General features: G+C 67.1%; 48 protein-coding genes (1 of these 48 running past the window's edge). 33 read left to right on the top strand and 15 right to left on the bottom strand.

What is annotated here, in order from left to right:
- From HMPREF2886_RS31345 to gpmI, 6 genes are all read right to left on the bottom strand, one after another.
- Positions 1 to 311 carry the 5' portion of a hypothetical protein gene (locus HMPREF2886_RS31345; RefSeq protein WP_070749091.1) on the bottom strand. 1,171 nt of this gene lie to the left of the window's left edge, so only the first 311 of its 1,482 coding nucleotides appear in the window; its start codon is at positions 309 to 311; its stop codon lies beyond the left edge, outside the window.
- A gap of 68 nt (positions 312 to 379) precedes the next feature.
- A complete protein-coding gene (locus tag HMPREF2886_RS31340; protein ID WP_033967686.1) occupies positions 380 to 1,153 on the bottom strand; it encodes a divergent polysaccharide deacetylase family protein in 774 nt (257 codons plus the stop codon).
- Positions 1,153 to 2,463, bottom strand: coding sequence for a proteolytic complex protein CptA (gene cptA, locus HMPREF2886_RS31335; protein ID WP_003096067.1), 1,311 nt, complete (start codon positions 2,461 to 2,463; stop codon positions 1,153 to 1,155). Before cptA ends, HMPREF2886_RS31340 begins: the two co-directional genes overlap by 1 nt.
- A 28-nt stretch (positions 2,464 to 2,491) precedes the next feature.
- Positions 2,492 to 3,778, bottom strand: a complete 1,287-nt coding sequence (locus HMPREF2886_RS31330; RefSeq protein ID WP_023876105.1) for a murein hydrolase activator EnvC family protein — start codon at positions 3,776 to 3,778, stop codon at positions 2,492 to 2,494.
- 149 nt (positions 3,779 to 3,927) lie between these two features.
- Positions 3,928 to 4,746 carry a CPBP family intramembrane glutamic endopeptidase gene (locus HMPREF2886_RS31325; protein ID WP_033977075.1) on the bottom strand — a complete coding sequence of 273 codons (819 nt, stop codon included), beginning with the start codon at positions 4,744 to 4,746 and terminating at the stop codon, positions 3,928 to 3,930.
- Positions 4,747 to 5,058: 312 nt separating this feature from the next.
- The gene (gene gpmI / locus HMPREF2886_RS31320; RefSeq protein WP_033977073.1) at positions 5,059 to 6,606 is read right to left on the bottom strand and encodes a 2,3-bisphosphoglycerate-independent phosphoglycerate mutase; all 1,548 of its coding nucleotides are present in this window, start codon (positions 6,604 to 6,606) and stop codon (positions 5,059 to 5,061) included.
- 324 nt (positions 6,607 to 6,930) lie between these two features.
- Between gpmI and HMPREF2886_RS31315 the strand changes: the two genes are divergently transcribed.
- The 3 genes from HMPREF2886_RS31315 to secB are packed head-to-tail and all read left to right on the top strand — an operon-like array spanning position 6,931 to position 8,134.
- Complete coding sequence (locus HMPREF2886_RS31315; RefSeq protein ID WP_033967689.1) at positions 6,931 to 7,350, top strand: rhodanese-like domain-containing protein; 420 nt, start codon at positions 6,931 to 6,933, stop codon at positions 7,348 to 7,350.
- A gap of 1 nt (position 7,351) precedes the next feature.
- Positions 7,352 to 7,606: a glutaredoxin 3 gene (gene grxC, locus HMPREF2886_RS31310; RefSeq protein ID WP_003096057.1), complete on the top strand. Its 255-nt coding sequence runs from the start codon at positions 7,352 to 7,354 to the stop codon at positions 7,604 to 7,606.
- Between the two features lie 36 nt (positions 7,607 to 7,642).
- Positions 7,643 to 8,134 carry a protein-export chaperone SecB gene (gene secB / locus HMPREF2886_RS31305; protein ID WP_003096050.1) on the top strand — a complete coding sequence of 164 codons (492 nt, stop codon included), beginning with the start codon at positions 7,643 to 7,645 and terminating at the stop codon, positions 8,132 to 8,134.
- Between the two features lie 58 nt (positions 8,135 to 8,192).
- On the opposite strand, the gene trmL is transcribed toward secB, so the two are convergent.
- Positions 8,193 to 8,654, bottom strand: a complete 462-nt coding sequence (gene trmL, locus HMPREF2886_RS31300) for a tRNA (uridine(34)/cytosine(34)/5-carboxymethylaminomethyluridine(34)-2'-O)-methyltransferase TrmL (protein ID WP_033967691.1) — start codon at positions 8,652 to 8,654, stop codon at positions 8,193 to 8,195.
- On the opposite strand from trmL, the gene HMPREF2886_RS31295 reads away from it, so the two are divergent.
- Positions 8,653 to 9,120, top strand: coding sequence for a hypothetical protein (locus HMPREF2886_RS31295; protein ID WP_033967692.1), 468 nt, complete (start codon positions 8,653 to 8,655; stop codon positions 9,118 to 9,120). The two genes, trmL and HMPREF2886_RS31295, sit on opposite strands and share 2 nt — an antisense overlap.
- 866 nt (positions 9,121 to 9,986) lie before the next feature.
- Here HMPREF2886_RS31295 and ntrC read toward each other — a convergent pair.
- The 4 genes from ntrC to HMPREF2886_RS31275 form a co-directional block, all read right to left on the bottom strand.
- Positions 9,987 to 11,417, bottom strand: a complete 1,431-nt coding sequence (gene ntrC / locus HMPREF2886_RS31290) for a two-component system response regulator NtrC (protein WP_003104661.1) — start codon at positions 11,415 to 11,417, stop codon at positions 9,987 to 9,989.
- 2 nt (positions 11,418 to 11,419) lie between these two features.
- Positions 11,420 to 12,496 carry a two-component system sensor histidine kinase NtrB gene (gene ntrB, locus HMPREF2886_RS31285; RefSeq protein WP_003096033.1) on the bottom strand — a complete coding sequence of 359 codons (1,077 nt, stop codon included), beginning with the start codon at positions 12,494 to 12,496 and terminating at the stop codon, positions 11,420 to 11,422.
- Between the two features lie 270 nt (positions 12,497 to 12,766).
- The gene (locus tag HMPREF2886_RS31280) at positions 12,767 to 13,339 is read right to left on the bottom strand and encodes a DUF4124 domain-containing protein (RefSeq protein WP_033967693.1); all 573 of its coding nucleotides are present in this window, start codon (positions 13,337 to 13,339) and stop codon (positions 12,767 to 12,769) included.
- Complete coding sequence (locus HMPREF2886_RS31275; RefSeq protein WP_070749089.1) at positions 13,336 to 13,842, bottom strand: DUF4124 domain-containing protein; 507 nt, start codon at positions 13,840 to 13,842, stop codon at positions 13,336 to 13,338. The genes HMPREF2886_RS31280 and HMPREF2886_RS31275 overlap by 4 nt, the downstream gene beginning before the upstream one ends.
- A gap of 286 nt (positions 13,843 to 14,128) precedes the next feature.
- Between HMPREF2886_RS31275 and HMPREF2886_RS31270 the strand changes: the two genes are divergently transcribed.
- Positions 14,129 to 16,336 carry a mechanosensitive ion channel family protein gene (locus tag HMPREF2886_RS31270; protein WP_033967694.1) on the top strand — a complete coding sequence of 736 codons (2,208 nt, stop codon included), beginning with the start codon at positions 14,129 to 14,131 and terminating at the stop codon, positions 16,334 to 16,336.
- Here the strand turns inward: HMPREF2886_RS31270 and HMPREF2886_RS31265 are convergent.
- Positions 16,333 to 16,737: a hypothetical protein gene (locus tag HMPREF2886_RS31265; RefSeq protein ID WP_033967695.1), complete on the bottom strand. Its 405-nt coding sequence runs from the start codon at positions 16,735 to 16,737 to the stop codon at positions 16,333 to 16,335. The two genes, HMPREF2886_RS31270 and HMPREF2886_RS31265, sit on opposite strands and share 4 nt — an antisense overlap.
- A 145-nt stretch (positions 16,738 to 16,882) precedes the next feature.
- Positions 16,883 to 18,292: a glutamate--ammonia ligase gene (glnA, locus tag HMPREF2886_RS31260; RefSeq protein ID WP_003096016.1), complete on the bottom strand. Its 1,410-nt coding sequence runs from the start codon at positions 18,290 to 18,292 to the stop codon at positions 16,883 to 16,885.
- 335 nt (positions 18,293 to 18,627) lie between these two features.
- Between glnA and thiI the strand changes: the two genes are divergently transcribed.
- Both thiI and typA read left to right on the top strand, forming a co-directional pair.
- Entirely contained in the window at positions 18,628 to 20,082 is a 1,455-nt protein-coding gene (thiI, locus tag HMPREF2886_RS31255; RefSeq protein ID WP_058017722.1) for a tRNA uracil 4-sulfurtransferase ThiI, read from the top strand.
- Between the two features lie 216 nt (positions 20,083 to 20,298).
- Positions 20,299 to 22,116: a translational GTPase TypA gene (typA, locus tag HMPREF2886_RS31250; RefSeq protein ID WP_003096009.1), complete on the top strand. Its 1,818-nt coding sequence runs from the start codon at positions 20,299 to 20,301 to the stop codon at positions 22,114 to 22,116.
- Positions 22,117 to 22,199: 83 nt separating this feature from the next.
- Here typA and HMPREF2886_RS31245 read toward each other — a convergent pair whose 3' ends face one another.
- The gene (locus tag HMPREF2886_RS31245) at positions 22,200 to 22,625 is read right to left on the bottom strand and encodes a helix-turn-helix domain-containing protein (RefSeq protein ID WP_003114472.1); all 426 of its coding nucleotides are present in this window, start codon (positions 22,623 to 22,625) and stop codon (positions 22,200 to 22,202) included.
- A gap of 83 nt (positions 22,626 to 22,708) precedes the next feature.
- Here HMPREF2886_RS31245 and HMPREF2886_RS31240 point away from each other — a divergent pair, with 83 nt between their 5' ends.
- From HMPREF2886_RS31240 to HMPREF2886_RS31200, 9 genes are all read left to right on the top strand, one after another.
- Positions 22,709 to 23,293 carry an SAM-dependent methyltransferase gene (locus tag HMPREF2886_RS31240; protein WP_033977070.1) on the top strand — a complete coding sequence of 195 codons (585 nt, stop codon included), beginning with the start codon at positions 22,709 to 22,711 and terminating at the stop codon, positions 23,291 to 23,293.
- A 138-nt stretch (positions 23,294 to 23,431) separates the two neighbouring features.
- A complete protein-coding gene (locus HMPREF2886_RS31235; RefSeq protein WP_070749087.1) occupies positions 23,432 to 27,037 on the top strand; it encodes a DUF2339 domain-containing protein in 3,606 nt (1,201 codons plus the stop codon).
- The gene (locus HMPREF2886_RS31230; RefSeq protein WP_070749085.1) at positions 27,034 to 28,428 is read left to right on the top strand and encodes a DUF3999 domain-containing protein; all 1,395 of its coding nucleotides are present in this window, start codon (positions 27,034 to 27,036) and stop codon (positions 28,426 to 28,428) included. Before HMPREF2886_RS31235 ends, HMPREF2886_RS31230 begins: the two co-directional genes overlap by 4 nt.
- 108 nt (positions 28,429 to 28,536) lie before the next feature.
- Complete coding sequence (gene estA, locus HMPREF2886_RS31225; protein ID WP_003115524.1) at positions 28,537 to 30,477, top strand: esterase EstA; 1,941 nt, start codon at positions 28,537 to 28,539, stop codon at positions 30,475 to 30,477.
- A gap of 156 nt (positions 30,478 to 30,633) precedes the next feature.
- Positions 30,634 to 31,164 carry a lactoylglutathione lyase gene (gene gloA / locus HMPREF2886_RS31220; RefSeq protein ID WP_033967704.1) on the top strand — a complete coding sequence of 177 codons (531 nt, stop codon included), beginning with the start codon at positions 30,634 to 30,636 and terminating at the stop codon, positions 31,162 to 31,164.
- Between the two features lie 139 nt (positions 31,165 to 31,303).
- A complete protein-coding gene (locus tag HMPREF2886_RS31215; protein WP_003110175.1) occupies positions 31,304 to 32,314 on the top strand; it encodes a class 1 fructose-bisphosphatase in 1,011 nt (336 codons plus the stop codon).
- A 4-nt stretch (positions 32,315 to 32,318) separates the two neighbouring features.
- Positions 32,319 to 32,921, top strand: coding sequence for a DUF924 family protein (locus tag HMPREF2886_RS31210; protein ID WP_070749083.1), 603 nt, complete (start codon positions 32,319 to 32,321; stop codon positions 32,919 to 32,921).
- Between the two features lie 72 nt (positions 32,922 to 32,993).
- Complete coding sequence (bamE, locus tag HMPREF2886_RS31205; RefSeq protein ID WP_003095983.1) at positions 32,994 to 33,251, top strand: outer membrane protein assembly factor BamE domain-containing protein; 258 nt, start codon at positions 32,994 to 32,996, stop codon at positions 33,249 to 33,251.
- Positions 33,248 to 33,817 (top strand): lipocalin family protein, encoded by a 570-nt coding sequence (locus tag HMPREF2886_RS31200; protein ID WP_070749081.1) that lies wholly within the window; start codon positions 33,248 to 33,250, stop codon positions 33,815 to 33,817. Before bamE ends, HMPREF2886_RS31200 begins: the two co-directional genes overlap by 4 nt.
- Positions 33,818 to 33,959: 142 nt before the next feature.
- On the opposite strand, the gene HMPREF2886_RS31195 is transcribed toward HMPREF2886_RS31200, so the two are convergent.
- Complete coding sequence (locus tag HMPREF2886_RS31195) at positions 33,960 to 35,321, bottom strand: formimidoylglutamate deiminase (RefSeq protein WP_033967710.1); 1,362 nt, start codon at positions 35,319 to 35,321, stop codon at positions 33,960 to 33,962.
- A 100-nt stretch (positions 35,322 to 35,421) separates the two neighbouring features.
- Between HMPREF2886_RS31195 and hutC the strand changes: the two genes are divergently transcribed.
- From hutC to HMPREF2886_RS31110, 17 genes are all read left to right on the top strand, one after another.
- On the top strand, positions 35,422 to 36,174 hold the full coding sequence (gene hutC / locus HMPREF2886_RS31190; protein ID WP_003095970.1) for a histidine utilization repressor: 753 nt from the start codon (positions 35,422 to 35,424) through the stop codon (positions 36,172 to 36,174).
- Entirely contained in the window at positions 36,171 to 36,761 is a 591-nt protein-coding gene (locus HMPREF2886_RS31185; RefSeq protein WP_033977067.1) for a HutD/Ves family protein, read from the top strand. Before hutC ends, HMPREF2886_RS31185 begins: the two co-directional genes overlap by 4 nt.
- A gap of 141 nt (positions 36,762 to 36,902) precedes the next feature.
- Positions 36,903 to 37,925 (top strand): ABC transporter substrate-binding protein, encoded by a 1,023-nt coding sequence (locus HMPREF2886_RS31180; protein ID WP_003101766.1) that lies wholly within the window; start codon positions 36,903 to 36,905, stop codon positions 37,923 to 37,925.
- A 15-nt stretch (positions 37,926 to 37,940) separates the two neighbouring features.
- Positions 37,941 to 38,879, top strand: a complete 939-nt coding sequence (locus tag HMPREF2886_RS31175) for a fatty acid desaturase (protein ID WP_033977066.1) — start codon at positions 37,941 to 37,943, stop codon at positions 38,877 to 38,879.
- Between the two features lie 18 nt (positions 38,880 to 38,897).
- A complete protein-coding gene (locus HMPREF2886_RS31170; protein ID WP_033967713.1) occupies positions 38,898 to 39,695 on the top strand; it encodes a phosphate/phosphite/phosphonate ABC transporter substrate-binding protein in 798 nt (265 codons plus the stop codon).
- A gap of 324 nt (positions 39,696 to 40,019) precedes the next feature.
- On the top strand, positions 40,020 to 41,699 hold the full coding sequence (gene hutU, locus HMPREF2886_RS31165; protein ID WP_033977064.1) for a urocanate hydratase: 1,680 nt from the start codon (positions 40,020 to 40,022) through the stop codon (positions 41,697 to 41,699).
- Positions 41,700 to 41,806: 107 nt separating this feature from the next.
- Complete coding sequence (locus tag HMPREF2886_RS31160; RefSeq protein WP_070749079.1) at positions 41,807 to 43,243, top strand: purine-cytosine permease family protein; 1,437 nt, start codon at positions 41,807 to 41,809, stop codon at positions 43,241 to 43,243.
- Between the two features lie 101 nt (positions 43,244 to 43,344).
- A complete protein-coding gene (hutH, locus tag HMPREF2886_RS31155; protein ID WP_070749077.1) occupies positions 43,345 to 44,874 on the top strand; it encodes a histidine ammonia-lyase in 1,530 nt (509 codons plus the stop codon).
- A 195-nt stretch (positions 44,875 to 45,069) separates the two neighbouring features.
- The gene (locus HMPREF2886_RS31150) at positions 45,070 to 46,038 is read left to right on the top strand and encodes an ABC transporter substrate-binding protein (RefSeq protein ID WP_033967718.1); all 969 of its coding nucleotides are present in this window, start codon (positions 45,070 to 45,072) and stop codon (positions 46,036 to 46,038) included.
- Between the two features lie 24 nt (positions 46,039 to 46,062).
- The gene (locus HMPREF2886_RS31145) at positions 46,063 to 46,914 is read left to right on the top strand and encodes an ABC transporter permease (RefSeq protein ID WP_003095946.1); all 852 of its coding nucleotides are present in this window, start codon (positions 46,063 to 46,065) and stop codon (positions 46,912 to 46,914) included.
- The gene (locus tag HMPREF2886_RS31140) at positions 46,911 to 47,741 is read left to right on the top strand and encodes a quaternary amine ABC transporter ATP-binding protein (protein ID WP_003135837.1); all 831 of its coding nucleotides are present in this window, start codon (positions 46,911 to 46,913) and stop codon (positions 47,739 to 47,741) included. Before HMPREF2886_RS31145 ends, HMPREF2886_RS31140 begins: the two co-directional genes overlap by 4 nt.
- Entirely contained in the window at positions 47,738 to 49,270 is a 1,533-nt protein-coding gene (gene hutH / locus HMPREF2886_RS31135) for an HAL/PAL/TAL family ammonia-lyase (RefSeq protein WP_070749075.1), read from the top strand. The genes HMPREF2886_RS31140 and hutH (HMPREF2886_RS31135) overlap by 4 nt, the downstream gene beginning before the upstream one ends.
- A complete protein-coding gene (gene hutI, locus HMPREF2886_RS31130) occupies positions 49,267 to 50,475 on the top strand; it encodes an imidazolonepropionase (protein ID WP_033977060.1) in 1,209 nt (402 codons plus the stop codon). The genes hutH (HMPREF2886_RS31135) and hutI overlap by 4 nt, the downstream gene beginning before the upstream one ends.
- Entirely contained in the window at positions 50,468 to 51,268 is an 801-nt protein-coding gene (hutG, locus tag HMPREF2886_RS31125) for an N-formylglutamate deformylase (protein ID WP_033977058.1), read from the top strand. Before hutI ends, hutG begins: the two co-directional genes overlap by 8 nt.
- A gap of 286 nt (positions 51,269 to 51,554) precedes the next feature.
- Entirely contained in the window at positions 51,555 to 53,927 is a 2,373-nt protein-coding gene (locus tag HMPREF2886_RS31120) for a type VI secretion system Vgr family protein (protein WP_070749073.1), read from the top strand.
- A complete protein-coding gene (gene pldB, locus HMPREF2886_RS31115; protein WP_070749071.1) occupies positions 53,924 to 56,161 on the top strand; it encodes a type VI secrection system-dependent phospholipase D effector PldB in 2,238 nt (745 codons plus the stop codon). Before HMPREF2886_RS31120 ends, pldB begins: the two co-directional genes overlap by 4 nt.
- 3 nt (positions 56,162 to 56,164) lie before the next feature.
- A partial coding sequence (locus HMPREF2886_RS31110; protein ID WP_070749069.1) for a tetratricopeptide repeat protein occupies positions 56,165 to 56,900 on the top strand: 736 nt, incomplete at its 3' end.

The following is a 56,900-nucleotide window of genomic DNA, read 5'->3' as shown; positions in this document are numbered from 1 at the left end:
TCTTCCCTGGGCTGGGCGGCCGCCACCAGGTCCAGGTCGATGACGCCCTCGGGCAGTGCCTGCTCGTCGCGGCCGACCTCGCGCCGGCCCACCAGCCAGGTGCCGGCTGGCGTCGCCCGCACGCCGGTGCAGAATTGCTCCATGGCGCGCTGGTCGATGTTCTCGACCTTGCCGACGGTGCTCTCGCCGGGGCTGGCGCCGCCTATCTCGAACTTGGCGCTGGTGAGGATCCAGATGAAACCGAGGGGAATCGCGCCAGCGACCAGCAGGGCGGCGGCGAGCAGGGGCATGGGAGGGGAAGGGCGGGTCATCGGTGCGTCCGTGCAGGAATGACGAGGACGTCACCTTAACCGCTGTCGCGACGCCGGTAAACCCGGCTTCAGTGCGGCGCCTGGCGCGGGTTGACGTTGCGGTTGCCGCGCTCGCCGATGAGCATCTGCGGCGGTACCAGCTCGATGCCCTGGGCGCGCAGCTTCGGCAGCTCCTGAGCCAGCACGTCGAGGGTGGCCTTGTGCGGGTGGCCGATGAGCAACGCCGAACCCTGCTTGCGGGCCAGGGCGACGCCGGCCTGCAGTTGTGCGGAGACCGCTTCCGGAGTGGCTTCGTTGTCGAGGAACACATCGCGCGAGACGCTCGCCAGGCCGATCCGCTGTGCCTCGCTGGCGGCCACGGTGGCGGCGCTGGTGCGGCTGTCGACCAGGTACAGGCCGCGACGCTGGAGTTCCTCGGCGAGCCAGGCCATCGCCGGGCGCACTGCGGTCATGCGGCTGCCCTCGTGGTTGTTCAGGCCCTGCACGAACGGCACCTTGGCCAGCGCCGCGTCCAGCCGCCGCGCACGCTCTTCCTGGGTCAGCTCCGGCCGCCAGGCGTAGGGACCGCCGGCCGGGTCCATCGGCATGTGCAGGATCACCGTGCGCCCGCGCTGGTGCGCCTCGCGGGCCAGTTCGGCGGCATGCGGGGTTTCCGGGATGATCGCCAGGGTTACGCCGGGGGGCAGGTCGAGGACCCGGCGGTCGCGTGCCAGGTTCTGCCCGAGGTCATCGATGACCACGGTCAGCAGCGGCGGGCGCTGGTAGGGGACGGGGTCCTGGCGGGCCTGGGCCTGGTTGAACAGCAGGCACAGGCCCAGCAGGACAACGCGGAACGCCGACATCAGTTGCCGCGGGTGACGCTCAGGCCTTTCAGCAGGCTAAGGGCCTGGCTGAGCTGGTAGTCGGAATCCTGCGGGCGCTCGCTCGGCGCGGCACGCTTGCCGGTGGGACGGTCGGCGCCGCCGTTGCCGTTGGCCAGGTGGCCCTGCAGGTCGGCTTCCTTGAAGCCCTCGAAGCTGCTCCGCTCCTGGGTCACCTTGGCGCGTCCGACTTCGATGTCCGGAACGATGCCCTGGGCCTGGATGGAGCGCCCGTTGGGGGTGTAGTAGAGCGCGGTGGTGAGCTTCAGGGCGCGGTCGTTGTTCAGCGGCAGCACGGTCTGCACCGAGCCCTTGCCGAAGCTGTCGGTGCCCATCAGGATCGCGCGCTTCTGGTCCTGCAGGGCACCGGCGACGATTTCCGCCGCCGAGGCGCTGCCGCCGTTGATCAGCACCACCAGCGGAACCTTGTCGCTGGGATCGGCCGGGTCGGCGCTGAAGCGCAGCTCGGAGTTGGCGATGCGGCCCTTGGTGTAGACGATCAGGCCCTTGGTGAGGAAGGCGTCGGCTACCTCGACGGCGGACTGCAGCACGCCGCCGGGGTTGTTGCGCAGGTCCAGGACCAGGCCCTTGAGACGGCCCTTGTTGTCCTTGCGCAACTGGTTCAGCGCCTTGACCACTTCCTCGCCGGTGTTGACCTGGAACTGGGTGATGCGCAGGTAGGCGTAGCCGGGTTCGAGGACCTGGCTCTTGACGCTCTTGACCTTGATGATGGCGCGCTTGAGTTCGACGTCGAACGGTCTGCCGCCATCGCGGACGATGGTCAGGGTGATCGGGGAGCCGGCCTTGCCGCGCATGCTGTCGACCGCTTCGGTCATCGACTGGCCCTTGGTCGGCTTGCCGTCGATCTGCACGATCAGGTCGCCGGGCTGGATGCCGGCGCGGGCCGCGGGGGTGTCGTCGATCGGCGAGACCACCTTGATGAAGCCGTCTTCGCTGCCGACCTCGATGCCCAGGCCGCCGAACTCGCCGCTGGTGCTTTCCTGCAGCTCGGCGAAGTCCTCCGGGCCGAGGTAGGCGGAGTGCGGGTCGAGGTTGCTGAGCATGCCCTTGATGGCGTTCTCCAGCAGGGTCTTGTCGTCCACTGGCTCGACATAGGCGGCCTTCACCCGGTCGAGAACCTCGGCGAAGGTACGCAGCTCGTCGAGGGGCAGCGGGGCACTGCTACCGTTGGCCAGTGGCGCGGCGTCGGCCGGGGCGTCGGCAGCCTGGGCCGCGCCCGCGCCGAGCAGCAGGGCCAGCGCCAGGGTGGTGGGACGGAAGCAATGCAGCATGTTCAGCTCCTAATCACGAGTTCGGCGCCTATCCCTGCGCGCGGCACCAGGTAGTGGGGTCCGCCGGGCGGCCCTGATGGCGAATGGCGAAGTACACGGCCGGGCTACTCTGGCCGCCGCTGGTTCCAACGGTGGCGATCGGGTCTCCGGCCTTCACGGTGTCGCCGGCGTCTTTCAGCAGGCTTTGATTATGGCCATAAAGGCTGAGGTAGCCGCCACCGTGGTCGAGGATGACCAACAGGCCGGCTCCGCGCAACCAGTCGGCGAATACCACGCGTCCGCCGTGCACCGCGCGGACGGTGCTGCCGGCGCTCGCCGAAATCAGTACGCCGTCCCATTTCGCCCGCGGATCGTCGCCGCGCTGGCTGCCGAAGCGCGCCACGACGCGGCCATTCACCGGCCACGGCAGCTTGCCGCGGGCCGAGCCGAACGCGCCGCCGTAGACCGCGCCAGTGCTTGAGACCAGCGGGCCCGGCGCAGGTTCGCGCGGCGGGCTGGTGACTCGTCCGGGGGAGGCCTGCTGCTGGCGTGCACGCTCGCGTTCGGCGGCCAGCGCGCGCTGGCGCTCGCGCTCCGCCGCGGCGGCGGCTTCGCGGGCCTGGCGGGCCAGGGTTTCCTCGATGGTCCGCAGCACCTTGGCCAGCTCGGCCTGGTCCTGTTGGCGGGACTTGAGCTTCTGGTCGCGTTCGCGGTAGTCGCTGTTCAGCTTGGCCAGGGCTTGCTGGCGCTCCTTGCGGGTCGCTGCCAGCGCCTCGCGGCGGCTGTCCAGCTCGCCCTGCTTGCTCAGTTGTTCGGCTTTCTGCGCAGAGATGTCCTGCTCGACGTTGGCCAACTGGCGGAGTGTTTCGTTGAAGCTGGCGAGCTGTTCGAGACGGGCTTTGTTGATGTAGTCGTAGTAGGTGAGGGTGCGGCTGAATTTTTCCGGGTGTTCCTGGTTCAGCAGCAGCTTCAGGTATTCCTCGCGTCCGCTCTGGTAGGCAGCGCGGGCCTGGATGGCGAGGAGGCGCTGCTGCTCAATGCGCGCGTCCTGGAGTTTTTTTTTCTCCCCATCCAGCCGTTTCAGCTCGGCTTCGCTCTTGTCCAGCTCGTCCTGCAGGGCCTTGATCTGTTTTTCCAGGTCGCCCATCTCGGTCTCGGTGGACTTCAGCTGCTTCTGCACGCCGCTCTTTTCCTGCTGGATGCCGTCCAGCAGCTTCTTCAGCTCGCCGATGTCCTTCTGCGTCTGTTCCAGCTGGCGTTGGGTATCGGCGCGCTCGTCGGCGAAGGCCGGAGCGAGACAGGCGAGGGATAGCAGGAGAGGAAGGAGGCGGAGCATGGGGTGGCGGGCACCTGGGAATTGGACCGGCCTAGTATGCCCGTGGCCGCCGTTAAAAAAAACGCCCCGCACCGCGCGCTGTGGGGCGCTTCCACGTATTTCAGCCGGATGGCAGCGGCGGATGTCGTCGACGACGAAGGCCACGGGCATCAGGCGGGACTGTAGAGCGGGTAGGTGAACAGCAGCAGATGCGTCAGGTTCAGCCCGAAGTGGAACAGCGTCGCCACCCACAGGCGGCCGCTCCACAGCCAGGCCAATCCGTAGATCAGCCCGGCGAGGCCGGCGAACAGCATCAGCAGCGGGCCGCCGGCGAAGTGCGCCAGGCCGAACAGCGCCGAGGCCAGCGCCAGGGCGGGCCAGGGGCCCAGCCATTGACCCAGTCGTTGCTGCAGGTAGCCGCGGAACAGCGCTTCCTCGGCAAGGGAAACGAAGAACAGGTTGGCCAGGACGAACTGCCAGAGCCAGGCCGGCGCGTGGAGTTCCGGCCGCAGCAGGCCGACGCCGACAGCCAGCAGAAGCAGCGCCGGCACCGCCGCCACGAGCAGCAGCCAGTGCCAGGGGCGGCCGGGAGCGCGGGCTTCGTCGCGGAACAGGCTCGGCAGGCAGGCCAGTAGCAGGAACGGCACCAGTGCCTTGTCGAAGTTGAAGTACATGGTGAACGGCAGGCTCTGCGGGCCGACCACTGCCTTGTCCAGGACCCTGGGGTTGGCGAAGCCGGGTAGCAGGTGCAGGAACAGGCCCACCGCGCCGGCGACCAGCAGCAGCTCCAGGCCCAGGGCCCAGGCGCGGCGTGCCGCCAGGCGCCGGCGTAGCAGGGCGAGGACGCCCAGTGCAGCCAGGGCGGCGACGGCAGGCGCAGCGAGAACTCCGTCGTAGAAGGCGAGGCCGCAGGTCGCGAGCAGCAAGGCGAGGGCCAGCAGGCGCTGGAAGGACAGGGCGAGGAGCGAGGTGGCGAGGAGGAACCACATCGGCGGAAATCCTTGTAGGGCAGATGGAAAAGACAGCGCGGGCAAGGCTAGCACGGGCCTCGGCGACGTGGCGGGAGGCAGGGGGGAGACGCGGAAAATGAAAACCGCGGCACATGTCGCGAGGCCTCGCGGCCAGGCCTGTCGGCCGATCGGCAGCGTTAAAGCGGGGAAGGTGACGTCGTGGAAACGGGGCGCGGCGCCCGGTCCGTTACGGCGGATAACGTCGCAGGCGTTATCCGCCGATGGCCTGCAGAAGCGGCGGATAACCGCGACGCGGTTATCCGCCCTGCGCGGGAGTTCGTCGTTCGCGGATCAGCCGAGGGTGACGATGCTGCGACCGGTCATTTCCGCCGGCTGCTCCAGTCCCATGAGGGTCAGCATGGTCGGCGCCACGTCGGCCAGCACGCCGCCTTCGCGGATGCTGAGCTTGCGTTTGCCGACGTAGACGAAGGGCACCGGTTCGCAGGTATGCGCGGTGTGCGCCTGGCCGGTGGACTCGTCTTCCATCTGCTCGACATTGCCGTGGTCCGCGGTGATCAGGGCTTCGCCACCGACCTTGTCCAGCGCCTCGACGATACGGCCCATGCAGGTGTCCAGGCACTCCACGGCCTTGACCGCGGCCTCGAACACCCCGGTGTGGCCGACCATGTCGCCGTTGGCGTAGTTGACCACGATCACGTCGTAGCGCTGTTGCTCGATGGCCTCGACGATACGGTCGGTGACTTCCGGCGCGCTCATCTCGGGCTGCAGGTCGTAGGTGGCGACCTTCGGCGAGGGGATCAGGATGCGCTCCTCGCCTTCGTAGGGTTCCTCGCGGCCGCCGGAGAAGAAGAAGGTCACGTGGGCGTACTTCTCGGTCTCGGCGATGCGCAGCTGGGTCTTGCCATGCTTGGCCAGGTATTCGCCGAGGACGTTGGTCAGCGGCTCCGGCGGGAAGGCGCAGGGCGCCGGGATGCTCGCCGCGTACTGGGTCAGCATGACGAAGCCTGCCAGCTGCGGGGCTCGTTCGCGGGGGAACTCCTTGAATGCCGGCTCGACGAAGGCGCGGCTCAGCTCGCGGGCGCGGTCGGCGCGGAAGTTCATGAAGATCACCGCGTCGCCATCCTCGACCCGCACCGCTTCGGCACCGGCCGGGACCACCGCGGTGGCCTTGACGAATTCGTCGCTCTCGCCGCGGGCGTAGGCGGCCTCTAGGGCTGCCACCGAGGAGTCGGCGGTGAACTCGGCCTTGCCGTCGACGATCAGTTCATAGGCGGCCTGGACGCGGTCCCAGCGGTTGTCGCGGTCCATCGCGAAATAGCGGCCGATGATCGAGGCGATGCGGCCCTTGCCGAGCCCGGCGAAGGTGGCGTCGAGACGCTCCAGCGACGGTTGCGCGCTTTTCGGCGGGGTATCGCGGCCATCCAGGAAGGCATGCAGGTAGATCTTGCCGGCGCCGCGCCTGGCGGCCATCTGCGCCATCGCCACCAGGTGGTCTTCATGGCTGTGTACGCCGCCCGGGGAGAGCAGGCCGAGGATGTGCACCGCCTTGTCGGCGGCGACCGCCTTGTCGACCGCCCCGGCGATCACCGGGTTTTCGAAGAATTCGCCGTCGCGGATGGCCTTGGTGACGCGGGTGAAGTCCTGGTACACCACGCGGCCTGCGCCGAGGTTCATGTGGCCGACTTCGGAATTGCCCATCTGGCCGTCGGGCAGGCCGACGTCCATGCCGGAGCCGGAGATCAGGCCGTGCGGCTGGGTTGCCAGGAGGCGATCCCAGACCGGCTTCTTCGCGGCGTAGATGGCGTTGTAGTCAGGGCTTTCGCTGTGGCCGAAGCCGTCCAGGATGATCAGGACCAGGGGTTTGGGCGTGGCAGTCATATGTCCGGCTCTATTTCCGCGGGGTTCAGAAACTGACCAAATTTAGTGGGAACATTGTCGTTCAAGACGTAGGAAGAGGCTGATTGATTAAACCGATGACGTCGATCCGCAACCGAATGCCGCTATCCTCGCTCCCTCTGTCCCGCCCGAGCCGTGCCCGGGCCGGATCTGGCCAGCTTCACAGAAAAGGACCGGCATTCTAACCGTGAAGTTTCCCGCGACGCCATTTCCTGGAGCCGAGCGGGGCGCCGCCCGGCGGGTTCCCCCCTGGCCGGCGCGGTCTGTATACTGGCCGGCATTTTTACGCCCTGGATATCCGTCACCATGCAATTCGTTTCCCGTCTGATCGAGTTCGCCACCAACCACTACCTGCTGGTCGCGGCGCTGCTGGTCCTGCTGGTCCTGCTGTTGCTGCACGAGCTGCGCAAGGGTGGCAAGAGCCTGTCGACCCGCGAGCTGACCGCGCTGGTCAATGCCGACCAGGCGGTGGTCCTGGATATCCGTCCGACCAAGGAGTTCGCCAGCGGGCACATCGTCGACGCGCTGAACATCCCGGCCGACAAGCTGAACAGCCGCATGACCGAACTGGAAAAGTACAAGGGCAAGACCATCATCCTGGTCGATGCCATGGGCCAGCACTCCGGCACCTGGGGCGGCGTCCTGAAGAAGGCCGGCTTCAACGCCGCCAAGCTGTCCGGCGGGATCGGCAGCTGGCGCGGCGACAACCTGCCGCTGGTGAAGTGACATGCCGCCCGTCGTGATCTACACCACCGCCTGGTGTCCGTACTGCATCCGCGCCAAGCAACTGCTGCAACGCAAGGGCGTGGACTTCCAGGAGATCGCCTGCGACGGCAAGCCCGAACTGCGCGCCGAGCTGGCACGCAAGGCGGGATCGACCACCGTGCCGCAGATCTGGATCGGCGAGACCCATGTCGGCGGCTGCGACGACCTTCATGCACTGGAGCGCGCCGGCAAGCTGGACGCGCTGCTGTCTGCCTGAAACCATTCATGAATTGACCCAAGGGAAGGCCCGAAAATGACCGAGCAAGCTACCAACGGCGCTGCCGACGAGCAGCAACCCCAGTTCTCCCTGCAGCGCATCTACCTGCGCGACCTGTCGTTCGAGTCGCCGAAGTCCCCGGAAATCTTCCGCCAGGAATGGAACCCGTCCATCAGCCTGGACCTGAACACTCGCCAGAAGCAGCTGGACGGCGACTTCTACGAAGTGGTCCTGACCGTATCGGTGACCGTGAAGAACGGCGAGGACACCACTGCCTTCATCGCCGAAGTGCAGCAGGCCGGCATCTTCCTGATCAAGAACCTCGATCCGTCGAGCATGAGCCATACCCTCGGCGCGTTCTGCCCGAACATCCTCTTCCCGTACGCTCGCGAAGCCCTGGACAACCTGGTGGTACGCGGTTCGTTCCCGGCGCTGATGCTGTCGCCGGTGAACTTCGATGCCCTCTACGCCCAGGAGATCGCCCGCATGCAGGCCTCCGGCGAGATCCCGACGCCGTCGGTCCAGTAAGCCCTGCGCTTGCGAAGAAGCCCGCCTTGCGCGGGCTTTTTCATGCCTGCCGGTCGGATCAGTCCATGGCGAAGCCGAGCTGGCGCCAGGCTTCGTAGACGGTCACCGCCACCGTGTTGGACAGGTTCAAGCTACGGCAGCCTTCGCGCATCGGCAGGCGCAGGCGTCGATCGGTTGGCAGGGCGTTGCGCACGTCCTCCGGCAGTCCGCGGCTTTCCGGGCCGAAGAGGAAGGCATCGCCGCGCTGGTAGGCCACTTCGTGGAAGGCCCGCGACCCCTTGGTGGTGAAGGCGAACAGGCGTGGCTGGCCGAGGGCCTCGAGGCAGCTCGGCAGATCCGGGTAGCGGCGTACGCTGGCGTATTCGTGGTAGTCGAGGCCGGCACGGCGCAAGCGCTTGTCGTCCAGTTCGAAACCGAGCGGCTCGATCAGGTGCAGGCTGCATCCGGCGTTGGCGCAGAGCCTGATAATGTTGCCGGTATTCGGAGGAATCTCCGGTTGAAACAGGATGACATGGAACATGCAGGGCTCCGGAGCAGATAACGGGCGGCATTCTACCTCCGCCATCGACGATCTGCGGCGCCAGCGCTGGAAAGTCTGGGGTGCGCTGGTGCTTGCCGGGTTGTTGTTCGGGCTGATGCTCGGAAGGTTGTTCGGCCCCGCTTCGCTGCCGACGTCTGCGCCGCAACTGCTGGCGGTCGGGGAGAGCGAGCAGGGCCTGGTCCTGCGCTTCGATCGCCAGGCTGCGGTTACGGCGGCACGGGTGGAGGGTGCCCTGACGTTGCGCATCGTCGCCCGGGGCGCGGCGCAGCAGGGCGACGGACGATGGCTGGGCCAGCCGTTGCGTTGGCGCGTCCGCGAAGAGGGAAAGGCGCTGCTGTTGAGCCTGGTCTCGACCCGCCCCTTGCAGGGGCGCTGGCAGTGGTCGGAGGACGGCGAAGGCTGGCGCCTGGTCGTCGAACTGCAGGAGCGCGACGGCCTGGAATAAAAGGGGGAATTCTCAGCCTGCCTGTACCGAGGTCCCCAAACGGGAGGGCGGAGGCGCGGATCGCTGCGCTGCCGCCGGGCATAAAAGAGGGGATTCCCCAGCCTGCCTGTACCGAGGCCCCCGAAATCTTCGTTATCTGCTCCAATGCAGGGGCTGTGCCAATTCTCATGAGCGCGCTGGCGGCGCGCGCGCTTTCCTGAAGGGTTGTGGATAAGTCTGTGGGCGAACTGGTGATGAATGTCTCTGGAAGCCCGTGGATCAAGGGCTTGGCGGCATCCCAGGGGTTTGTGGGAAGTCGATTGCGGAAAAATGACGGAGCGGGATTTTCCGCCAGCGATTGATGCCGATTTGTCGCCTGCTGGTGCACGCTGCCCAAAATCCGGGCAAGGGCCGCTGCCCTGCCCATCCGGCGGATAACCGCGATGCGGTTATTCGCCCTACTCACGGTTTGACCGGCGGTGCCGGGCGGGCGCCCTGCCGAGGCCGGGGCTGTGCTGCGGACGGTAGGGCGAATAACGCCATAGGCATTATCCGCCGCGGCCCTGCACAACCGGCGGATAACCGCGATGCGGTTATTCGCCCTACTCACGGTTTGACCGGCGGTGCCGGGCGGGCGCCCTGCCGAGGCCGGGGCTGTGTTGCGGTCGGTAGGGCGAAGAACGCCATAGGCGTTATCCGCCGCGGCCCTGCACAACCGGCGGATAACCGCGATGCGGTTATTCGCCCTGCGCCACGGTTTGACCGACGGTATCGGGCGGGCGCTCTGCCGAGGCTGGGGCGGCGTCTCGCTTGGCAGGGGCGCGCGACGGACCATGAAAAACGGGGCCCGAAGGCCCCGTTGGGTCGCTCATGGGAGCAGTGGCGCTTCAGTCGTCGCCTTCGTCGTCGGCTCCATCGACGTTCATCCCCAGTTCCTTGATCTTGCGGGTCAGGGTATTGCGGCCCCAGCCGAGCAGCACGGCGGCATCGCGGCGGCGGCCGGCGGTGTGCTTGAGGGCGGTTTCTATCATGATCCGCTCGAAGGCCGGCACGGCGCTGTCCAGCAGGTTCGACTGGCCGCGGCCCAGCGCCTGGTCGGCCCACTGGCGCAGGGCCTGTTCCCAGTTCGCCGCCGGCGCGCTGTCCTGTGGCTGGGTCAGCAGCTCCGGCGGCAGGTCGTCGATGTGCACCTCGCGGCCGGAGGCCATCACGGTGATCCAGCGACAGGTGTTCTCCAGTTGGCGGACGTTGCCCGGCCAGCCGAGGTTCTTCAGGTACTCCTCGGTTTCCGCCTTCAGCAGCTTGGGTTCCACCGCCAGCTCCTGGGCGGCGCGGCTGAGGAAGTGCCGGGCCAGCGCCGGGATGTCCTCGCGGCGGTCGGCCAGCCGCGGGATGTGGATGCGGATCACGTTCAGGCGATGGAACAGGTCCTCGCGGAACTTGCCGTCGCGCACCAGGCTTTCCAGGTTCTGGTGGGTGGCGGCGATGATCCGCACGTCGACCTTCACCGGCGTGTGCCCGCCGACCCGGTAGAACTCGCCGTCGGCCAGGACGCGCAGCAGGCGGGTCTGGGTGTCGGCCGGCATGTCGCCGATCTCGTCGAGGAACAGGGTGCCGCCATCGGCCTGTTCGAAGCGTCCGCGGCGCTGGGCGGCGGCCCCGGTGAAGGCGCCCTTCTCATGGCCGAATAGCTCGGATTCCATCAGGTCCTTGGGAATCGCCGCCATGTTCAGCGCGATGAATGGCGAGGCTGCGCGCGGGCTGTGGCGATGCAGGGCATGGGCGACCAGCTCCTTGCCGGTACCCGATTCGCCGTTGATCAGCACGGTGATGTTGGAGTGGCTGAGGCGGCCGATGGCGCGGAATACCTCCTGCATCGCCGGCGCCTCGCCGATGATCTCCGGCGTGCGCGCCTGGTTCGCCGGCAGCTCCAGGCCTTGCTGCTCCTGGGCGTGCTGGTTGGCGCGCTTGACCAGGGAGACCGCCTCGTCGACGTCGAACGGCTTGGGCAGGTATTCGAAGGCGCCGCCCTGGTAGGAGGCCACCGCGCTGTCGAGGTCGGAATGCGCGGTCATGATGATCACCGGCAGGCGCGGATGCAGTTCGCGGATCTGCGCCAGCAGGTCGAGGCCGCTGGCGCCGGGCATGCGGATATCGGAGATGATCACGTCCGGCTGCTGCCGGCCGAGGCGGCCGATCACGCTGTCGGCGCTGTCGAAGCTCACCGTGGTCATGCCTTCCTGTTGCAGGGCTTTTTCCAGTACCCAGCGGATGGAGCGGTCGTCGTCGACGATCCAGACGGTCTCTGATCGGCTCATGGTCAATGCACTCCTTGTTCCAGGGGCAGGAACAGACTGAACACGGTATGGCCGGGGTGGCTCTCGCATTCAATCAGACCCTGGTGCTGGCTGATGATGTTCTGGGCGATGGCCAGGCCGAGTCCGGTACCGTCCGGACGGCCGCTGACCATGGGGTAGAAGATGGTTTCCTGGAGCTCGGCCGGAATGCCCGGGCCGTTGTCGATGATCTCCACCTTGCACACCAGGCGGTGACGCGTGTGGCCGATGGTGAACTGGCGCAGGGTACGGCTGCGCAGGGTGATGCGACCGAGGCGCAGGTCGTTCTGCCCGGCGATCGCCTGCATGGCGTTGCGTACCATGTTGAGCACGGCCTGGATCATTTGCTCGCGGTCGAGCAGCAGGTCGGGGATGCTCGGGTCGTAGTCGCGGACCAGGGTGATGCTGCCCTGGCTCTCCGCTTCCACCAGGCTGCTGACCCGCTCCAGCACTTCATGGATGTTGGTCGGCGCCAGGTTCGGCAGTTTGTTCGAGCCGAGCATGCGGTCCACCAGGTTCCGCAACCGGTCGGCTTCTTCGATGATGACGTTGGTGTAGTCCTTCAGCGACTCTTCCGGCAGCTCGCGGGACAGCAGTTGCGCCGCGCCGCGGATGCCGCCGAGCGGGTTCTTGATCTCGTGGGCGAGCCCGCGCACCAGCAGCTTGGTGGTCTCCTGCTTGGACAACTGCGCTTCTTCGCGGGTGATCCGCATCAGCCGGTCGCGCGGATGGACCTCGAGCAGCAGCAGCGTCTCGTTGCGGTTGAGGATGGGCGTCACCGCATAGTCGACCGTGATGCTGACGCCGGTGATCGAGGTCAGGGTCGCTTCGCGCTTGGTGAACGGATGCGCCTGTTCCACCGCCTGGCGCAGCGAGTTCAAGGCTTCCGGCGATTCGGTGAACAGCTCGCTGATGAACTGCCCGTGGCTGCGCTGGCCGCTCACGGCCAGGAGCATCTCGGCCGCCGGGTTCATGTACTCCAGGCGCAGTTCGCCGTTGAGCAGGATCACCGCAGTGGTCAGGTTGTCGAGCAACAGTCGGTGCAGGGTATCGGTCGGCATGGCGGGCAGCTGTTCCAAGGTTGGGCAGGAAAATGCAAAAAGCAAACCAGGCGCCGAAAAGGCGCGTTTTTTCTGCCGAGGCGCTGGCTAGAGGTGCGCCGGGAAGGTTTTCGGCGACGAGCGGTGACCCGAAATGGGGACAGTATAGAAAGTGGTGCGGGTAATCGCACCAATCTGGTGCGTTGGCGTGGCCGGCGGCGTTTTCGCCAGGAGAATCGGGAAATAAGCCGGAAAATCCCGCCCACGGCGGAGTGGGCAGGGGAAGTTCGGCTAGCGCTCGCTCGCCTGTACCGCGCTGACCAGCGGCGTATCGACCTCCGGCAGGGGTTGGCCGGCGATGCTCACTCGATGCAGGTGAAAGGGCTGGCTCGGGGTGCTTTCGACGGTCATGCCGTCGCCATCGATGATTTCCACTGCGACCTGGTGGGTGCCGCGATCGAGGTTCTTCAACGGGAACACCGGGCTGCGTCCCGGCGCTCCGGCAGGCTTGCCGTCGAGCAGCAGGCGATAGCGATGGCCGGGCAGCAGCGCCGGCTCGCTGGTGACGGTGACGATGACGTCGCCGCTGTTCGCGCGCAGGGTCGCGTCCGGTTCGGGGAAGAGGATGCGCAGTAGCTGGTAGGCCGGCGGCTTCACCTCCAGCGGCGCGGTGGGCGGACGATAGCGTATGCCCGGCGGCGCCACGCTGTTGCCCGGCGCCAGTTCGACGCGCTGGGCCTTGCGCCCGCTGGGCGGCTGGTCGGTATAGACGCGGTTGCCCTCGGCGTCTATGTAGGTGTAGACCCCCGCTTGCGCCGCGCAGGCCAGGCACAACAGGAGGGCGCCGAGAGTGCGCGGGATCATCGCTTCTTCCCGAGGTGCACGCGCTGCACGGTGAAGGTCACCGGCGGGCTGGATTGCAGCACCCGTTCGCCGTTGAGTACCTGTACCGCGAGGCTGTGGTCGCCGCGGTCGATCTCGTGCAGGGTGAAGCGGGTGCCTCCGCTGGGCGTGCCGTAGGGTTTGCCGTCCAGCACCAGTTGCAACTGGTGGCCGCTGTGCAGGGCCGGGCGGATGCTGACGCTGACGTTGAAGGTGCCGTTGTTGGCGCGCAGCGCCTCTTCCGTGGGGAGGTCGCTGAGGGCAAGGATCTCGTAGGCGGCGGCCGGGGCATTGCCCGCGGAGGACTTTTCCGGCGTGTCGATTCCTACGGTATTGGTCGGCTGCAGTTCGACGGTCTGCGCCTGCACCCCGTCTGGCGGCTGGTTGGTGAATACCTTGTTGCCGTTGGCGTCGGTGTATTGGTAGATCTGCGCCATGGCCGGCAGGGCGGCGGCCAGGAGCAGGCAGCTGGTGATCAGGCGCATGGACGGTCTCCGGGTGAACCTGCCAAGCGTTGCACCGCATCGGCGCGCTGGCAAGCCGTGCATTGTGCGGCATGCGGGTATTCGAAGGTGTGCGCTGGGGCACGTTGGCGGTCGCTGTGCCCGCCGCGCGACTGCGTTCGTCTCAGCCGGCACTGGCGGGGCGAACCCTCGTTGCGCCAGAGTGTCTGTGCTTGCGCCGCCGGCCGGCGGCCCCGTTCGAAACGGCGGGTGTCCGGCTTGTATGATGCGGCTGTTTCGGTTTCTCACCTTGGGGACTGTCTTTCTCGTGCCGATCATCGCCCGCTTCACCCTTCGCTCCCGCGTCCTGGCGGCCCTGCTGCTGTGCCTTTGCGCCGCCCTGTTCTACTCGCCGCCGGGCGCCGCGGCGCTGCCGAACCCGTTGGCGGGGAGTTCCTCCGGTGGCGAGAAGGTCAGCGATGCGCAGTTGGAGCAATCGCTGAACCAGGTCATCCAGACTCTGGAGAACGACAGGCAGCGCGCCGACCTGCTGAAAAAGCTGAAACAGCTGCGCGACGTGACCAAGAAAGGCAAGGAAAGCGAGGGTGGGGTGCTGGGGCTGATCGGCGATACCCTGACCAGCCTGGAAAAGCAGTTCCAGGGCGCGAACAGCCCGGTCGCGTTATGGGGCAACCAGTTCCAGCTGGCGCGTGCCGAACTCGAGGAGCGCGTTCCCAGCTGGCGCGACCTGCCGGCGATGGTCTTCGATTTTTCGGTGGTGATCCTCCTCTGGGCCTGCCTGGCCAGCGCGCTGCTCTGGCTCAGCCGGCGCATGCGCGAGCGCTTCGGCCTGTCGGCGGAGTTGCCGCAGCATCCGAAGACCCGCGACCTGCTGCTGTTCTCCCTGCGCAAGCTGGGGCCCTGGCTGGTGGCCTTCCTCATCACCCTGTACCTGTCGGTGGTGCTGCCGGACTCCCTGAGCAAGACCCTGGCGATGGTCATGGCCTATGTGCTGGTCTGCGGCACGCTGTTCTCCGCGCTGTGCGTGATTTCCCTCTCGCTGCTCAGCGGCCCGCACCGCCAGCGCGCCCTGGATATCCTGCGGCGCCAGGCGTTCCGCCCGTTGTGGCTGATCGGCAGCCTCGCCGCGCTGGGCGAGGTCGCCCACGATCCGCGGCTGATCGCCGGCCTCGGCGAGCACACCTCGATCTGCCTGAGTACCCTGGCCAATGCCAGCGCCGCGCTGTTCACCGCCTTGTTCGTGATGCGTTTCCGCCGGCCGATCGCCCACCTGATCCGCAACCAGCCGCTGGAGCGCCGCCTCAAGCGCCGTAGCCTGCACGATCTGGTGCAACTGGTCGGCTCGCTGTGGTTCGTGCCGGTGCTGGTGCTGGTGGGGATTTCCCTGTTCGCCACCTTCGTTTCCGCCGGCGACAGCAGTTCGGCGTTGCGCCGGGCGCTGGTCTGCGCGGTGCTGGCGGTGGTGGCGATGACCGTGATCGGCCTGATCCGCCGCCGTTCCAGTCGGGTCGGCGCCGGCCCGCGCCGCAGCGCGCCGTACATCGAGCAGTTGCAAAGCTTCGGCTATACCCTGCTGCACATCTTCGTGGTGCTGTTCTTCATCGAGGTCGCCTTGCGCGTCTGGGGCATGTCGCTGATCCGCTATGCGGAAGGCGACGGCGAGCAGATCAGCATGAAGGTGGTCAGCTTCGGCACCACCCTGCTGGTCGCCTGGCTGATCTGGATCCTCACCGATACCGCGATCCAGCACAGCCTCGGCCTGGGCGGCAAGAGCCGGCCGAACACCCGCGCACTGACCATGCTGCCGCTGATCCGCAACGTACTGTTCGCCACCATCGCGGTGATCGCCCTGATCGTCGCCCTGGCCAACATGGGCATGAACGTCACCCCGCTGCTGGCCGGCGCCGGCGTGATCGGCCTGGCCATCGGCTTCGGCGCACAGTCGCTGGTGGCGGACCTGATCACCGGCCTGTTCATCATCATCGAGGACTCGCTGTCGATCGACGACTACGTCGACGTCGGCGGCCACCTGGGCACGGTCGAGGGCCTGACCATCCGTACCGTGCGCCTGCGCGACCTGGACGGCGTGGTGCACACCATCCCGTTCAGCGAGATCAAGAGCATCAAGAACTACTCGCGCCAGTTCGGCTACGCGATGTTCCGCTGGCCGGTGCCGGCGAGCATGCCGATCGACGATGCGGTGGCGCTGGTGCGCGAGGTCGCGATGGAGCTGCGCAGCGACCCGGCGGTCTACCGCAACCTGTGGTCGCCGATGGAATTGCAGGGCGTAGAGAGTTTCGACAACGGCCAGGCGATCCTGCGCTTCCGCTTCAAGACCGCGCCGATCAAGCAGTGGGAGGTCCAGCGGGCGTTCAACCTGCGCCTGCGTCGGCGCCTCGACCAGGCCGGCCTCGAACTGTCCATGCCGCGTCTCAACGTACAGTTGAGCCGGGCGCCCAAGGCGAAATCCGCGGAACCGGACGAGCAGGGCACGCCGGCGGACGGCGGCATCTAGCGCGACAGGATGACCCGGCAGATGCGGCGCATGTCGCGGTCGTCGATGCCGTCGCATTGCCACGACGCACGCGATACCACGGCCCGGCACTGGCGGCGCATGTCGCGGCTGTCGATGTCGTCGCAGCGCTTGCGGTCGCCGCGGACGATGGCGCGGCACTGGCGGCGCGTGTCGCCGTCGCGGATGTCGTCGCAGTCGTAGCGCTGTCCCGGCGCCAGCAGCGCGCCGCAGTAACGCCGCAGGTCGCGGCTGTCGATGTCGCCGCAATCCCCGCTGTCGCCGCGTTCCAGTGCGTTGCACATGCGCCGCAGGTCGCGGTCGTGGATATCGCGGCATTCGGTGGCGGCCTGGGCGGGCAGGCTGAGGACGGCGGCAAGCAGGAGCCAGGGAGAGTGACGCATGGACGGTCCTTATCCTTGGGGCGGGGAGTGCGGCAAGTCTAACCGAACGGCGCGGCGAACTTTGCTTCTCCATGGGCCGGCCGATAAAAAAGGCCTCCCGAAGGAGGCCTCAAGAGGGTGACTCGTTGTTATAGGAAAGGGTGGATCAGACGCTGTAGTACAGGTCGTATTCCAGCGGGTGCACGAAGGTGCGCACCTTGATCTCTTCTTCGCTCTTCAGCTCGATGTAGGCATCGATGAACTCGTCGGTGAATACGCCGCCCTTGGTCAGGAACGCGCGGCCCTTGTCGAGTTCTTCCAGCGCCTCTTTCAGGCTGCCGCAAACCTGCGGGATTTCCTTCGCCTCTTCCGGCGGCAGGTCGTACAGGTTCTTGTCGGCGGCATCGCCGGGGTGGATCTTGTTCTGGATGCCGTCCAGGCCGGCCATCAGCAGCGCGGCGAAGGCCAGGTAGGGGTTGGCTGCCGGGTCCGGGAAGCGCGCTTCGATACGGCGGGCCTTCGGGCTGGATACGTAGGGGATACGGATCGAGGCGGAACGGTTGCGCGCCGAGTAGGCCAGCATCACCGGAGCTTCGAAGCCCGGGACCAGGCGCTTGTAGGAGTTGGTCGAGGGGTTGGTGAAGCCGTTCAGGGCCTTGCCGTGCTTGATGATGCCGCCGATGAAGTACAGGGCGGTCTCGGACAGGCCGGCATAGCCTTCGCCGGCGAAGGTGTTCTTGCCGTCCTTGGAGATCGACATGTGCACGTGCATGCCCGAGCCGTTGTCGCCGTACAGCGGCTTCGGCATGAAGGTCACGGTCTTGCCGTAGGCGTCGGCGACGTTGTGCACGCAGTACTTCAGGGTCTGCACTTCGTCGGCCTTGGCGACCAGGGTGTTGAACTTCACGCCGATCTCGTTCTGGCCGGCGGTTGCCACTTCGTGGTGGTGGACTTCGACCACCAGGCCCATTTCTTCCAGGGCGTTGCACATGGCGGTGCGGATTTCATGGTCGTGGTCGACCGGCGGTACCGGGAAGTAGCCGCCCTTCACGCCCGGGCGATGGCCCTTGTTGCCGGACTCGATGTCGGCGTCGGTGTTCCAGGAAGCCTGCTCGGAGAAGATCTTGAACATCGAGCCGGAGATGTCGGACTTGAACTTCACTTCGTCGAAGATGAAGAACTCCGGTTCCGGGCCGACGAACACGGTGTCGCCGATGCCGGTGGACTTCAGGTACTCCTCGGCACGCTTGGCGATGTTGCGCGGGTCGCGCTCGTAGCCTTGCATGGTGCTCGGCTCGATGATGTCGCAGACCAGGATCAGGGTCGGCTCTTCGGTGAACGGATCGAGGACGGCGGTGCTGTCGTCCGGCATCAGGATCATGTCGGAGGCTTCGATGCCTTTCCAGCCGGCGATGGAGGAGCCGTCGAACATCTTGCCGGCTTCGAAGAACTCATCGTCCAGCGCGTCGCGAGCCGGCATGGTGACGTGTTGCTGCTTGCCCTTGGTATCGGTGAAGCGCAGGTCTACCCACTTCACGTCATGGTCTTTGATCAGTTGGTGCGACTTGTACGACATGCTGTCCTCCAGGAGGGATTAGAGCTGGGAGCTTTTCTGTGCCCCAGTATCGGGTGATGCCGGCCGGAATACTCCGCCAGGGCAACCTGCCTCACAAGTGAGCAAGTTGCGTGCCAGTGCCCGGAATCGGGCAGGGCCCCATGTTTGGCGGGGCCAGGTCTTCTTCAGGGTAGCTGGGCGGCCTTCGGGTGCACCGTTATGGTGCTCCATGTTGGTGCATCATTCCATTTTGGTGCAGCAAAAATAACTGTGCATATTTCTGCTCAATACGTGAGCAATTTCAGATATAATTCCGCCCCTTTTTTTCCGTCGCCCCGCGCGTTCGCGTCCCTCGCATGAAACTCATCGTCAAGACCTTCCAGGAAATCACCATCAAGAGCCGGCCGGTGCGCAAGCGCTTCATCCGGCAGTTGGCGAAGAACATCCGCGCGGTGCTGCGCGACCTGGACCCGGAGCTGAAGGTCGAGGGCGAGTGGGACAACCTGGAGGTTGAGACCGCCGTGGTCGACGCCAAGGCCAGGCGCGAGATGATCGAGCGCCTGACCTGCACGCCGGGCATCGGTCATTTCCTCGAGGTCCACGAGTATCCGCTGGGCGATTTCGACGACATCCTCGCCAAGTGCAAGGCGCACTTCGGCGACCAGTTGGCCGGCAAGACCTTCGCCGTGCGCTGCAAGCGCGCCGGCAAGCACGCGTTCACCTCGATGGAGGTGGAGCGTTACGTCGGCAGCGGCCTGCGCCGCGAATGCGGGGCTGCCGGGATCGACCTGAAGCAGCCGGAAGTCGAGGTGCGGATGGAAATCCGCCTCGACCGCCTGTTCGTCGTCCATCGCCAGCATCCGGGCCTGGGCGGCTATCCACTGGGCGCGCTGGAGCAGGTGCTGGTGCTGATGTCCGGCGGCTTCGACTCGACCGTGGCGGCCTACCAGATGATGCGCCGCGGGATGATCAGCCACTTCGTGTTCTTCAACCTCGGCGGGCGCGCCCACGAACTGGGGGTGATGGAAGTCGCCCACTACCTGTGGGAGAAGTACGGCCGCTCGCAGCGCGTGCTGTTCGTCAGCGTGCCGTTCGAGGAAGTGGTCGGCGAGATCCTCACCAAGGTCGACGACAGCTATATGGGCGTGACCCTCAAGCGCATGATGCTGCGCGCCGCCAGCCGCGTGGCCGAGCGCCTGGAGCTGGACGCGCTGGTGACCGGCGAGGCGATCTCCCAGGTGTCCAGCCAGACTCTGCCGAACCTCTCGGTGATCGACCGGGTTACTGACACCCTGGTGCTGCGCCCGCTGATCGTCAGCCACAAGCAGGACATCATCGACACCGCCCGGCAGATCGGCACCGCCGAGTTCGCCCGGCACATGCCCGAATACTGCGGGGTGATCTCGGTGAACCCGACCACCCAGGCCAAGCCCTACCGCGTCGAGCACGAAGAGTCGAAATTCGACATGGCGGTGCTCGAGCGCGCCCTGGAGCGCGCCACCCAGCGCACCGTCGACCGGGTGATCGACGAACTCGGCCAGGACCTGCAGGTGGAAGAGGTCGGCGAGGTACTGCCCGGTCAGATTGTCATCGATATCCGCCATCCTGATGCCCAGGAAGACGAACCCCTGGCCCTGGAAGGCGTCGAAGTCCAGGCGCTGCCGTTCTACGCGATCAACAGCCGCTTCAAGGAGCTGGACGCCAATCGCCAGTACCTGCTGTATTGCGACAAAGGGGTGATGAGCCGCCTGCATGCCCATCACCTGCTCAACGAGGGGCACACCAATGTGCGTGTTTATCGTCCGGCTTAAGCAGCCGGGTTTGTTCGGCGGCAGCATCCGCCACCGTCCTCCCGACACGTCCGCCGCCTAGGCCGATGCCCGCCCTTCGGCGTGCCGGCCGGACCGGGGCAGCGTCCGCCTGCTGCCCGCCCCTTAATTGAAGAAGCCTGTCGTGTCGGGCGCCGCCCTGTCCGACCCCACCACCGCCGCGAAGCCGCGCTTCGGGCGTTAAACGAGACAAGACTTGTGATCGAAAATCTGCGCAACATCGCCATCATCGCCCACGTCGACCATGGCAAGACCACCCTGGTGGACAAGCTGCTGAAGCTGTCCGGCACCCTCGACCGCAAAGAAGCGGAAAGCGAGCGGGTGATGGACTCCAACGACCAGGAAAAAGAGCGTGGCATCACCATCCTGGCGAAGAACACCGCGATCAAGTGGAACGGCTACAACATCAATATCGTCGACACCCCCGGTCACGCCGACTTCGGCGGCGAGGTGGAGCGCGTGATGTCGATGGTCGACTCCGTGCTGCTGGTGGTCGACGCCCAGGACGGCCCCATGCCGCAGACCCGCTTCGTGACCCAGAAGGCCTTCAAGGCCGGCCTGCGTCCGATCGTGGTGGTGAACAAGATCGACCGTCCGGGCGCGCGTCCGGACTGGGTAATCGACCAGATCTTCGACCTCTTCGACAACCTCGGCGCCACCGACGAGCAACTCGACTTCCCGATCGTCTACGCCAGCGCCCTGAACGGCATCGCCGGCCTCGACCACGAGAAGATGGACGACAACATGGACGCGCTGTTCCAGGCGATCATCGACCACGTCCCGGCCCCGGTGGTGGACACCGAGGGTCCGTTCCAGATGCAGATCTCGCAACTGGACTACAACAGCTTCCTCGGCGTGATCGGTATCGGCCGCATCACCCGCGGCAAGGTCAAGTCCAACACCCCGGTGGTGGCCATCAGCGACGACGGCAGCAAGCGCAACGGCCGCATCCTGAAGATCATGGGCCACCACGGCCTGCAGCGCGTCGAGGTGGCCGAGGCGGAAGCCGGCGACATCGTCTGCGTCAGCGGCATGGAGGAGCTGTTCATCTCCGATACCCTGTGCGACCCGCAGAACGTCGAGGCGCTGCCGCCGCTGACCGTCGACCAGCCGACCGTGAGCATGACCTTCCAGGTCAACGATTCGCCGTTCGCCGGCCGCGAAGGCAAGTTCGTCACCAGCCGCAACATCAAGGAGCGCCTGGAGAAGGAACTGCTGCATAACGTGGCGCTGCGCGTCGAGCCGGGCGACAGCCCGGAGAAGTTCAAGGTTTCCGGCCGTGGCGAACTGCACCTGTCGGTACTGATCGAGACCATGCGCCGCGAAGGCTTCGAGCTGGCCGTGGGCCGCCCGGAAGTGGTGATCATCGAGAAGGACGGCGAGAAGCAGGAGCCCTACGAGAACGTCACCATCGACATCGAGGAGCAGCACCAGGGCTCGGTGATGGAGCAGATGGGCCTGCGCAAGGGCGACCTGAGCAACATGATTCCCGACGGCAAGGGCCGCGTGCGCCTGGAGTACACCATTCCGGCGCGCGGCCTGATCGGCTTCCGCAACAACTTCCTGACCCTGACCTCGGGCACCGGCATCCTCACCTCGACCTTCAGCCACTACGGTCCGATCAAGGCCGGCGAAGTCAGCAACCGCCAGAACGGCGTACTGGTCTCCATGGCCACCGGCACCGCGCTGACCTACTCGCTGGAGACCCTGCAGAGCCGCGGCAAGCTGTTCCTCGGCCCGGGCGACGAAATCTACGAAGGCCAGTTGGCCGGCATCAACAGCCGTGACAACGACCTGGTGATCAACCCGACCAAGGGCAAGAAGCTCGACAACATGCGCGCTTCCGGCAAGGACGAAGTCATCGCCCTGGTTCCGCCGATCCGCTTCACCCTCGAGCAGGCGCTGGAGTTCATCGCCGACGACGAGCTGGTGGAAGTGACGCCGAAGTCGATCCGCCTGCGCAAGAAGATGCTCAACGAAAACGACCGCAAGCGCTACGAGCGCAGCAAGGTCTAAACCGTTGCCGTACCGGCGCGCCGCAACGGCGTGCCTCGCGGCCGGCAGGCAGGGCAGGGGTGCCCGGCCTGCCGGCCGTTTTGCTATGCGCCGGGCGCTTTCCGGCGTGGCTTGATGGCTCCCGCGGCAGCGGCCCGCAGCAGGCGGCGGAACGTCGGGCAGTCCATGTGCTCGCGCGCCGGACAGGCCGCGGCATGCCGCAGGCCGTCGCGCATGGCGGCGAGGCGGCGGATCGTCCGGTCCAGTTCGTCGGCCTTGGCCGCCAGTGCCGCGCGGTCGATCCGCAACGCGCCGTCGGCTGCGCCCATCCCGGCAATCTCGTCCAGCGACAACCCGGCGGCGCGGCCCAGCCCGATCAGCGCCAGCCGCTCCAGCACGCCTGCATCGAACAGCCGGCGCAGGCCGTGCCGGCCGCTGGAGGCGATCAGTCCCTTTTCCTCGTAGTAGCGCAGGGTCGAGGCCGGTACCCCGGATCGTCGCGCGACCTCGCCTATGTCCAGTTGCCGCATGCCCTTGACCTCAAGTCGACTTGAAGTGGAAGACTAGCGTTTCGGCACCTGGGCCGTGACGAAATACAGACGAGGTGAACCTCATGTGGGACGAACGCTATGCCGCCGAAGAGTATGTCTACGGAACCGAACCCAACGCTTTCCTGAAGGAGCATGCGCAGCGGCTGGTCGGGCCGGTGCTGAGCGTCGCCGAGGGCGAGGGGCGCAACGCGGTGTTCCTCGCTTCGCTGGGGCTGGAGGTGCTTGGCGTGGACGGCTCCGCCGTCGGCCTGGCCAAGGCGCGCCGGCTGGCCGAGGCGAAAGGCGTGTCGATCGACACCCTGGTGGTCGACCTGGCGGACTACGAACCGCCGGCAGCGGCGTTCGGCGCGGTGGTGTCGATCTTCGCGCACCTGCCCAGTCGCGTGCGCGGCAGACTCAACCGCCTGCTGGAGCGTTCGCTGCGACCGGGCGGTCTCTTTCTGCTGGAGGCCTATCGGTCGGAACAGCTCGGCCGCGGCACCGGCGGCCCGGCGGACGTCGACATGCTGGTGAGCCGCGCGGCGCTGGAGGCGGAGCTGCCGGAGTGCGAGGTGCTGCTGGCGCGGGAAATCGAGCGCGAAGTCGTCGAGGGCCGTTTCCACACCGGCGCGGCCTGCGTGGTCCAGTTCATCGCCAGGAAAAGGTAGCTCGCCACGGGGCGGGCGTCGGAATGCGTCGAATCTCGGGAATGCGGGCTGTATACTCCCGGCGCGGGTTCCGCTCTGGCAGGATGGCCAGGGCAGGTATCAGTAGATCGTGGTACCTCTTGATCAAGGATTCGACGCATGCAATGGATTTTCATGCTGGTGGGCCTGATCCTCGGCGGCTTCGCCGGGGAATCGCTGGTCGGCGCCCTCCTCGGCGGCCTTTCCGGCCTGGCCCTGGGACAGGCCGTCTCGCTGCAGAACCTGGCGCAACAGAACGAGCGCCTGCGCAAGCAGATGAGCGAATTCGCCGAACGCTTCGAGCGCGGCACCGAGGTCATCCACGAGCGCCTGCTGCGCGTGGAGCGCCAGGCGCAGGATGTTCCCGAAAGCGCTCCCGAGCCGGCCGCCGGCATCGACCAGCCGCTCGCAGACACGCCTCCCGCTCCTCCCGCCGAGGTTGCCCCGCCGCTGGACTGGAGCATCGAACTGCCGGCCGTCGAGGCTGCGCCGCCTCCGCCTCGCCCCCCGGAGCCCGTCCAGCCCATCGAGCGTCAGCCGGCGCTCCAGCCCGACGTCCAGCCAGCGCCGCGCCGTGCCGCCCCTGCAGCGCCTCCACGCGAACCCTCGCTGGTCGAGCGTGGTTTCGCCGCGGCCAAGGGCTGGCTGTTCGGCGGCAACACGGTATTGCGCATCGGCGTGGTGCTGCTGTTCATCGGCCTGGCCTTCCTCCTGCGCTATGCCTCGGAACGGGTGGCGGTGCCGGTGGAGTACCGCTACGCCGGGGTGGCGCTGGCAGCGCTGGCGCTGCTCGGCGTCGGCTGGTGGCTGCGCGAGCGGCGCGCCGCCTACGGCCTGATCCTGCAAGGCACCGGTATCGCGGTGCTGTACCTGACCATCTTCGCCGCCATGCGCCTGCATCCGCTGATCTCTCCCGGCGCGGCGCTGGCCCTGCTGGTGGTGGTGACGATCTGCTCGGCGGTCCTCGCCGTGCTGCAGAACGCCATGGGCCTGGCGGTGGTGGCGGCGCTCGGCGGCTTCGCCGCGCCGATCCTGACCTCCACCGGCAGCGGCAACCATGTAGCGCTGTTCAGCTACTTCGCCCTGCTCAACGCCGGCATCTTCGCCATCGCCTGGTTCCGCGCCTGGCGGCCGCTCAACTTGGTCGGCTTCGTCGGCACCTTCGGCATCGGCTTCGCCTGGGGACTGCGCTCCTATACACCGGAGCTGTTCGCCAGCACCGAGCCGTTCCTGGCCCTGTTCTTCCTGATGTACGTCGGGATCGGCCTGCTCTTCGCCCGCCGCAAGCTGCTGGAGGCCGCGCAGGCGCCTGTCGAGCGCGGTGAACTGCTGCGCTGGTCGGCGCGACAGGCCGACTACATCGACGCCACCGTGCTGTTCGGCCCGCCACTGGTGGGGTTCGGCCTGCAATGCGCGGTGATCGGCCACATCGACTTCGGCATGGCCTTCAGCGCCCTGGCCCTGGGGCTCTTCTACATGGTCCTGGCGCGGGTGCTGCGCGGCCATGCTTCGGCCGGACGCACCAGCCTGCTGGTGGAAATCTGCCTGGCGCTGGGGGTGGTCTTCGGCACCCTGGCCATTCCGCTCGGCCTGGACGCGCGCTGGACCTCGGCCGCCTGGGCCGTCGAGGGCGCCGGCATCTACTGGCTCGGCCTGCACCAGCAACGCCGCCTGGCGCGGATCTTCGCTCTGCTGCTGCAGGGCGGTGCGGCGTTGGCCTATCTGAATGGCTTGCGGCCGGGTGAGACGACGTTGCTGGAGGGTTCGCCGCTGGGCGCGCTGATGCTCGGTGCGGCGGCGCTGTTCAGCTTCTGGCAGCTGCGTCGCGCGCCGGCGAAAGCGCTGGCCGACTGGGAGCCGGCCTGCCGGCCGTTGCTGGCGGCCGCCGGCCTGGCCTTCCTCTACCTGGTCGCACCGCTCTGCCTGGCCGTCGACGGCACCGCCATCGCCTGGGCCGTGGCCGGCCTGGCGAGCTTGTTCGCCGGCTTGCGCCTGGGCTCGCGTACCTTCCTGTTCTGCGCCTTCGCCGTGCAACTGCTGGGCGGTGCGCTGTTCCTCCTGCATTTGCAGGGCGGCGATGGCCAGGGTGGGGTATTCGACTCGGGCTGGCGTGGCTTGATGACCGCCTCGCTGATCGGCCTGGCGCTGATCGGCGGCATGCTGCTGGCCGCGCGCGACCCGCTGGTGAAGGACGACAGTCGGCTGCTCATGGGCTTGAGCCTGGTGCTGCTGGCCGGTCTGGCGTTCGTCAACCTGGCAGTGCTGTTCGTCCTGCCTTGGCGCAGCGCCAGCGCGGTATGGGCCGGTAGCGGGCTGCTGATCATCTGGCTGAGCCTGGTGCTGCGCCAGCGCCTGAGCTTCTACTTCGGCCTCGCCTTGCAGATATTGGGCGGCCTGGCGTTCCTCCTCTCCGGGCCGTCGCTGTTCGGCTCGCTGAGCGGCGAAGGCTTGCGGCCCCTGGCCCATTCCGGGTTCTGGACGCCGGCAGTGCTGGCCCTGGCGGCGCTGGTCGGCGCCTGGCGGCTGCGCCGCGCCGGCGAGCGCGAGCGGGCGCTGGGTATCGGTACCCTCGGCCTGGCCGAGCTGTCGCACTTGCTGCTGCTCTGGGGAGCCGGCTGGTGGGCGCTGACCGCGCTGTGCGAAACCGTCCGCTTCGTGCCTTATGGCCTGCGCGAGCATGCGTTGCTGCTGGTGGCCTCGGCGACAGTGGCGTCGTGGATGCTGCTGGCGCTGCGCGAGCGCTGGCGCGAACTGGCCCTGTTGTGCCTGGCGCTGGTCCCGGCGGCGCTGTTGGCCCTGGCCAGTGCCTGGCGTTTCGATTACCAGCCGTTCGGCGAATTCGGCTGGCTGGCCTGGCCGCTGCTGTTCGCCACGCACCTGCTGTCGCTGCGACGCCTTGCCCCGCTGCTGCCGGTGAAGGTCCTGAGCGTTGCCCATGTGCTCGGTTGCTGGCTGTTGCTCGGGGTGCTGGCGCTGGAGCTGCGCTACCTGTTCGCCCTGCTCGCCGAACAGTACAACGCCTGGCGTTGGCTGGGCTGGGCGCTGGTACCGAGCGCCTACCTGCTGCTGGTGGCCGGCGGGCGGAGCCTGCCCTGGCCGCTGCGCGACTTCCCGCGGGAGTATCGGTTGCTCGCCGCTGCGCCGGTGGCGCTGTTGCTGCTCGGCTGGTTCTGGAGCGCCAACCTGTTCAGCGACGGCGCCGCCGAGCCGCTGCCTTACCTGCCGCTGGCCAACCCGCTGGAACTGGGGCTGCTGATCGTGCTGTTCGCCCTCTACCGCTGGAGCGACGCCAGCCTGGCCTCGCTCGTCGACGGCAATGCCAGCGCACGCCTGGGGCGCCAGGCGTTGGCCGGCGCCTCGCTGTTCGCCCTGCTGACCCTGGCGGTGTGCCGCGCCGCGCACCACCTGGCCGGCGTACCGTTCCAGGCCGAGGCGCTGACCGCGTCGATGCTGGTGCAGGCGGGGCTGTCGCTGGTCTGGACGCTCTGTGCGCTGGGCCTGACCATCGCCGGAACCCGTCTCGGCCGGCGCGACCTGTGGATGGTCGGCGCGGCGCTGGTCGGCGTCGTGGTGGTCAAGCTGTTCTTCGTCGAGCTGGGCAACAGTGGCAGCCTGGAGCGAATCATCTCCTTCATCGGGGTCGGCGTCCTGTTGCTGGTCGTCGGCTACTTCTCACCCTTGCCTCCGCGTCGCGCCGAGGTCGCATCGGAGACCGAGCAGCCATGACGCGCTCCTTTTCGTTCAGAACCGCCGGCCTGCTCCTGCTGGGCGCCTGCCTGTCCCTGCCGCTGTCGGCGAAGGAGTCTGCCGAAGGTTTCAGCCGCCAGGTGGCGCTGTCGCTGCAGGGCGAAGGACCCTGGTATCGCCTGAGCATCCCGATGAGCGTGCAGTTGTCGGCTGCCCATGCCGACCTGCGCGACCTGCGGGTCTTCGATGCCGAAGGCGAGGCCTTGCCCTACGCCCTGGTGGCCGGCAGCGAGCGCCAGGCCAGTACGCCGCATGAGGCCGAGGTGCGGCTGTTCCCGTTGCGAGGCACGTCCGCCGCCGACGCGACGCAGCCGAACCTGCGGGTGCAGCGCAACACCAGCGGCACCATAGTCGAGGTGCTGCCGGGCAACGCCGGGCCGGCTGCCGAGACCCTGCGCGGCTGGCTGATCGACGCGAGCGCGGTGACGTTTCCCCTGGAGCGCCTGCGGCTGGACTGGAGCAGCCCGCAGGAGGGCTTCCAGCGCTTCTCCGTGGAAGCCAGCGACGACCTCGAGCATTGGCAGGCCTGGGGTGACGGACAGATCGCCCGCTTGACCTTCAACGGCGAACGCATCGACGTCAGCGAGGTCAAGCTTCCCGGCCGCCAGGCCCGCTACCTGCGCCTGGCCTGGCCGGCCGGGGCAACCGCGGCAGACCTCCATGGCGCACGCCTGCAAGGCAGCACGCGGAGCACCGAGCCGGCGCCGATGATCTGGTCCGAGCCGCTGGCCGGGCGCCAGGCAGCGGACGGCGAGTACCGCTGGCAGTTGCCGCTGGCGTTGCCGTTGCAGCGGGTGCGGGTATCGCTGGAGCAGGCGCCGACCCACCTCATCGTCCCGGTGGAACTGTCCGGCCGGGACCTGCCGGAGAAGACGTCGTCACGCCGCGACGCGGCCTGGAGCACCCTGGCGCGTGGCGTGCTCTATCGCCTGCCGGTCGATGGCCGCACGTTGCAGGAGAACGAACTGGAAGCGCCGGGATGGCCGGTGCGCGAGTTGCGTCTGAACGTGGACCAGCGGGGCACCGGCCTTGGTACCGAGGCGCCGAGCCTGAGCGTCGGCCTGCCGGCCAGCGAACTGGTGTTCCTGGTACGCGGCAGCCCGCCGTACCGGCTGGCGTTCGGCAAGCCAGGCGCGCAGCCGGCGGCACTGCCGCTCGGCGTACTGATTCCCGGCTATACCGAGAGCAAGCGCGCCATCCTGGGTAGCGCCACCCTGGGTGAACCGCTGGAGGTGTCCATGACGGCCGCGGCGCCGGCACCGGGTAGCGACTGGAAGAAGACCGGCCTGTGGGCGGTACTTCTGCTGGGGGTCGCTCTGCTGGTAGTAATGGCAATGAGCCTGCTGCGTTCCTCGCCGAACAAGCCATGAGCCGGTTCCGCGCTATGCTGTTCGGCTGAGGAGGCTTTACGACGGGCCCCGGGGCGCATGCCGACGACGCGGCGGCCCGACAATAAAAACAAATCACGGAGTAAGAGAATGATCAGAATGGCGCTCAAGCCACTGGTAGCGGCCTGCCTGCTGGCTTCGTTGTCCACCGCCCCGCAGGCTGCTCCTTCGCCCTATTCGACGCTGGTGGTGTTTGGCGACAGCCTCAGCGATGCCGGGCAGTTCCCCGATCCTGCCGGCCCCGCCGGAAGCACCTCGCGTTTCACCAACCGGGTCGGCCCGACCTACCAGAACGGCAGCGGCGAGATCTTCGGACCGACCGCGCCCATGCTGCTCGGCAATCAGCTCGGCATCGCCCCGGGCGACCTGGCTGCCTCGACCTCGCCGGTCAACGCCCAGCAGGGCATCGCCGACGGCAACAACTGGGCGGTGGGCGGCTACCGGACCGACCAGATCTACGACTCGATCACCGCGGCCAACGGCTCGCTGATCGAGCGCGACAATACCCTCCTGCGCAGCCGCGATGGCTACCTGGTGGACCGTGCCCGCCAGGGCCTGGGTGCCGATCCGAACGCGTTGTACTACATCACCGGCGGCGGCAACGACTTCCTCCAGGGGCGCATCCTCAACGACGTCCAGGCACAACAGGCCGCCGGTCGCCTGGTGGATAGCGTGCAGGCCCTGCAGCAGGCCGGCGCGCGCTACATCGTGGTCTGGCTGTTGCCCGACCTGGGCCTGACCCCGGCTACCTTCGGTGGTCCCTTGCAGCCTTTCGCCAGCCAACTCAGCGGCACGTTCAACGCCGAGCTGACCGCCCAGTTGAGCCAGGCCGGCGCCAACGTCATTCCGTTGAACATCCCGCTGCTGCTCAAGGAAGGCATGGCCAACCCGGCTTCCTTCGGCCTGGCCGCCGACCAGAACCTGATCGGCACCTGTTTCAGCGGCAACGGCTGCACCATGAACCCGACCTACGGGATCAACGGCAGCACGCCCGACCCGAGCAAACTGCTGTTCAATGACAGCGTGCACCCGACCATCACCGGTCAGCGCCTGATCGCCGACTACACCTATTCGCTGCTATCGGCGCCCTGGGAGCTGACCCTGCTGCCGGAAATGGCCCACGGCACCCTGCGTGCCTACCAGGACGAACTGCGCAGCCAGTGGCAGGCGGACTGGGAGAACTGGCAGAACGTCGGCCAGTGGCGCGGCTTCGTCGGCGGCGGTGGCCAGCGCCTGGACTTCGACTCCCAGGACAGCGCCGCCAGCGGCGACGGCAACGGCTACAACCTGACCCTTGGCGGCAGCTACCGGATCGACGAGGCCTGGCGCGCCGGGGTCGCCGCCGGTTTCTACCGGCAGAAGCTGGAAGCCGGCGCCAAGGATTCCGACTACCGGATGAACAGCTATATGGCCAGCGCCTTCGTCCAGTACCAGGAAAACCGCTGGTGGGCTGACGCGGCGCTGACCGGCGGCTACCTCGACTACGACGACCTGAAGCGCAAGTTCGCCCTGGGCGGCGGCGAGCGCAGCGAGAAAGGCGACACCAACGGCCACCTGTGGGCGTTCAGCGCGCGCCTGGGCTACGACATCGCCCAGCAGGCCGACAGTCCCTGGCACCTGTCGCCGTTCGTCAGCGCCGACTATGCACGGGTCGAGGTCGACGGCTATTCCGAGAAGGGCGCCAGCGCCACCGCGCTCGACTACGACGACCAGAAGCGCAGCTCGAAGCGCCTGGGCGCCGGCCTGCAAGGCAAGTACGCGTTCGGCAGCGATACCCAGCTGTTCGCCGAGTACGCCCACGAGCGCGAGTACGAGGACGACACCCAGGACCTGACCATGTCCCTCAACAGCCTGCCGGGCAATCGCTTCACCCTCGAAGGCTACACCCCGCAGGACCACCTCAACCGCGTCTCCCTCGGCTTCAGCCAGAAGCTGGCACCGGAGCTGTCGCTGCGCGGCGGCTACAACTGGCGCAAGGGCGAGGACGATACCCAGCAGAGCGTCAGCCTGGCGCTGAGCCTGGACTTCTGAGGTAGCGGCGACCGGCGCCCGGGCGGCGCCGGTCGCGTTTCTCGCCGACGGAACGAACGGCGCGCGCCGGCATCAAGAGAGTAGTACCCCGCTGTTACTCGTTGCCCGGTCGACCGCCATACACTGCCGATCCGTTTCGTTCGAGGGAATCGCCCGATGAGTTTCAACACCGAAGTACAGCCCGGCATCTGCGTGGAGCCGGACGCCATCACCCAGGAATACGTGTTCAACCACACCATGCTGCGGGTCAAGGATCCGAAGCGCTCGCTCGACTTCTACTCGCGGGTGCTCGGCATGCGCCTGCTGCGTCGCCTGGATTTCGAGGAAGGCCGCTTCTCCCTGTATTTCCTCGCCATGACCCGTGGCGAAGAAGTGCCTGATGCGGTCGACGAGCGCCAGCGATATACCTTCGGGCGCCAGTCGGTCCTCGAGCTGACCCACAACTGGGGCAGCGAGAGCGACGACAGCCAGTACCACAACGGCAACCAGGACCCGCGCGGGTTCGGCCATATCTGCTTCTCGGTGCCCGACTTGGTGGCGGCCTGCGAGCGTTTCGAAACGCTCGGGGTGAACTTCGTCAAGCCGCTGGACCGAGGCATGAAGAACGTCGCCTTCATCAGCGATCCCGACGGCTACTGGGTGGAAATCGTCCAGGCCAGCCTGAACGGCGAGATGGGGCGCGGCTGACGACCGTCGATCGGTTGCGCGCCGCGGAAATGAACCGTCCCGCCGCCGCCGATCTCCAACCGGCGGTTGCGCGGAGTCAAGCGTGACCGCCAATTCCGCGTTAAACTGCGCGGGTTTTTTCCTCTCCCCGGAGCCATCCATGTCCCGCGTTACCCTGAGCCGCTATCTGATCGAGCAGACCCGCAGCCACAACACCCCGGCCGACCTGCGCTTCCTCATCGAGGTCGTGGCGCGTGCCTGCAAGGAAATCAGCCATGCGGTGTCCAAGGGCGCGCTGGGCGGCGTGCTCGGCAGCATGGGCACCGAGAACGTGCAGGGCGAGGTGCAGAAGAAGCTGGACGTGATGTCCAACGAGATCCTGCTGGAAGCCAACGAATGGGCCGGAAACCTGGCCGGCATGGCCTCCGAGGAGATGGACCACCCCTACCAGATTCCGGGGCGCTACCCGAAAGGCGCCTACCTGCTGGTCTTCGATCCGCTGGATGGCTCCAGCAACATCGACGTCAACGTCTCGGTCGGCACCATCTTCTCGGTGCTGCGCTGCCCCAGCGAGTACCTGAACCAGAACGATACCCTGCGCGAGGAAGCCTTCCTCCAGCCGGGCACGACCCAGGTCGCCGCCGGCTACGCCATCTACGGCCCGCAGACCATGCTGATGCTGACCCTCGGCAACGGCGTCAAGGGCTTCACCCTGGACCGCGAGCTGGGCAGCTTCGTCCTCACCCACGACAACATCAGCGTGCCGGAAAGCACCGCCGAGTTCGCCATCAACATGTCCAACCAGCGCCACTGGGAAGCGCCGGTGAAACGCTACGTGGAAGAACTGCTGGCCGGCAAGGAAGGCCCGCTGGGCAAGAACTACAACATGCGCTGGATCGCCTCGATGGTCGCCGACGTCCACCGCATCCTGACCCGCGGCGGTGTCTTCATGTACCCGCGCGACGCCCGCGAGCCGGAGAAGCCCGGCAAGCTGCGCCTGATGTACGAAGCCAACCCGATGTCGTTCATCATCGAGCAGGCCGGCGGCGCCGCCACCAACGGCACCCAGCGCATCCTCGACATCAAGCCGGAGAACCTGCACCAGCGTGTCGCGGTGTTCCTCGGCTCGAAGCAGGAAGTCGAGCGCATCACCGGCTACCACGCGGAGTAGGCCGATGAGCGCGCCCTGGGAGACCTTGCTCGACTGGTGGTTCGGCACCTCCAGCGATGCCGCCGAGGTGGTTGCCCAGCGCAATGGCCTGTGGTTCGGCAAGAACGTCTGCCAGGACGCCGATGCCGGCGGCCGTTTCGGCGACCTGGTGAACCGGGCGCTGGACGGCGGCTTGCAGGAGTGGATGGACGAGGCCGATGGCTGGCTGGCGCTGATCCTGTTGCTCGACCAGTTGCCGCGGATGATCTACCGCGACACGCCGCGCGCCTACGCCGGCGACGCCCGGGCGCAACGGGTGGTGCGCGAGGGCCTGGAACAAGGCTTCGACCGCCGGTTGCCGCCGGTGCGCCGGGTGTTCGCCTACCTGGTCCTGGAGCACGCCGAGGACCTGCCCAGCCAGGAGCGGTCGGTAGCCTGCTTCCGCGACCTGCGCGATCAGGTCGGCGGCAGCGCGCGCAAGCCCTTCGACGATTTCTACGACTATGCCGAGCGGCATCATGCGGTAGTCGCCCGCTTCGGTCGCTTTCCCCATCGCAACGCCATTCTCGGCCGCCCCTCCAGCGAGGAGGAGACGGCGTTCCTCAGGGAACCCGGTTCGCGTTTCTGACTCCAAGGCTCCGGATTTCCCCCGCGTGTGCCAAGCTGTAGGGCAGCGCTTCCCCCGAACAAGGAGTTCCTCATGGCGTCGTTCCGTACCCTGGCCGTGGTCGCTTTCTGCGTCGTCCTGGCCGCCTGCAGCAAGATCAACCAGGAAAACTATTCCAAGCTCAAGGCCGGCATGAGCAAGGCCGAGGTCGAGGCGATCCTCGGCAAGCCCACCGAGTGCTCTGGCGCGCTGGGCATGTCCAGTTGCACCTGGGGCGACGAGAAGGCTTTCATCAGCGTGCAGTACGCGGCCGACAAGGCGCTGCTCTTCTCCGGCCAGGGGCTCAAGTGATCGGTCTGCCGATCCGGGTGCTCTGCACCCTGTGGCTGGGCTTGCTGCTGGTCGGTTGCGCGGGCTCGCCGAAGAGTCCGCCGGCCACCGAGCAGGTCGACCTCCAGCGCTACCAGGGCACCTGGTACGAACTGGCGCGCTTGCCGATGTTCTTCCAGCGCAACTGCGCGCAATCGGAAGCGCATTACCGCTTGCAGGAAGACCAGAGCATCCAGGTGATCAATCGCTGCCTGACCCTGGATGGCGAGTGGGAGCAGGTGGAGGGTCGGGCGGTCGCCCAGCAGCCGGGCCGCACCGACAAGTTGTGGGTGCGCTTCGACAACTGGTTCGCCAATCTCTTCCCCAACGTGGCGCGCGGCGACTATTGGGTGCTGGCGGTGGACGACGACTACCGCACCGCGCTGGTGGGCAATCCGAACCGTGAATACCTGTGGCTGCTGTCGCGTACCCCGCGGGTTTCGCAGCAGACCCGCGAGCGTCTGCTGGAAGAGGCGCGCAGCCGCGGTTACGCGGTGGACGAGCTGATCTGGCGGGTACCCGACGACCAGTTGAAGCGGAGCCAATGAAGGAACGCCCCGCCGGGGCGTTTTTTCTTTCCAGCGCGGTCCGCGACTGGCGGATGGCTTGGGAAGCATCGGCGTTTAGCAGCCGACGGCTTGAACGATCGGGGCGGATAACCGCAACGCAGTTGTCCGCCGCTGCGCAGGGTCAGTCGAGCAGTTCCCCCAGCACCTGGACGAATGCCCGTGCGCTGCGTTCTTCCCCGGCATGCCGGCCGTCGCGCACCACCCATCTGCCGGCCACCATCACGTCGCGCACCTGGCGGTCGCCGCCGGCGAACAGCCAGCGGTTGAGCAGGGCGTCGCCCTCGGCGCTGGCCAGGTAGGGATCGTTGCCGTCGAGCACCAGCAGGTCGGCGCGGCGGCCCACGGCGAGGCTGCCGATCGGCTGCCCAAGGGCCTGGGCGCCGCCAGCCAGCGCAGCGTCGTAGAGTGTGCGGCCGATCATCGGCTGGTCGTCGCGGTACAGCCGGTTGCGTTTGCGGTCGCGCAGGCGCTGGCCGTATTCCAGCCAGCGGAGTTCCTCGACCACGCTGAGCGAGACGTGGCTGTCCGAGCCGATGCCCAGGCGCCCGCCCTGGGCGAGGAAGTCCGTCGCCGGGAAGATGCCGTCGCCGAGGTTGGCCTCGGTGCTCAGGCACAGGCCGGCCACCGCGCCGCTACGTGCCATCGCCGCCACCTCGCCGGGGTCGGCGTGGGTCGCATGGACCAGGCACCAGCGCTGGTCGACCGCGACGTTCTCGTACAGCCATTGCAATGGCCGGCGTCCGCTCCAGGCCAGGCAGTCGTCGACTTCCTTCTGCTGTTCGGCGATATGGATGTGGACCGGCAGGTCGTCGTGGCCGGCGTCGAGGACCGTGGCGATCTGCTTCGGAGTCACCGCGCGCAGGGAGTGGAAGCACAGGCCCAGGGAGTGGCCTGCCGCCTCCAGCGGCGCGCGCAGGCGCTGGAGCAGTTCCAGGTAGGCCTCGCTGCCATTGATGAAGCGCCGCTGGCCCTCGCTGGCCGGCTGGCCGCCGAAGCCTGCGTGGCTGTAAAGCACGGGAAGCAGGGTCAGGCCGATGCCGGCGGCGCTGGCGGCGCGGGAGATGCGCAGGGAAAGTTCGGCGGGGTCGGCGTAGGAGCGGCCATCGAGGTCGTGATGGACGTAGTGGAATTCCGCCACCGCGGTGTAGCCGGCCTTGAGCATCTCGATGTAGAGCTGGCGGGCGATGACCTCGATCTGTTCCGGCGACAGCCGAGCGACCATCCGGTACATCAGCTCGCGCCAGGTCCAGAAACTGTCGTTGGGATCGCCGGCGACTTCGGCGAGCCCGGCCATGGCGCGCTGGAACGCGTGCGAATGGAGGTTGGGCATCCCCGGCAGCACGGCGCCGCCGAGGCGTTCGGCGCCGTCGGCGTTGGCGTCGGGACGAATCTCGGCGAGGACTCCGTCCGCGGAAATCTCGAAACGGACATTTCGCGCCCAGCCTTCCGGCAGCAACGCACGTTCAGCGAAAATTGCGGACATAATCAGCTCACACGCAGTCTGTTTTATTTGTATATACATATACAGACGATTAAACGGTGCGTAAACTCACTTCATCGACGCCTCGACAAGGAGTCTCTCCGTGACGTCCTCTTCTTCCGATCGTTCCCCGCTGGCCTCGCAACTCGGCGAGGTACCGGCGCCGCTTTACGCGCGGGTCAAGCAGATGATCGTCAGCCAGATCCAGTCGGGCGCCTGGCCGCCGCACCACCGGGTACCGTCCGAGAGCGAACTGGTCAGCCAGCTCGGCTTCAGTCGCATGACCATCAATCGCGCCCTGCGCGAACTGACCAGCGACGGCCTGCTGGTGCGCATGCAGGGGGTCGGTACCTTCGTCGCCGAGCCCAAGGGCCAGTCGGCACTGTTCGAGGTGCACAACATCGCCGACGAGATCGCGGCCCGCGGGCATCGCCATCGTTGCCAGGTGATCACCCTCGGCGAGGAGGTCGCCGGCCCCGAGCGCGCCCTGGCGCTGGACGTGCGCGAAGGCCAGCGGGTGTTCCACTCGCTGATCGTGCATTACGAGAACGATATCCCGGTGCAGATCGAGGACCGCTACGTGAACGCCGCGGTGGCGCCGGACTACCTCAAGCAGGATTTCACCCGGCAAACGCCCTATGCCTACCTGACCCAGGTGGCCCCGCTCACCGAGGGCGAGCATGTGGTCGAGGCGATTCTCGCCGAGCCGGCCGAGTGCAAGCTGTTGCAGATCGAACGCGGCGAGCCGTGCCTGCTGATCCGCCGCCGCACCTGGTCCGGGCGTGTCGCGGTGACCGCCGCGCGGTTGCTGCACCCGGGTTCCCGCCACCGTCTGGAAGGACGTTTCAGCTCATGAGCGAATTCCGCATCCTGCGCGCCGTCGACTACCCGAGAATGCCGTGGAAGAACGGCGCCGGCTCCACCGAGGAGATCGCCCGCGACGGCGGCGACGGCCTGGACGGCTTCGGCTGGCGCCTGTCGATCGCCGATGTCGGCGACTCCGGCGGCTTCTCCCGCTTCGCCGGTTACCAGCGGATCATCAGCGTGCTGGAGGGCGGCGGCATGCGCCTGCGGGTGGATGGCGCGGAATCCGCGCCGCTACGCGCGCGGCAAGCCTTCGCCTTTTCCGGCGACAGCGAGGTGCACTGTACCCTGCTCGATGGCGCTATCCGCGACTTCAACCTGATCTATGCGCCCCGGCGCCATCGCGCGCGCCTGCAATGGCTGCGGGTCGAGAGCGAGCTGGACTGGCACGGCACGGCGAGCACGCTGCTGCTGTTCGCCCAGCAGGGCGGGGTAGCGATTTCCTTGCAAGGGCAGCCTTGCGGGCAACTGGCTGCCCACGACTGCCTGCGCGCCGAGGGGCTGCAGGGCCTGCAGCATTGGCGCCTGACGGCGCACGAGCCGGCGTGGGTCTGTGCGGTGGAACTCGATTCGCTGTGATTCGCCGGCGCCGCCAGGAAAAAGCGTCTACACCGAAAGGGTAGGCGCTTTTGTCTATCCAAAGAATCAAACGTTATTAATTCAATATTTTTAATGCCTATATAGTTCCGCATGCAGTCCGACTCCAACCGGGAGACCCGCATGCCCCCGCTTCGCCAGATCCTCGCCGTCCTCGCCCTGGGCGCCAGCCTCGCCAGCCAGACCGCCGTCGCGGCGGAATGCCCGTACCCAGGCAAAGTGGTGTTCGCCGGGCTGAACTGGGAAAGCGGCATGTTCACCACCGACCTGCTGCGCTACGTACTGGAAAAAGGCTACGGCTGCGAGACCGACGCGCTGCCGGGCAATACCGTGACCATGGAAAACGCCCTGCGCCAGAACGACATCCAGGTCACCGGGGAGCAATGGGCCGGGCGTAGCCCGGTGTGGCGCGCGGCGGAGGAGGCGGGCGAGGTGTTCTCCGTCGGCGAGACGGTGAAGGGCGCCACCGAGGGCTGGTGGGTGCCGGAGTACCTGGTCAAGGGCGACCCGCAACGAGGCATCGAGGCGAAGGCGCCGGAGTTGAGGTCGGTCGCCGACCTGCCGCGCTACAAGGCGCTGTTCCGCGATCCCGAGGAGCCCGCCAAGGGGCGTTTCTACAACTGCCCGACCGGCTGGACCTGCGAGATCGTCAACAGCCAGAAGCTCAAGGCCTACAGGTTGCAGGACAGCTATACGAACTTCCGCACCGGCACCGGCCCGGCGCTGGATGCGGCGATCAGCGCGGCCTTCCGGCGCGGCGAGCCGGTGCTCTTCTACTATTGGTCGCCGACTCCGTTGATGGGCCGTTTCAAGCTGGTGCAACTGGAAGAGCCGCCGTTCAGCGAGAAGGCCTGGGCTACCTTGTCCGATCCGAAGAACCCCGACCCCATCGGTTCCCGCTCGTTGCCGGCGAAGATCACCATTGGCGTCTCCCGCGATTTCCACGACAAGGCGCCGGCGCTGGTCGAGCTGTTCCGCAAGGTCGAGATCCCCTTGCCGCTGTTCAACGAGCTGCTCGCCGACATGGCGCAGAATCATCGCGAGGTCGGCGAGGTGCGTGCGCAGTTTCTTCGCCAGCATCGCGAAATCTGGAGCCACTGGGTGCCGGCCGAAGTCGCCGCGCGCCTCGATACCTCCCTGAAGTAAGCCTCGCCAGCCTTCATGGCGCATTACCTGAGCGGGCGTCAGCGCACCCTGGTGCGGCGGCTCCAGGATACCTTCCAGGCGCGCAGCGAATGGCCGACCTGGCTGCTGGTCGCCTGCCTGTACGGTGGTTGGGCACTGCTCGCCAGCCAGTATCGGCGCTGGGGCTGGCCGGTGCTGGCGGGACTGGTGCCGTTCGCCTCCCTCTACATGTCGTTGCAGCATGAGCTGATCCATGGCCACCCGACCCGCTGGCCGAGGTTCAACGCCATGCTCGGCTACCTGCCGCTGGCCGTCTGGTATCCCTATCCGCTGTACCGTGACAGCCACTTGCGGCACCACCTCGACGAGCAACTGACCTACCCGGGGCTGGACCCCGAGAGTCGCTACGTCAGTCTGTCCGATTGGCCGCACCTGGGTTCCTGGCGGCGGCGCTGGCTCTGCCTGGACAAGACCCTGCTCGGCCGTACTACCCTCGGCCCGCTGTTCGCCCTGGCGGCGATGGCGCGCCTGGAGGGGGCGCGGTTGCGCCGGGGAGAGGGCGCCGCCCGGCGCCTGTGGGGCTTGCATGCCGTGCTGCTGGGCGGGTTGCTGGCCGGGCTTTGGTGCTGGGCGGGCATCCCGCCCTGGCTGTACCTGCCGGCGGTGGCCTATCCGGCCCTCGGCCTGAGCATGCTGCGCTCTTTCTACGAGCACCGTCCGGCCCGCGAGCCGGCGCAGCGCAGCGTGCTGGTCGAGGCGGGGTGGCCGTGGCGGCTGCTGTTCCTCAACAACAACCTGCATCTGGTCCACCACGATCTGCCGGGCCTGCCCTGGTACCTGCTGCCGCGCGTGTATAGCGCAAGCCGCCGTGCCTACCGGCGACGCAGTGGCGATTTCCACCTGTCCGGCTATGGTCGTCTATGGCGGCGCCACGGCTGGCGGCCGGTGGATGCACCGGTGCATCCCGAGCATTGAAGGCAGGCGGACGAGAGCATGATCGATACCCCGGTGGTGGCGGCGCTGGACATGTATGTCGAGCCGGACTGCGTCAGGCAGGCCGGCGCAACCTTCATCGGCGAGGTCTGCCGGCGCCTGGGCGTGCGCCGTTACGCGCCGGCCGCCGCCGATCTGGCGGTGCAGTGGCGACAGCCTAACCTGCTGTTCGCGCAGACCTGCGGCTATCCGCTGATGACCCAGTTGCGTGGCCAGGTGGCGGTGCTCGCGGTGCCCAGCTACGACTTGCCCGATTGCGCTCCCGGCGAGCATTGCAGTCTGTTCGTCGCTGCCGAAGGACAGGCGCGCCAGCGCCTCGGCGACTTCCGCAATACCCGCCTGGCGCTCAACGACCACGACTCCAACAGCGGCATGAACCTGCTGCGCCATGCGCTGGCGCCGCTGGGACGAGACTCGGCGTTCTTCGCCGAAGTGCATATCAGCGGCGGCCACCTGCGCAGCCTGGCCATGGTCGCGGCGGGTGAGGCCGAACTGACCTCGGTGGACGCGGTGACCTTCGGCTATTTGCAGCGTCATGCCCCGCAGCGCCTGGCCGGGTTGCGCGTGCTCGGGCGCAGCGCACCGAGCCCGGCGCTGCCGCTGATTACCTCGCTGCAGTGGAGCGCGGCGCAACGCAGCGAGCTGTTCGAGGCACTGAACCTGACTCTCGTGGAGTGCCCGGAGCTGGCCCGCACCCTGGTGCTGAAGTCCTTCCTTCCGGCCGGCGAGGAACACTACCGGATTCTCCTCGACTACGAGCGGCAGGCGCAGGGCTGGGGCTACCCACATTTGCGCTGAGAGGTGTTACCGAATGCCCCACTCGGGTGCGGAAGTTTCTGTCTGGGGAGCGCCCACGGTCGCTTGCCGCGTTCGCCACCTAGGATCATCGCCACTTCTTCCTTGAGAAAAAGATCATTCGAATCAATGGGTTGATTTTCAACTGCAGGGTCGGTCGGAGGCGTTTCGCGAGGTGCTGCGGCAGACTTGGCCCTGCCTTTGCTTATACTTGTATGTACAAGCATAGATGTGTACGGCAAGCCCGCCGCAACCTCTGCTTCCACCCGGATTCGGGCGCCCCGCATGGGGCGCCAGCCGTTCAACGCTACGCCCCAGGAGCCTGCCGTGACCACCCCGAGCAAATTCCGCGATATCGAAATCCGCGCGCCGCGCGGCAACACGCTGACCGCCAAGAGCTGGCTGACCGAAGCGCCGCTGCGCATGCTGATGAACAACCTCGACCCCGAGGTGGCCGAGAATCCGAAGGAGCTGGTGGTGTACGGCGGCATCGGCCGCGCCGCGCGCAACTGGGAATGCTACGACAGGATCGTCGAGACCCTGAAAGAGCTGAACGAGGACGAGACCCTGCTGGTGCAATCCGGCAAGCCGGTCGGGGTGTTCAAAACCCACGCCAACGCGCCGCGCGTGCTGATCGCCAACTCCAACCTGGTACCGCACTGGGCCAACTGGGAGCACTTCAACGAGCTGGATGCCAAGGGCCTGGCCATGTACGGCCAGATGACCGCCGGCAGCTGGATCTATATCGGCAGCCAGGGCATCGTCCAGGGTACCTATGAAACCTTCGTCGAGGCCGGCCGCCAGCACTACGACGGCAATCTCACCGGGCGCTGGGTGCTCACCGCCGGTCTCGGCGGCATGGGCGGCGCCCAGCCGCTGGCGGCGACCCTGGCCGGCGCCTGTTCGCTGAACATCGAGTGCCAGCAGAGCCGCATCGACTTCCGCCTGCGCAGTCGCTACGTCGACGAGCAGGCCAAGGACCTGGACGACGCCCTGGCGCGGATCCAGCGCTACACCGCCGAAGGCAAGGCCATCTCCATCGCCCTGCTGGGCAATGCCGCCGAGATCCTGCCGGAACTGGTTCGCCGCGGCGTACGCCCGGACATGGTCACCGACCAGACCAGCGCCCACGACCCGCTCAACGGCTACCTGCCGGCCGGCTGGACCTGGGAAGAGTACCGCGACCGCGCGCAGACCGACCCGGCCGCCGTGGTCAAGGCCGCCAAGCAGTCCATGGCGAAGCACGTGGAGGCCATGCTGGCGTTCCAGAAACAGGGCATCCCGACCTTCGACTACGGCAACAACATCCGCCAGATGGCCAAGGAAGAGGGGGTGGCCAACGCCTTCGATTTCCCCGGTTTCGTCCCGGCCTACATCCGCCCGCTGTTCTGCCGCGGCATCGGCCCGTTCCGCTGGGCCGCGCTGTCGGGCGATCCGCAGGACATCTACAGGACCGACGCCAAGGTCAAGCAACTGATTCCCGATGACGCCCACCTGCACCGCTGGCTGGACATGGCCCGCGAGCGCATCAGTTTCCAGGGCCTGCCGGCACGTATCTGCTGGGTCGGCCTGGGCCTGCGCGCCAAGCTCGGCCTGGCCTTCAACGAGATGGTGCGCAGCGGCGAGCTGTCCGCGCCGATCGTCATCGGCCGCGACCACCTCGACTCCGGTTCGGTGTCCAGCCCGAACCGCGAGACCGAGGCGATGCAGGATGGCTCCGACGCCGTTTCCGACTGGCCACTGCTGAACGCCCTGCTGAACACCGCCAGTGGCGCCACCTGGGTCTCGCTGCACCACGGCGGTGGCGTGGGCATGGGCTTCTCCCAGCACTCCGGGATGGTGATCGTCTGCGACGGCAGCGACGAGGCCGCCGCGCGCATCGCCCGGGTACTGACCAACGATCCGGGGACCGGCGTGATGCGCCACGCCGATGCCGGCTACCAGATCGCCATCGACTGTGCCAGGGAGCAGGGCCTGAACCTGCCGATGATCACCGCCAAGCGCTGACCTCGGAAACCGCCTCCACGCCGGCGGGGCGTGGGGGCGGCCACCCACTGTCCCGACCAGGCCACAACAAGAATGGCGGCGCGCGAGCCGCCGCGGAGTACAGCAGTATGACCCAGGGCAGCGACAGCAAGCCTTTGATCGAACGGCGCTCGATCGACTACATCCCGGCGAACGAGCGCCACGGCCGTCTCTACAGCCAGTTCACCCTCTGGCTGGGAGCCAACCTGCAGATCACCGCCATCGTCACCGGCGCCCTCGCCGTGGTGCTCGGCGGCGACGTGTTCTGGTCGCTGGTCGGCCTGCTCATCGGCCAGCTTCTCGGCGGCGCGGTGATGGCCCTGCACGCCGCGCAGGGGCCGCGGCTGGGCTTGCCGCAGATGATCTCCAGCCGGGTGCAGTTCGGCGTCTACGGCGCCTGCATCCCGATCGCCCTGGTGTGCCTGATGTACCTGGGCTTCACCGCCACCGGCACGGTGCTTTCCGGCCAGGCCATCGGCCAGATGAGCGGACTCAGCGACAGCGCCGGCATCCTCATCTTCGCCAGCTTCATCGTCCTGGTGACGGTACTCGGCTACCGCGTCATCCACATCATCGGGCGGATCGCCAGCGTCCTCGGCATCATCGCCTTCGTCTACCTGTTCAGCCGCGTGATGCTGCTCGGCGACATCGGCGAACTGCTCGCCATCCGTCACTTCAGCTGGGCCTCGTTCCTCCTCGCGGTGTCGCTGGCGGCGTCCTGGCAGATCGCCTTCGGTCCCTACGTGGCCGATTATTCGCGCTACCTGCCGGCGTCGACCTCGGGCTGGAAGACCTTCCTCGCCGTCGGCCTCGGTTCGGTGCTCGGCGCCCAGGCCTCGATGGTCCTCGGGGTGCTCGCGGCGGCCATGGCCAACGGCCAGTTCGCCGGTCGCGAAGTGGCCTACATCGTCGGCCTGGGCAGCAGCGGGACGATCGCCGCGCTGCTCTACTTCAGTATCGCCTTCGGCAAGGTGACCATTTCCACGCTGAACTCCTACGGCAGCTTCATGTGCATCGCCACCATCATCAGCAGCGTGCGCGGCCAACTGGAGATCACCCGCCTGCAACGCCTGTTCTTCGTCCTCGCGATCGTCGGCGCCTCCACCGTCATCGCGCTGCTCGGCCAGCATTCGTTCCTGGCGGCGTTCAAGTCCTTCATCCTGTTCCTGCTGACTTTCTTCACTCCGTGGAGCGCGGTGAACCTGGTCGACTACTACTTCATCACCCGCGAGCGCTACGACGTCCCGGCGCTGGCCGATCCCGACGGTCGCTACGGCCGCTGGAACGTAGCGGGCATCGCCGTCTATACCCTCGGCGTACTGGTGCAGATGCCGTTCCTGGCGACCAAGCTGTATACCGGGCCGATGGTCGAGCACCTCGGCGGCGTGGACATTTCCTGGATCATCGGGCTGGTGGTTCCGGCCATCCTCTACTACCTGGTAGCCCGTCGCAAGGCCTCGCGCCAGGCGCCCGAACGCCTGGTCCTGCCGCAGGACCGCGGCGCCTTCGTCGAGCCGGGCGCCTGAACCGCATTGCCGGAGGCCGGTGTGCCGTCCTCCGGTCCCGTGAAGCACCGTGAATGGATAACGAAGCCGCCGGCACCGACGAACGGCCAAGGAGACCCTCGATGAGCCTGCACCTGAAACCCGGCCAGCTGACCCTCGCCGAACTGCGTCAAGCCTACCTCGCCCCGCTGCACCTGAGCCTGGATGCCAGCGCCGAGGCGCCGATCGCCGCCAGCGTAGCCTGCGTCGAGAGCATCATCGCCGAGGGCCGCACCGCCTACGGCATCAACACCGGCTTCGGCCTGCTGGCCTCGACGCGGATCTCCCCGTCCGACCTGGAGAAGCTGCAGCGCTCCATTGTCCTTTCGCATGCCGCCGGCGTTGGCGAGGCGCTGGACGATGCGATGGTGCGGCTGGTCATGCTGCTCAAGGTGAACAGCCTGGCGCGCGGCTTCTCCGGCATCCGCCGCAAGGTGATCGACGCGCTGATCGCGCTGATCAACGCCGAGGTCTATCCGCATATTCCGCTGAAAGGCTCGGTGGGTGCTTCCGGCGACCTGGCGCCACTGGCGCACATGTCGTTGTTGCTGATCGGCGAGAGCAAGGCCCGCCACAACGGCGAATGGTTGCCGGCGACCGAGGCGCTGGCGCTGGCCGGGCTGGAGCCGCTGACCCTGGCGGCGAAGGAGGGGTTGGCGCTGCTCAACGGCACCCAGGTGTCCACCGCCTACGCCCTGCGCGGCCTGTTCGAGGCCGAGGACCTGTTCGCCGCCGCCACCGTCTGCGGCGGGCTCAGCGTCGAGGCGATGCTCGGTTCGCGGGCGCCGTTCGACGCGCGCATCCATGCGGCGCGTGGCCAGCGCGGGCAGATCGACGTGGCCGCGGCCTACCGCGACCTGCTCACCGCCAGCAGCGAGGTGGCGCGTTCCCACGAGAAATGCGACAAGGTCCAGGACCCTTACTCGCTGCGTTGCCAGCCGCAGGTGATGGGCGCCTGCCTGACCCAGATGCGCCAGGCCGCCGAAGTGCTGGAGATCGAGGCCAACGCGGTGTCCGACAACCCGCTGGTGTTCGCCGCCGAAGGCGATGTGGTTTCCGGCGGCAACTTCCACGCCGAACCGGTGGCGATGGCTGCCGACAACCTGGCCCTGGCGCTGGCCGAGATCGGTTCGCTGTCCGAGCGGCGCATCTCCCTGATGATGGACATGCACATGTCGCAGCTGCCGCCGTTCCTGGTGGCCAACGGCGGGGTCAATTCCGGCTTCATGATCGCCCAGGTCACCGCCGCCGCCCTGGCCAGCGACAACAAGGCCCTGGCCCACCCGGCCAGCGTCGACAGCTTGCCGACCTCGGCCAACCAGGAAGACCACGTGTCGATGGCGCCGAACGCCGGCAAGCGCCTCTGGGCGATGGCCGAGAACGTCCGCGGGATCCTTGCCGTGGAATGGCTGGGGGCCTGCCAGGGCCTGGACTTCCGCGAAGGCCTGAAGAGTTCGCCGAAGCTGGAGCAGGCCCGTGGCCTGCTGCGTGCCAAGGTCGCGTACTACCAGGAGGACCGCTTCTTCGCTCCCGACATCGAGGCCGCCAGCCAGCTCCTGGCCAGCGGCTGCCTGAACGCGCTGCTACCGGCGCGGCTGTTGCCGAGCCTGTAAGGGCGGGCGTTCCCTGCCGTACCCATTGAAAGGAGACACGACATACCGGGCGGGCGTCCGCCCCCGATGCCCAGGGAGGGCTGCAACGGAACCAGCGGCGAGCGCGCTCGCCGTCCAATAACAACGATCAGGGCCGCCCGCGGCCCGCAGGTTTTCCAACTGCCTTTCCCAATCGTGCATCTGGAGCGTCGAACCATGCGATACAAGAAGTCGATGTTGAGTGTTCTCTGTGCCCTCGGCTTGCTCGCCGCCGCGGCGGGCGCCCAGGCGGAAGGCTGGTGCGAGTCCGGCAGGACGGTGAAGTTCGCCGGGCTGAACTGGGAGAGCGGTACCCTGCTCACCGAGCTGATGCAGTTCGTCCTGGCCAAGGGCTACGGCTGTACCACCGATAGCCTGCCGGGCAACTCGATCACCATGGAGCAGGCGCTGAGCACCAATGACATCCAGGTCTTCGCCGAGGAGTGGATCGGTCGCAGCGACGCCTGGAACAAGGCCGCCGCGGCCGGCAAGGTGGTCGGCGTCGGCGAACCCATCGTCGGCGCGGTGGAGGGCTGGTACGTGCCGCGCTACGTGATCGAGGGCGACCCGCAGCGCAAGCTCGAGGCGAAGGCGCCGAAGCTGCGCTCTATCGCCGACCTGGCGCAGTACGCCGAGGTCTTCCGCGACCCGGAAGAGCCGGGCAAGGGGCGCTTCTACAATTGCCCGGCCGGCTGGACCTGCGAGCTGGAGAACAGCGAGATGCTGAAAAGCTACGGCCTGGAGGAGACGTTCACCAATTTCCGCCCGGGCACCGGCCCGGCACTGGACGCGGCGGTGCTGTCGAGCTATCGGCGCGGCGAGCCTATCCTGTTCTACTACTGGTCGCCGACGCCGTTGATGGGCCGCGCCGACCTGGTGCGCCTGGAGGAAAGGCCCGGCGTCGACAAGCGCATCAGGATCCAGGTCGGCCTGTCGCGGACCTTCCACGACCAGGCGCCGGAGCTGGTGGCGGTACTGGAGAAAGTCAACCTGCCGGCGGAGCTGCTGAACAGCGACCTGGCGCGAATGGCCAAGGACAGGATCGATGCGGCGCGCCTGGCGCGCGAGTTCCTCAAGGAGCACCCCGAGGTCTGGCACGCCTGGGTCGACGAGGACGCGGCGAAGAAGATCGAAGCGGCACTCTGAACCCACGACCGACGAGAGCAGACCATGTTTCCCGAACGCCTGACATTTTCCATCGCCGACTGGGTCAACGCGTGGGTCGACGCCCTGGTGACCAACTACGGCGACCTGTTCCGCAAGATCTCCGACACCCTGCTGTGGGCCATCGTCAACCTCGAAGGGCTGCTCCGCGCCACGCCCTGGTGGCTGTTACTGGCGATCGTCGCGGCGATCGCCTGGCACGCCACCCGGCGCCTGCTGCCGACCCTGGTGATCACCGGCCTGCTGTTCCTGGTCGGCGCCGTCGGCCTCTGGGACAAGCTGATGCAGACCCTAGCGCTGATGCTGGTGGCGACCTTCATCTCGGTGTTGATCGGCATTCCCCTGGGCATCCTCGCCGCGCGCAGCAACCGCCTGCGCGCGGTGCTGATGCCGCTGCTGGACATCATGCAGACCATGCCCAGCTTCGTGTACCTGATCCCGGTGCTGATGCTGTTCGGCCTGGGCAAGGTGCCGGCGATCTTCGCCACCGTGATCTATGCCGCGCCGCCGCTGATCCGCCTCACCGACCTGGGCATCCGCCAGGTCGACAGCGAGGTGATGGAGGCGGTCAACGCCTTCGGCGCCAACCGCTGGCAGCAACTGTTCGGCGTGCAGTTGCCGCTGGCCCTGCCGAGCATCATGGCGGGGATCAACCAGACCACCATGATGGCCCTGTCGATGGTGGTGATCGCTTCGATGATCGGCGCCCGCGGCCTCGGCGAGGACGTACTGGTGGGCATCCAGACGCTGAACGTGGGCAAGGGCCTGGAAGCCGGCCTGGCGATCGTCATCCTCGCGGTGGTGATCGACCGCATCACCCAGGCCTACGGCCGTTCCCGGCACGAGACGAGCAAATGAGCGGTGCGCAGATGAACAAGATCGAAGTGAAGAACGTGTTCAAGATCTTCGGCCCGCGCGCCGATGCCGCGCTGGCGCTGATCCGCCAGGGGCGGAGCAAGGCCGAGGTGCTGGCGCAGACCGGCTGCGTGGTCGGCGTCAACGACCTGTCGCTGACCATCGGCGCTGGCGAGATCTTCGTGATCATGGGCCTGTCGGGTTCCGGCAAGTCGACCCTGGTGCGCCATTTCAACCGCCTGATCGACCCCACCAGCGGCGAGATCCTGGTGGATGGCGAGGACATCCTGCGCTACGACATGGAAGCCCTCCGGCAATTCCGCCGGCGCAAGATCAGCATGGTGTTCCAGAGTTTCGGCCTGCTGCCGCACAAGAGCGTGCTCGACAATGTCGCCTACGGCCTGAAGGTTCGCGGCGAAAGCCGGGCGCAGTGCCACGAGCGGGCCCTGCACTGGATCGCCACGGTGGGCCTGAAGGGCTACGAGAAGTCCTATCCGCACCAGCTTTCCGGCGGCATGCGCCAGCGCGTCGGCCTGGCCCGCGCGCTGGCCGCCGACACCGAGATCATCCTCATGGACGAGGCCTTCAGCGCCCTCGATCCGTTGATCCGCGCGGACATGCAGGACCAGTTGCTGGAACTGCAGAAAACCCTGCACAAGACCATCGTCTTCATCACCCACGACCTCGACGAGGCGGTACGCATCGGCAACCGCATCGCGATCCTCAAGGACGGCCAACTGATCCAGGTCGGCACGCCACGGGAAATCCTCCACCAGCCGGCCGACGACTACGTCGACCGCTTCGTCCAGCGGCGGGTGGCGAACCTATGAGCGACCTACCGAGCGTCGTGTTCGGCGACGGTCCGCTGCGTTGGCAGGACCTGGTCGCGGTGGCCCGGCATGGTGCGCGCCTGGAGCTGTCGGCGGCGGCCTGGACACGGATCGACAATGCCCGCGCCATCGTCCGCCGTATCGTCGCCAACGGCGAGCGTGCCTACGGCATCAGTACCGGCCTCGGCGCGTTGTGCGACGTCCTGCTGGAAGGCGAGCAGCTCGCCGAGCTGTCGCGCAACACCTTGCTCAGCCATGCCTGCGGGGTCGGCGAGCCGCTGCGCGACGAACAGACCCGGGCGATTATCTGTGCCGCCGTCGCCAACTACAGCCAGGGCAAGTCCGGGCTCGACCGTTCGCTGGTGGAAGGGCTGCTGGCGCTGCTCAACCACGGCATTACCCCGCAGGTGCCGGCCCAGGGCTCGGTGGGCTACCTGACCCACATGGCGCACGTCGGCATCGCCCTGCTCGGCATCGGCGAGGTCAGCTACCGCGGCAACGTCGTGCCGGCCGCCGCCGCGTTGGCGGCGGAAGGCCTGGCGACGGTGCGCCTGGGAGCCAAGGACGGGCTCTGCCTGGTCAACGGCACGCCGTGCATGACCGGCCTCGCCTGCCTGGCCCTGGACGACGCGCAGCGCCTGGCGCAGTGGGCCGACGTGATCGGGGCGATGAGCTTCGAGGCCCTGCGCGGCCAACTGGCGGCGTTCGACGCCGAGGTCGTTGCGCTCAAGCCGCATCCCGGGATGCAGCGGGTCGCCGCCAATCTGCGGGCCTTGCTGGCTGGCAGCCAGGTACTGGAGAACGCCCGCGGCATCCGCACCCAGGATGCCCTGAGCATCCGCTCGATACCGCAGATCCATGGCGCCTGCCGTGACCAGTTGGCCCACGCGGAGCGGCAGATAGAGACCGAACTCAACTCGGCCACCGACAACCCGCTGCTGCTGGGTACGCCGGAAGCCTACCGGGTGGTATCCCAGGCCAATCCCCACGGCGAATCGGTGGCGATGGCCGCCGACCTGCTGGCGATCGCCGTGGCCGAGCTGGGCGGGGTCGCCGAGCGGCGCCTGGATCGCCTGGTCAACCCGCTGGTCAGCGGCCTGCCGGCGTTCCTGGTGGGCAAGCCGGGAGTCAACTCGGGGATGATGATCACCCAGTACGTCGCCGCCTCCCTGGCTGGCGAGAACCGCCAGCTGGCGCAGCCGGTGGTGGTCGACAACTTCGTCACCTCGGCGCTCCAGGAGGACCACCTGAGCCTCGGCACCAGTGCCGCGCTCAAGCTTGGCAAGGCCCTGGAGAACCTCCGGCGGATCCTCGCCATCGAGTACCTGCTGGCCGCCCAGGCCTTCGAGTTCCTCGCCCCGCAACGCTTCGGCCAGGGCACCGCGGCGGCCTGGGGCATCCTGCGCGAGCGCGTGCCCGCGTACGACACCGACCGCTGGCTGGCTCCCGACATCGCCAGCGCGGCGGCCATCCTCGGCGAGCGGAAGAGTCTCGCCCGGCTGGCCGCGAGCATAGGAGACCTGCAATGAAACGACTCTGGCAGCATTGCCATGCCGCCACCCTCAAGGGCGGCAAGTACTCGATCGTCGAGGACGCCGCCCTGGTCACCGACGGTCCGCTGATCCACTGGATCGGCCCGCGCGCCGAACTGCCGCCCGACGACTACGCCGAACGCATCGACCTCGGCGGTGCCTGGCTGACCCCGGGGTTGATCGACTGCCACACCCACGCGGTGTTCGGCGGCAACCGCAGCGGCGAATTCGAGCAGCGCCTGGAGGGCGTCAGCTACGCCGAGATCGCCGCCGCCGGCGGCGGCATCGCCAGCACCGTACGCGCCACCCGCGAGGCCAGCGAAGAAGAATTGCTGGCCAGCGCGCGCAAGCGCCTGGACCCCTTGCTGCGCGACGGCGTGACGGCGCTGGAGATCAAGTCCGGCTACGGCCTCGACCTGGCCAGCGAACGCAAGATGCTACGGGTCGTCCGCCGCCTCGGCGAACGCCTGCCGGCGACCGTGCGCAGCACCTGCCTGGCCGCCCATGCGCTACCGCCGGAATACGCCGGGCGCGCCGACGACTACATCGAGCATATCTGCTCGACGATGCTCCCCGCGCTGGCCGGGGAGGGACTGGTGGACGCGGTGGACGCCTTCTGCGAGCACCTGGCGTTTTCCCCGGCGCAGGTCGAGCGGGTATTCGTCGCCGCCCGCGAGCTGGGCCTGCCGGTGAAGCTGCACGCCGAGCAGCTATCCTCGCTGCATGGTTCCAGCCTGGCGGCGCGCTACCGGGCTTTGTCGGCCGACCACCTGGAGTACATGACCGAGGACGACGCCCGCGCCATGGGCGAGGCGGGCACCGTCGCGGTGCTGCTGCCGGGCGCCTTCTACCTGCTGCGCGAGACCCGGCTGCCGCCGATCGATGCCCTGCGCCGGCACGGCGTGGCCATGGCCATCGCCAGCGACCTCAATCCCGGCACCTCGCCGGCGCTGTCGTTGCGCCTGATGCTGAACATGGCCTGTACCCTGTTCCGCCTGACCCCGGAGGAGGCGCTGGCCGGCGTCACCCTGCACGCGGCCCGGGCGCTGGGGCTGGAAGCCAGCCACGGCAGCCTGGAGGTCGGCAAGCTGGCCGACTTCGTCGCCTGGGACATCGAGCGTCCGGCGGAGCTGGCCTACTGGCTGGGCGGCGATCTGCCGAAACGCGTCATTCGCCACGCCGAGGAGGTATACCGTGGATGAAGTCCTGAGTTTCAAGCGCGGCCGCGTGCCGCTACTGATCAGCATGCCGCACCCCGGCACGCGCCTGACCCCGGCGGTGGACGCCGGCCTGGTGGAGGAGGCGCGGGCGCTGACCGATACCGACTGGCACATTCCCCGGCTCTACGATTTCGCCGAGGAACTGGGCGCCAGCACCCTGGCTGCCCACTATTCGCGCTATGTGGTCGATCTCAACCGCCCTTCCGACGACAAGCCGCTGTACAGCACCGCCACTACCGGCCTGTATCCGGACACCCTGTTCGACGGCCGGCCGCTCTACCGCGAAGGCATGGCGCCGTCCGCCGAGGAACGCATGCGCTACCTGGCCGAAGTGTGGACGCCCTACCACCGGACCATCGCCGAGGAACTGGCGCGGCTGAAGGCCGAGTTCGGCTACGCGCTGCTCTGGGACGCCCACTCGATCCGTTCCCAGGTGCCGCACCTGTTCGACGGCCGACTGCCCGACTTCAATCTCGGCACCAACGCCGGCGCCAGTTGCGATCCAGCGCTGGCGGCCCGCCTGGAGGCGGTCTGCGCCGCCGCCGAAGGCTACAGCCATGTGCTCAACGGGCGCTTCAAGGGCGGCCACATCACCCGCCACTACGGCCAGCCGGGGCAGCATGTCCATGCCGTCCAGTTGGAGCTGGCGCAGTGCACCTACATGGAGGAGCGAGTCCCCTTCGCCTACCGCGCCGATCTCGCCGAAGCGACCCGCGAGGTCATTCGTGCACTGCTGGAAACCCTGCTGGCCTGGGGGCGCGAACGCTACGCCTGAGGTGTCGTCCGTCGACACCGCTGGCTGGGCCGAGGAGGAGGGACGGGCGCGGGTGGCCGCGCCCGTCTTGTCGTAGCGCCCATCGCGATATGTCTCGCTCAGAAATATATGGTTACAAAGTCATGCAAGTCATGCACGACGGGCCTGCCAGGGCAGGTGCGCAAAGAGTTGCGCAACTTTTTTTCTTTATCCTCTCGGACTATTTGACGCGCGCGGGCACGAGCCCGCCGTATTCCAGGCTCCGGCCGCCCAGAAACGCAGGGACGCGTTTTACAGAGGACAGTGAATGTTCGCTCCCGCTAACCAGACGCACTTCAGTCTTCGTATCGAGAACCTTCGGCACGACCTGCAGGTGCTCGCCTTCACCGGCCGCGAAGCCATCAGCCAGCCATACCGCTTCGACCTGGAACTGGTCAGCGAACGACCCGACCTCGACCTCGACGCGCTGCTGCACCAGCCGGCATTCCTCGCGTTGTCGCCGGCAGGGGGCGGCATCCACGGGCAGATATTCAGCGTCGCCCAGGGCGATTCGGGCAAGCGCCTGACACGCTACCAGGTGACGCTCGTGCCGCGCCTCGCCTACCTGGCTCTGAGCAGCAACCAGCGGATATTCCAGCACCTCAGCGTGCCGCAGGTCATCGCCCAGGTGCTGGAAGGCCACGGTATCCTCGCCGACGCCTACCGCTTCCAACTCGGCCCGACGGTGTATCCGCCTCGCGAGTACTGCACCCAGTACGACGAAACCGACCTGGCGTTCCTCAGCAGGCTCTGCGAAGAGGAGGGCATCCACTACCACCATGAGTTTTCCCCGGACGGCCATGTGCTGGTCTTCGGCGACGACCAGACCTCCTTTCCGCAGCTGCAACGCCCCGTCGCCTATGTGCAGGACGCCGGGCTGGTCGCCGACCAGCCGGTGGTCAAGCGCTTCGGCGTGCGCTTCGACACCCGTACCAGCCGGGTCAGCCGGCGCGACTACGACTTCGAGCAACCCGCGTTGCAGATGCAGGCCGCCCATGGCCCGACGCTCGACGCGCAGCAGCCGGACCTGGAGGACTACGACTACCCCGGCCGCTTCACCCACCGCGAGCGCGGCAAGCACCTGAGTCGGCGCGCGCTGGAGCGGCACCGCGCCGACTACCGGCAGGCCAGGGGCGAAAGCGACGAGCCGGCGTTGGTCAGCGGGCATTTCCTGACCCTGTCCGCGCATCCCCGCGGCGAATGGAACGATCTCTGGCTGCTGACCGAGGTCCTCCACGAAGGGCGGCAGCCGCAGGTACTGGAAGAGTCGATCGACAGCGACGTCGCGCAGGGCCGGGGTGATTTCCGCCAGGGCTACCGCAACCGCTTCGTCGCCACCCCCTGGGACGTACCTTTTCGCCCTGCGCTGGAGCACCCCAGGCCTCACGTGTTGGGGACGCAGTCGGCGGTGGTCACTGGCCCCGCCGGCGAGACCATCCACTGCGACCAATACGGCCGGGTCAAGGTGCAGTTCTTCTGGGATCGCCTCGGCCAGGCCGACGACGACACCAGTTGCTGGTTGCGCGTCGCCTCCAACTGGGCGGGCCAGCGCTATGGCGGCGTCGCCATTCCGCGGGTGGGCATGGAAGTCCTGGTGGGTTTCCTGGAGGGCGACCCGGACCAGCCGCTGGTCACCGGCTGCCTCTACCACAGCGAAAACCGGGTGCCCTACGAGCTGCCGCAGAACAAGACCCGCAGCGTTTTCAAGACCGACAGCTACCCCGGCGGCGGCGGTTTCAACGAACTGCGCATCGAGGACCGCAAGGGCCAGGAACAGATCTTCATCCACGCCCAGCGCGACTGGGACGAGAACATCGAGCACGACCAGAAGATCCGTGTCGGCCACGAGCGCCACGACACGGTCGAGGGCGATAGCTACAGCGAGTTCAGGGCCGAGGAACAGCGCACGGTCCACGCCGACCGCAAGGTCGAACTGAAGGCGGCCGACCACCTCAGCGTCGCCGATGCGTTGCACCTGAGGATCGGCACCGGCCAGTTCGTCGAGGCGGGCGACGAGATCCATTTCAAGGCCGGCGACAAGGTAGTGATCGAGGCAGGCATGGAGCTGACCCTAAAGGGCGGTGGCAGCTTCGCCAGGCTCGACCCGGGCGGCGTCACCCTCGACGGCGCCCAGGTGATGATCAACAGCGGCGGCAGCCCCGGCATCGGCAGCGGCATGCGAGCGCTGTTGCCGCTGCAACCGCTCGCGGCCGACGCCGCCGCGGCCGGCGGCGCGCTGCTGGGAGCTATCGCCCAGAAGGCCGGCGAAGCGCCGCAGAAGCTGCTGCGCTTCGAACTCAGCCCGTTACCCGGCGTGCCGTCGGCGGCCAGGCAGCCGTATCGGCTCTACGCCAACGGTGCCCTCAAGGAGGAGGGCATCGCCGATGAAGGCGGCGCAATCAGCTTCGAGCCGCTGCCGGGCGAACGCACCTATCGGATCGAGACCGCCAATGGCCACGCCTACGACGTGGAGATGGTCGACCAGCCGGACGCACTGCAGGCCGATGACCGCCTCGCCCAGCAGGGGTTCCGCGACTACCGGGCGGAAATGCCCCAGCACAAGCCGCGTTCCGCCCCGGACGCCTACCGGCGCGACGCCTCGCGGCCCGGCGCCGCCGACAAGGATGACCCCACGCCATGAGCGACCTGTACAAACCGCAGACCCTCAAGCTGTACGCGCAACAGGCCGGCAGCGTCCGGCTGACCCTCGACTGGTTCGCCAACAAGGCCTTCTACCCACCGCGCGCGGGCGTGCACATCAAGCCGCTGATCAACGGCCAGGCGGTCTTCGACGCGGTGCATGCGGCGATGGAAGCGGCCCGGCACAGCATCGACATCATCACCTGGGGCTTCGACCCGGCCATGCGCTTCAAGCGCCCCGGTGGACCGCGAGTCGGCGAATTGCTGCAGACGAAGGGCCGCGAAGGGGTGCAGGCACGGGTGCTGGTCTGGAGCAACCAGCTCGCCAGGCTCAAGGAAAACACCATCCCCGGGGCCGGCGTCGGCGGTTCCGGCGGCACCTGGGCGGGCTCGGGCGTCGCCAGCGGCAGCGCGGTGGACAACGAGGTGCTGCGGCTGGAGCAGCGGCGCCAGCATAACCTCAACGTCATTGCGCGGCAGAAGGAAGCCCTGGAGCGCTCGGAACGGCTGCACCGCGAAGGCAGGCTGCCGAGCTTCGACCCGCGGGGCGCCGCCCACGCGCGGGCGCGCATCGCCGAACTGGAGGCGGAGAACGCCGAGATCCAGCGCACTTTCGACAGCAGCGAGGCCCAGGGCTATGGCGGCAAGAGCGGTTCCGGCGGCACCCGCCAGGACCCCTGGGGGCAGATATTCACCCGCGACTGGTTCAAGGCGGTACGCGGCGGCGGGTTGCAGAACGTCGAGTTCCGCACCCGCGACTTCGAGCAGACGGCCAGGCCGGTGATGAACGGCGACCAGGTACGCCTCGTCAACGGGCGGCTGCAAAGCCTGATCCACCTGCTGCGCGCCGATGGCATCGACGACCTGGGCATCGGCCAGTTGCTGGTACTCACCCAGTTCGCCAGCCATCACCAGAAGATGGTCCTGGTCGACTATGGCAGCCCGCAGGCCATCGGCTTCGTCATGGGTCACAACATGCACCGCAACTACTGGGACACCAGCGCCCACCTGTTCGACGACCGCGCCGCCGGTCGCGATCCCGGGTTCGGGCCCTGGCAGGATATCTCCATGCAGGTCCAGGGACCGGTGCTGGCCGACCTCAGCCGCAACTTCAGCGAGGCCTGGGACCTCGAGACGCCGTGGTACAAGCGCTGGTTCTCGACGCCATCGCTGACCGCCGAGCGCGACGCCTTGCCGCTGCCGAAGATCGCCACGCCCGCCAGCAACAGCGTCGCGCAGATTTGCCGGACCCAGCCACAGGACGGCGAGCGCTCGATCCTGGAGCACTATCTCAAGGCCCTGGGCAATGCCACCGACTACGTCTACATGGAAAACCAGTACTTCCGTTATGCCGGCTTCGCCGAGCGCCTGCGGAAGACCGCGCAGGCCCGCAAGGCCCGGGGCGTGCCCGGCGACCTGTACCTGTTCGTCGTGACCAACACCCCCGACTCCAGCGACGCCTCGAAGACCACCTACGACATGATGAAAGGCCTGGGCCAGGAGCAGCTGATGCCGCAAGTGCAGCGCGACCTGGCGCATGACCTGCGGGAAAAGCGCGAGCAGTTGAAGCAGCTCAGGGAAAACCCGCACCCCGATCCCTATGTCCGGCGCGGCCAGGAAAACAACATTGAACGGCTGCAACGCAAGATCGAGGCGCTCGAAGAGAAAGGCGTGACGCCGGAAGTCGAGCAACGCCTCGGCGGTCTCGGCGCGCAGGACATTCCCGAACTGGCGAAGAACACCGGCGAGGACGACAAGCCCTACCAGCTCGCCGACGTGCCCGGCCTCAAGGTGGTCGTCGCCACCCTGGCCACCAGCGACCCCGCCCCCGGCAGCCCGCCGCCAGTACGCATGTCCGCCGAAGCCGAGGCCGCCCTCGGGGCGCCGCCGCTGAAGGCGCGCTACAAGCACATCTACGTGCACTCCAAGCTGCTGCTGGTGGACGACCTCTATACCCTGCTCAGCTCGGCCAATATCAATGTCCGCAGCATGCATAGCGACAGCGAGTTGGGGATTGCCCAACCCAATCCGGATTTGGCGAGGGCGATGCGGAAGGAGTTGTGGGGGGCACATGCTTATAAGTTGGCCGAAACGACCGAAAAAAACTTCGAGTTGTGGAATCAGAAGATGGATAAGAACTGGAAGCAGCAGCGAAATGGTGAACCTCTAACGACCCATTTATTACGATTCTGGGATGTCACCACGCCCTATAGTCCCAATTTTACGGTGGACTGAGCGATGCGTATCTCTATTTATCTGTTCACTTTCCTGCTGAGTTTCGGAGTTTCCGTTATGGCCGACAGCAAATCATTCGTCTGCGTTAATGAAAAAGACCATCTGCCGCCGTTGGATTCGCAAGCCGATGCTTGGTACCGCGAAGCAGCCGCCTTGGCCAAGCCCGATACTCTACGGCCCTGGGGTCGTATCGTCGAGCTTTACAGCAAGGCAGTTGAGCGCGGCCACTGGAAGGCGATGCACAACTTGGCGAATCTTTATCGTACAGGGTGGCCTGGGGGCGTGGAGAAAGATACACAGAAGGCACTGGATATCTATCAGAAGATGATCGAACTGAACATTCCTCAAGGTTTCTATGATATGGGGGCAATGATCGGTAATCGTGCCGGGGTCAAGAATCCTGCAACTGATGGTCTGACTTTTCTTGATAAGGCTGCTAGCCTAGGAAATCCGCCGGCGCTAACCGAGCTGGGTAAGCTTTATATTTATGTTGCCAAAAACAGAGAGTTGGGTTTGGCATATACTCAATGTGCTGCCAGTCAGGGTTATGCTCCGGCAAACTATGAGTTGGGAAGTTACTACGAACTCGTCGAGCATAATTTTCCAAAAGCATTGGGTTACTATCAGGTGTCAGTCTCTCAGGGCGGCAAGAGCGCGGCTTTATTTGTTGCCGGTGTTTTTGATAAAGCCAGCCCAGATGTCGATAGAATGTGGTACGCCCCCGATGAGAAGCTGCACA

The organism is Pseudomonas sp. HMSC066A08 (assembly GCF_001813025.1).
Taxonomy (GTDB): domain Bacteria; phylum Pseudomonadota; class Gammaproteobacteria; order Pseudomonadales; family Pseudomonadaceae; genus Pseudomonas; species Pseudomonas aeruginosa.
The sequence above is the reverse complement of the archived record's forward strand: the minus strand, read 5'-3'. Positions and strand labels throughout refer to the sequence as shown.

Excerpts from the sequence above, each read along its gene's own strand:
- HMPREF2886_RS31340 (WP_033967686.1), bottom strand. The coding sequence starts at position 1,153 with ATGTCGGCGTTCCGCGTTGTCCTGCTGGGCCTGTGCCTGCTGTTCAAC.
- cptA (WP_003096067.1), bottom strand. The coding sequence starts at position 2,463 with ATGCTGCATTGCTTCCGTCCCACCACCCTGGCGCTGGCCCTGCTGCTC.
- HMPREF2886_RS31330 (WP_023876105.1), bottom strand. The coding sequence starts at position 3,778 with ATGCTCCGCCTCCTTCCTCTCCTGCTATCCCTCGCCTGTCTCGCTCCG.
- HMPREF2886_RS31325 (WP_033977075.1), bottom strand. The coding sequence starts at position 4,746 with ATGTGGTTCCTCCTCGCCACCTCGCTCCTCGCCCTGTCCTTCCAGCGC.
- gpmI (WP_033977073.1), bottom strand. The coding sequence starts at position 6,606 with ATGACTGCCACGCCCAAACCCCTGGTCCTGATCATCCTGGACGGCTTC.
- HMPREF2886_RS31315 (WP_033967689.1), top strand. The coding sequence starts at position 6,931 with ATGCAATTCGTTTCCCGTCTGATCGAGTTCGCCACCAACCACTACCTG.
- grxC (WP_003096057.1), top strand. The coding sequence starts at position 7,352 with ATGCCGCCCGTCGTGATCTACACCACCGCCTGGTGTCCGTACTGCATC.
- secB (WP_003096050.1), top strand. The coding sequence starts at position 7,643 with ATGACCGAGCAAGCTACCAACGGCGCTGCCGACGAGCAGCAACCCCAG.
- HMPREF2886_RS31295 (WP_033967692.1), top strand. The coding sequence starts at position 8,653 with ATGCAGGGCTCCGGAGCAGATAACGGGCGGCATTCTACCTCCGCCATC.
- trmL (WP_033967691.1), bottom strand. The coding sequence starts at position 8,654 with ATGTTCCATGTCATCCTGTTTCAACCGGAGATTCCTCCGAATACCGGC.
- ntrC (WP_003104661.1), bottom strand. The coding sequence starts at position 11,417 with ATGAGCCGATCAGAGACCGTCTGGATCGTCGACGACGACCGCTCCATC.
- ntrB (WP_003096033.1), bottom strand. The coding sequence starts at position 12,496 with ATGCCGACCGATACCCTGCACCGACTGTTGCTCGACAACCTGACCACT.
- HMPREF2886_RS31280 (WP_033967693.1), bottom strand. The coding sequence starts at position 13,339 with ATGATCCCGCGCACTCTCGGCGCCCTCCTGTTGTGCCTGGCCTGCGCG.
- HMPREF2886_RS31275 (WP_070749089.1), bottom strand. The coding sequence starts at position 13,842 with ATGCGCCTGATCACCAGCTGCCTGCTCCTGGCCGCCGCCCTGCCGGCC.
- HMPREF2886_RS31265 (WP_033967695.1), bottom strand. The coding sequence starts at position 16,737 with ATGCGTCACTCTCCCTGGCTCCTGCTTGCCGCCGTCCTCAGCCTGCCC.
- glnA (WP_003096016.1), bottom strand. The coding sequence starts at position 18,292 with ATGTCGTACAAGTCGCACCAACTGATCAAAGACCATGACGTGAAGTGG.
- thiI (WP_058017722.1), top strand. The coding sequence starts at position 18,628 with ATGAAACTCATCGTCAAGACCTTCCAGGAAATCACCATCAAGAGCCGG.
- HMPREF2886_RS31245 (WP_003114472.1), bottom strand. The coding sequence starts at position 22,625 with ATGCGGCAACTGGACATAGGCGAGGTCGCGCGACGATCCGGGGTACCG.
- HMPREF2886_RS31240 (WP_033977070.1), top strand. The coding sequence starts at position 22,709 with ATGTGGGACGAACGCTATGCCGCCGAAGAGTATGTCTACGGAACCGAA.
- HMPREF2886_RS31235 (WP_070749087.1), top strand. The coding sequence starts at position 23,432 with ATGCAATGGATTTTCATGCTGGTGGGCCTGATCCTCGGCGGCTTCGCC.
- HMPREF2886_RS31230 (WP_070749085.1), top strand. The coding sequence starts at position 27,034 with ATGACGCGCTCCTTTTCGTTCAGAACCGCCGGCCTGCTCCTGCTGGGC.
- estA (WP_003115524.1), top strand. The coding sequence starts at position 28,537 with ATGATCAGAATGGCGCTCAAGCCACTGGTAGCGGCCTGCCTGCTGGCT.
- gloA (WP_033967704.1), top strand. The coding sequence starts at position 30,634 with ATGAGTTTCAACACCGAAGTACAGCCCGGCATCTGCGTGGAGCCGGAC.
- HMPREF2886_RS31215 (WP_003110175.1), top strand. The coding sequence starts at position 31,304 with ATGTCCCGCGTTACCCTGAGCCGCTATCTGATCGAGCAGACCCGCAGC.
- HMPREF2886_RS31210 (WP_070749083.1), top strand. The coding sequence starts at position 32,319 with ATGAGCGCGCCCTGGGAGACCTTGCTCGACTGGTGGTTCGGCACCTCC.
- bamE (WP_003095983.1), top strand. The coding sequence starts at position 32,994 with ATGGCGTCGTTCCGTACCCTGGCCGTGGTCGCTTTCTGCGTCGTCCTG.
- HMPREF2886_RS31195 (WP_033967710.1), bottom strand. The coding sequence starts at position 35,321 with ATGTCCGCAATTTTCGCTGAACGTGCGTTGCTGCCGGAAGGCTGGGCG.
- HMPREF2886_RS31185 (WP_033977067.1), top strand. The coding sequence starts at position 36,171 with ATGAGCGAATTCCGCATCCTGCGCGCCGTCGACTACCCGAGAATGCCG.
- HMPREF2886_RS31180 (WP_003101766.1), top strand. The coding sequence starts at position 36,903 with ATGCCCCCGCTTCGCCAGATCCTCGCCGTCCTCGCCCTGGGCGCCAGC.
- HMPREF2886_RS31175 (WP_033977066.1), top strand. The coding sequence starts at position 37,941 with ATGGCGCATTACCTGAGCGGGCGTCAGCGCACCCTGGTGCGGCGGCTC.
- HMPREF2886_RS31170 (WP_033967713.1), top strand. The coding sequence starts at position 38,898 with ATGATCGATACCCCGGTGGTGGCGGCGCTGGACATGTATGTCGAGCCG.
- HMPREF2886_RS31160 (WP_070749079.1), top strand. The coding sequence starts at position 41,807 with ATGACCCAGGGCAGCGACAGCAAGCCTTTGATCGAACGGCGCTCGATC.
- hutH (WP_070749077.1), top strand. The coding sequence starts at position 43,345 with ATGAGCCTGCACCTGAAACCCGGCCAGCTGACCCTCGCCGAACTGCGT.
- HMPREF2886_RS31150 (WP_033967718.1), top strand. The coding sequence starts at position 45,070 with ATGCGATACAAGAAGTCGATGTTGAGTGTTCTCTGTGCCCTCGGCTTG.
- HMPREF2886_RS31145 (WP_003095946.1), top strand. The coding sequence starts at position 46,063 with ATGTTTCCCGAACGCCTGACATTTTCCATCGCCGACTGGGTCAACGCG.
- HMPREF2886_RS31140 (WP_003135837.1), top strand. The coding sequence starts at position 46,911 with ATGAGCGGTGCGCAGATGAACAAGATCGAAGTGAAGAACGTGTTCAAG.
- hutH (WP_070749075.1), top strand. The coding sequence starts at position 47,738 with ATGAGCGACCTACCGAGCGTCGTGTTCGGCGACGGTCCGCTGCGTTGG.
- hutI (WP_033977060.1), top strand. The coding sequence starts at position 49,267 with ATGAAACGACTCTGGCAGCATTGCCATGCCGCCACCCTCAAGGGCGGC.
- HMPREF2886_RS31120 (WP_070749073.1), top strand. The coding sequence starts at position 51,555 with ATGTTCGCTCCCGCTAACCAGACGCACTTCAGTCTTCGTATCGAGAAC.
- pldB (WP_070749071.1), top strand. The coding sequence starts at position 53,924 with ATGAGCGACCTGTACAAACCGCAGACCCTCAAGCTGTACGCGCAACAG.